At 64.8% G+C, this 53,897-nt stretch carries 60 protein-coding genes and 1 riboswitch (2 of these 61 running past the window's edge); of the genes, 21 read left to right on the top strand and 39 right to left on the bottom strand.

Annotated elements, in window-relative coordinates:
* The 5 genes in view from ACE3Q6_RS14500 to ACE3Q6_RS14480 are tightly spaced (at most 32 nt apart) and all read left to right on the top strand, a layout consistent with a single transcriptional unit that may run on beyond the window.
* Positions 1-244, top strand: partial view of an ABC transporter permease gene (locus ACE3Q6_RS14500; protein ID WP_374433705.1) — the end only. It extends 638 nt beyond the left edge of the window; 244 of the gene's 882 nt are visible here — the last part of the coding sequence; its start codon lies beyond the left edge, outside the window; it ends in the stop codon at positions 242-244.
* A complete protein-coding gene (locus ACE3Q6_RS14495; protein ID WP_374433703.1) occupies positions 245-1,165 on the top strand; it encodes an ABC transporter permease in 921 nt (306 codons plus the stop codon).
* Between the two features lie 32 nt (positions 1,166-1,197).
* Positions 1,198-2,811, top strand: a complete 1,614-nt coding sequence (locus ACE3Q6_RS14490; protein WP_374433701.1) for an ABC transporter substrate-binding protein — start codon at positions 1,198-1,200, stop codon at positions 2,809-2,811.
* Complete coding sequence (locus ACE3Q6_RS14485; protein ID WP_374433699.1) at positions 2,811-3,770, top strand: acetamidase/formamidase family protein; 960 nt, start codon at positions 2,811-2,813, stop codon at positions 3,768-3,770. Before ACE3Q6_RS14490 ends, ACE3Q6_RS14485 begins: the two co-directional genes overlap by 1 nt.
* A 14-nt stretch (positions 3,771-3,784) precedes the next feature.
* Entirely contained in the window at positions 3,785-5,551 is a 1,767-nt protein-coding gene (locus ACE3Q6_RS14480; protein ID WP_374433697.1) for a dipeptide ABC transporter ATP-binding protein, read from the top strand.
* A 25-nt stretch (positions 5,552-5,576) separates the two neighbouring features.
* Here the strand turns inward: ACE3Q6_RS14480 and ugpC are convergent, their stop codons facing one another.
* The 10 genes from ugpC to ACE3Q6_RS14430 all read right to left on the bottom strand — a co-directional run bounded on the left by ugpC (position 5,577) and on the right by ACE3Q6_RS14430 (position 15,525).
* Positions 5,577-6,635, bottom strand: coding sequence for a sn-glycerol-3-phosphate ABC transporter ATP-binding protein UgpC (ugpC, locus tag ACE3Q6_RS14475; RefSeq protein WP_374433694.1), 1,059 nt, complete (start codon positions 6,633-6,635; stop codon positions 5,577-5,579).
* Positions 6,636-7,505 (bottom strand): sn-glycerol-3-phosphate ABC transporter permease UgpE, encoded by an 870-nt coding sequence (ugpE, locus tag ACE3Q6_RS14470; RefSeq protein ID WP_374433692.1) that lies wholly within the window; start codon positions 7,503-7,505, stop codon positions 6,636-6,638. It abuts the gene before it with no gap.
* Positions 7,498-8,379, bottom strand: coding sequence for a sn-glycerol-3-phosphate ABC transporter permease UgpA (gene ugpA / locus ACE3Q6_RS14465; protein WP_374433690.1), 882 nt, complete (start codon positions 8,377-8,379; stop codon positions 7,498-7,500). The genes ugpE and ugpA overlap by 8 nt, the downstream gene beginning before the upstream one ends.
* A 79-nt stretch (positions 8,380-8,458) precedes the next feature.
* Positions 8,459-9,754: a sn-glycerol-3-phosphate ABC transporter substrate-binding protein UgpB gene (gene ugpB, locus ACE3Q6_RS14460; RefSeq protein ID WP_374433688.1), complete on the bottom strand. Its 1,296-nt coding sequence runs from the start codon at positions 9,752-9,754 to the stop codon at positions 8,459-8,461.
* A gap of 192 nt (positions 9,755-9,946) precedes the next feature.
* A complete protein-coding gene (dctP, locus tag ACE3Q6_RS14455) occupies positions 9,947-11,008 on the bottom strand; it encodes a TRAP transporter substrate-binding protein DctP (RefSeq protein WP_374433686.1) in 1,062 nt (353 codons plus the stop codon).
* A 36-nt stretch (positions 11,009-11,044) separates the two neighbouring features.
* A complete protein-coding gene (locus tag ACE3Q6_RS14450; RefSeq protein WP_374433683.1) occupies positions 11,045-12,334 on the bottom strand; it encodes a TRAP transporter large permease in 1,290 nt (429 codons plus the stop codon).
* A complete protein-coding gene (locus tag ACE3Q6_RS14445) occupies positions 12,335-12,931 on the bottom strand; it encodes a TRAP transporter small permease (protein WP_374433681.1) in 597 nt (198 codons plus the stop codon).
* A gap of 31 nt (positions 12,932-12,962) precedes the next feature.
* A complete protein-coding gene (locus ACE3Q6_RS14440) occupies positions 12,963-13,472 on the bottom strand; it encodes a flavin reductase family protein (RefSeq protein ID WP_374433679.1) in 510 nt (169 codons plus the stop codon).
* Positions 13,472-14,362, bottom strand: a complete 891-nt coding sequence (locus ACE3Q6_RS14435) for an aldo/keto reductase family oxidoreductase (protein WP_374433750.1) — start codon at positions 14,360-14,362, stop codon at positions 13,472-13,474. Before ACE3Q6_RS14435 ends, ACE3Q6_RS14440 begins: the two co-directional genes overlap by 1 nt.
* Before the next feature lie 5 nt (positions 14,363-14,367).
* A complete protein-coding gene (locus ACE3Q6_RS14430; RefSeq protein ID WP_374433677.1) occupies positions 14,368-15,525 on the bottom strand; it encodes an LLM class flavin-dependent oxidoreductase in 1,158 nt (385 codons plus the stop codon).
* Positions 15,526-15,612: 87 nt separating this feature from the next.
* Between ACE3Q6_RS14430 and ACE3Q6_RS14425 the strand changes: the two genes are divergently transcribed.
* Both ACE3Q6_RS14425 and ACE3Q6_RS14420 read left to right on the top strand, forming a co-directional pair.
* The gene (locus ACE3Q6_RS14425) at positions 15,613-16,314 is read left to right on the top strand and encodes a GntR family transcriptional regulator (RefSeq protein WP_374433674.1); all 702 of its coding nucleotides are present in this window, start codon (positions 15,613-15,615) and stop codon (positions 16,312-16,314) included.
* 8 nt (positions 16,315-16,322) lie between these two features.
* Positions 16,323-17,432, top strand: a complete 1,110-nt coding sequence (locus ACE3Q6_RS14420; protein WP_374433671.1) for a Gfo/Idh/MocA family protein — start codon at positions 16,323-16,325, stop codon at positions 17,430-17,432.
* Between the two features lie 58 nt (positions 17,433-17,490).
* Here the strand turns inward: ACE3Q6_RS14420 and ACE3Q6_RS14415 are convergent, their stop codons facing one another.
* The 8 genes from ACE3Q6_RS14415 to ACE3Q6_RS14380 form a co-directional block, all read right to left on the bottom strand.
* The gene (locus tag ACE3Q6_RS14415) at positions 17,491-18,441 is read right to left on the bottom strand and encodes an NAD(P)/FAD-dependent oxidoreductase (protein WP_374433748.1); all 951 of its coding nucleotides are present in this window, start codon (positions 18,439-18,441) and stop codon (positions 17,491-17,493) included.
* Between the two features lie 13 nt (positions 18,442-18,454).
* The gene (locus ACE3Q6_RS14410; protein WP_374433669.1) at positions 18,455-19,432 is read right to left on the bottom strand and encodes a 2-dehydropantoate 2-reductase; all 978 of its coding nucleotides are present in this window, start codon (positions 19,430-19,432) and stop codon (positions 18,455-18,457) included.
* A 15-nt stretch (positions 19,433-19,447) separates the two neighbouring features.
* Positions 19,448-20,980, bottom strand: a complete 1,533-nt coding sequence (locus ACE3Q6_RS14405) for an acyl--CoA ligase (RefSeq protein WP_374433667.1) — start codon at positions 20,978-20,980, stop codon at positions 19,448-19,450.
* Positions 20,981-21,023: 43 nt separating this feature from the next.
* Positions 21,024-21,776, bottom strand: a complete 753-nt coding sequence (locus ACE3Q6_RS14400; protein ID WP_374433665.1) for an ABC transporter permease — start codon at positions 21,774-21,776, stop codon at positions 21,024-21,026.
* A gap of 6 nt (positions 21,777-21,782) precedes the next feature.
* Positions 21,783-22,574 (bottom strand): ABC transporter ATP-binding protein, encoded by a 792-nt coding sequence (locus tag ACE3Q6_RS14395; RefSeq protein WP_374433661.1) that lies wholly within the window; start codon positions 22,572-22,574, stop codon positions 21,783-21,785.
* Positions 22,561-23,325 carry an ABC transporter permease gene (locus ACE3Q6_RS14390; RefSeq protein WP_374433659.1) on the bottom strand — a complete coding sequence of 255 codons (765 nt, stop codon included), beginning with the start codon at positions 23,323-23,325 and terminating at the stop codon, positions 22,561-22,563. The genes ACE3Q6_RS14395 and ACE3Q6_RS14390 overlap by 14 nt, the downstream gene beginning before the upstream one ends.
* A gap of 66 nt (positions 23,326-23,391) precedes the next feature.
* Positions 23,392-24,357 (bottom strand): ABC transporter substrate-binding protein, encoded by a 966-nt coding sequence (locus ACE3Q6_RS14385; protein WP_374433656.1) that lies wholly within the window; start codon positions 24,355-24,357, stop codon positions 23,392-23,394.
* Between the two features lie 89 nt (positions 24,358-24,446).
* Positions 24,447-25,139, bottom strand: a complete 693-nt coding sequence (locus tag ACE3Q6_RS14380) for a FadR/GntR family transcriptional regulator (RefSeq protein WP_374433654.1) — start codon at positions 25,137-25,139, stop codon at positions 24,447-24,449.
* 178 nt (positions 25,140-25,317) lie between these two features.
* Here ACE3Q6_RS14380 and ACE3Q6_RS14375 point away from each other — a divergent pair, with 178 nt between their 5' ends.
* The 3 genes from ACE3Q6_RS14375 to ACE3Q6_RS14365 all read left to right on the top strand — a co-directional run bounded on the left by ACE3Q6_RS14375 (position 25,318) and on the right by ACE3Q6_RS14365 (position 29,188).
* The gene (locus ACE3Q6_RS14375; protein ID WP_374433651.1) at positions 25,318-26,001 is read left to right on the top strand and encodes a fumarylacetoacetate hydrolase family protein; all 684 of its coding nucleotides are present in this window, start codon (positions 25,318-25,320) and stop codon (positions 25,999-26,001) included.
* A 141-nt stretch (positions 26,002-26,142) separates the two neighbouring features.
* Positions 26,143-28,365, top strand: coding sequence for an NADP-dependent isocitrate dehydrogenase (locus ACE3Q6_RS14370; protein WP_374433648.1), 2,223 nt, complete (start codon positions 26,143-26,145; stop codon positions 28,363-28,365).
* A 55-nt stretch (positions 28,366-28,420) separates the two neighbouring features.
* On the top strand, positions 28,421-29,188 hold the full coding sequence (locus ACE3Q6_RS14365; RefSeq protein ID WP_374433644.1) for a fumarylacetoacetate hydrolase family protein: 768 nt from the start codon (positions 28,421-28,423) through the stop codon (positions 29,186-29,188).
* A gap of 163 nt (positions 29,189-29,351) precedes the next feature.
* Here ACE3Q6_RS14365 and ACE3Q6_RS14360 read toward each other — a convergent pair whose 3' ends face one another.
* From ACE3Q6_RS14360 to ACE3Q6_RS14345, 4 genes are all read right to left on the bottom strand, one after another.
* Entirely contained in the window at positions 29,352-30,551 is a 1,200-nt protein-coding gene (locus ACE3Q6_RS14360) for an NnrS family protein (protein WP_374433640.1), read from the bottom strand.
* Complete coding sequence (locus tag ACE3Q6_RS14355; protein ID WP_374433635.1) at positions 30,551-31,264, bottom strand: formylglycine-generating enzyme family protein; 714 nt, start codon at positions 31,262-31,264, stop codon at positions 30,551-30,553. The genes ACE3Q6_RS14360 and ACE3Q6_RS14355 overlap by 1 nt, the downstream gene beginning before the upstream one ends.
* 29 nt (positions 31,265-31,293) lie before the next feature.
* Complete coding sequence (gene nirK, locus ACE3Q6_RS14350; RefSeq protein ID WP_374433746.1) at positions 31,294-32,376, bottom strand: copper-containing nitrite reductase; 1,083 nt, start codon at positions 32,374-32,376, stop codon at positions 31,294-31,296.
* 172 nt (positions 32,377-32,548) lie between these two features.
* Positions 32,549-32,968, bottom strand: coding sequence for a pseudoazurin (locus ACE3Q6_RS14345; RefSeq protein WP_374433632.1), 420 nt, complete (start codon positions 32,966-32,968; stop codon positions 32,549-32,551).
* A 147-nt stretch (positions 32,969-33,115) separates the two neighbouring features.
* Between ACE3Q6_RS14345 and ACE3Q6_RS14340 the strand changes: the two genes are divergently transcribed.
* Positions 33,116-33,805, top strand: coding sequence for a Crp/Fnr family transcriptional regulator (locus ACE3Q6_RS14340; RefSeq protein ID WP_374433630.1), 690 nt, complete (start codon positions 33,116-33,118; stop codon positions 33,803-33,805).
* Here ACE3Q6_RS14340 and ACE3Q6_RS14335 read toward each other — a convergent pair.
* Positions 33,753-34,004 (bottom strand): DUF1858 domain-containing protein, encoded by a 252-nt coding sequence (locus ACE3Q6_RS14335; protein ID WP_374433627.1) that lies wholly within the window; start codon positions 34,002-34,004, stop codon positions 33,753-33,755. The two genes, ACE3Q6_RS14340 and ACE3Q6_RS14335, sit on opposite strands and share 53 nt — an antisense overlap.
* 125 nt (positions 34,005-34,129) lie before the next feature.
* On the opposite strand from ACE3Q6_RS14335, the gene ACE3Q6_RS14330 reads away from it, so the two are divergent.
* From ACE3Q6_RS14330 to ACE3Q6_RS14305, 6 genes are read left to right on the top strand one after another with little or no spacing between them, the layout of a single operon-like run.
* Entirely contained in the window at positions 34,130-34,582 is a 453-nt protein-coding gene (locus tag ACE3Q6_RS14330; protein ID WP_374433623.1) for a cytochrome c, read from the top strand.
* Positions 34,583-34,594: 12 nt separating this feature from the next.
* Positions 34,595-35,944: a cbb3-type cytochrome c oxidase subunit I gene (locus ACE3Q6_RS14325; RefSeq protein ID WP_374433619.1), complete on the top strand. Its 1,350-nt coding sequence runs from the start codon at positions 34,595-34,597 to the stop codon at positions 35,942-35,944.
* Between the two features lie 3 nt (positions 35,945-35,947).
* Positions 35,948-36,742 carry a CbbQ/NirQ/NorQ/GpvN family protein gene (locus tag ACE3Q6_RS14320; protein ID WP_374433616.1) on the top strand — a complete coding sequence of 265 codons (795 nt, stop codon included), beginning with the start codon at positions 35,948-35,950 and terminating at the stop codon, positions 36,740-36,742.
* Positions 36,742-38,358, top strand: a complete 1,617-nt coding sequence (locus ACE3Q6_RS14315; RefSeq protein ID WP_374433743.1) for a nitric oxide reductase activation protein NorD — start codon at positions 36,742-36,744, stop codon at positions 38,356-38,358. The genes ACE3Q6_RS14320 and ACE3Q6_RS14315 overlap by 1 nt, the downstream gene beginning before the upstream one ends.
* Positions 38,359-38,361: 3 nt before the next feature.
* Positions 38,362-38,556 (top strand): hypothetical protein, encoded by a 195-nt coding sequence (locus ACE3Q6_RS14310; protein ID WP_374433613.1) that lies wholly within the window; start codon positions 38,362-38,364, stop codon positions 38,554-38,556.
* Positions 38,553-38,783: an NnrT protein gene (locus tag ACE3Q6_RS14305; RefSeq protein ID WP_374433611.1), complete on the top strand. Its 231-nt coding sequence runs from the start codon at positions 38,553-38,555 to the stop codon at positions 38,781-38,783. The genes ACE3Q6_RS14310 and ACE3Q6_RS14305 overlap by 4 nt, the downstream gene beginning before the upstream one ends.
* A gap of 114 nt (positions 38,784-38,897) precedes the next feature.
* Here the strand turns inward: ACE3Q6_RS14305 and ACE3Q6_RS14300 are convergent, their stop codons facing one another.
* The 4 genes from ACE3Q6_RS14300 to ACE3Q6_RS14285 form a co-directional block, all read right to left on the bottom strand.
* A complete protein-coding gene (locus ACE3Q6_RS14300) occupies positions 38,898-39,470 on the bottom strand; it encodes a hypothetical protein (protein WP_374433608.1) in 573 nt (190 codons plus the stop codon).
* A gap of 17 nt (positions 39,471-39,487) precedes the next feature.
* The gene (locus tag ACE3Q6_RS14295) at positions 39,488-40,453 is read right to left on the bottom strand and encodes a glutathione S-transferase family protein (protein ID WP_374433590.1); all 966 of its coding nucleotides are present in this window, start codon (positions 40,451-40,453) and stop codon (positions 39,488-39,490) included.
* Positions 40,454-40,516: 63 nt separating this feature from the next.
* A complete protein-coding gene (locus tag ACE3Q6_RS14290; protein WP_374433585.1) occupies positions 40,517-40,942 on the bottom strand; it encodes a DoxX family protein in 426 nt (141 codons plus the stop codon).
* Positions 40,943-40,966: 24 nt separating this feature from the next.
* Positions 40,967-41,596, bottom strand: a complete 630-nt coding sequence (locus ACE3Q6_RS14285; protein WP_374433582.1) for an NADPH-dependent F420 reductase — start codon at positions 41,594-41,596, stop codon at positions 40,967-40,969.
* Positions 41,597-41,733: 137 nt separating this feature from the next.
* On the opposite strand from ACE3Q6_RS14285, the gene ACE3Q6_RS14280 reads away from it, so the two are divergent.
* From ACE3Q6_RS14280 to ACE3Q6_RS14270, 3 genes are all read left to right on the top strand, one after another.
* Positions 41,734-42,636 (top strand): LysR family transcriptional regulator, encoded by a 903-nt coding sequence (locus ACE3Q6_RS14280; RefSeq protein WP_374433575.1) that lies wholly within the window; start codon positions 41,734-41,736, stop codon positions 42,634-42,636.
* A 138-nt stretch (positions 42,637-42,774) separates the two neighbouring features.
* Complete coding sequence (locus ACE3Q6_RS14275) at positions 42,775-43,587, top strand: adenylate/guanylate cyclase domain-containing protein (protein ID WP_374433572.1); 813 nt, start codon at positions 42,775-42,777, stop codon at positions 43,585-43,587.
* Entirely contained in the window at positions 43,469-44,182 is a 714-nt protein-coding gene (locus ACE3Q6_RS14270) for a hypothetical protein (protein WP_374433753.1), read from the top strand. Before ACE3Q6_RS14275 ends, ACE3Q6_RS14270 begins: the two co-directional genes overlap by 119 nt.
* Positions 44,183-44,300: 118 nt before the next feature.
* Here the strand turns inward: ACE3Q6_RS14270 and ACE3Q6_RS14265 are convergent, their stop codons facing one another.
* The 4 genes from ACE3Q6_RS14265 to thiM are packed head-to-tail and all read right to left on the bottom strand — an operon-like array spanning position 44,301 to position 47,261.
* Positions 44,301-45,065, bottom strand: coding sequence for a 3-oxoacyl-ACP reductase (locus ACE3Q6_RS14265; protein ID WP_374433571.1), 765 nt, complete (start codon positions 45,063-45,065; stop codon positions 44,301-44,303).
* On the bottom strand, positions 45,062-45,868 hold the full coding sequence (gene thiD, locus ACE3Q6_RS14260) for a bifunctional hydroxymethylpyrimidine kinase/phosphomethylpyrimidine kinase (protein ID WP_374433741.1): 807 nt from the start codon (positions 45,866-45,868) through the stop codon (positions 45,062-45,064). The genes ACE3Q6_RS14265 and thiD overlap by 4 nt, the downstream gene beginning before the upstream one ends.
* Positions 45,865-46,476: a thiamine phosphate synthase gene (thiE, locus tag ACE3Q6_RS14255; RefSeq protein WP_374433566.1), complete on the bottom strand. Its 612-nt coding sequence runs from the start codon at positions 46,474-46,476 to the stop codon at positions 45,865-45,867. Before thiE ends, thiD begins: the two co-directional genes overlap by 4 nt.
* Positions 46,473-47,261 carry a hydroxyethylthiazole kinase gene (gene thiM, locus ACE3Q6_RS14250; RefSeq protein ID WP_374433550.1) on the bottom strand — a complete coding sequence of 263 codons (789 nt, stop codon included), beginning with the start codon at positions 47,259-47,261 and terminating at the stop codon, positions 46,473-46,475. Before thiM ends, thiE begins: the two co-directional genes overlap by 4 nt.
* Positions 47,262-47,318: 57 nt before the next feature.
* A riboswitch (TPP riboswitch) is annotated at positions 47,319-47,414 on the bottom strand.
* A 407-nt stretch (positions 47,415-47,821) separates the two neighbouring features.
* Between thiM and ACE3Q6_RS14245 the strand changes: the two genes are divergently transcribed.
* A complete protein-coding gene (locus ACE3Q6_RS14245) occupies positions 47,822-48,925 on the top strand; it encodes a tyrosine-type recombinase/integrase (RefSeq protein ID WP_374433547.1) in 1,104 nt (367 codons plus the stop codon).
* An 87-nt stretch (positions 48,926-49,012) separates the two neighbouring features.
* On the opposite strand, the gene ACE3Q6_RS14240 is transcribed toward ACE3Q6_RS14245, so the two are convergent.
* The 8 genes from ACE3Q6_RS14240 to ACE3Q6_RS14205 form a co-directional block, all read right to left on the bottom strand.
* A complete protein-coding gene (locus ACE3Q6_RS14240; RefSeq protein WP_374433545.1) occupies positions 49,013-50,059 on the bottom strand; it encodes a tyrosine-type recombinase/integrase in 1,047 nt (348 codons plus the stop codon).
* Positions 50,060-50,113: 54 nt separating this feature from the next.
* On the bottom strand, positions 50,114-50,542 hold the full coding sequence (locus ACE3Q6_RS14235; protein ID WP_374433738.1) for a helix-turn-helix domain-containing protein: 429 nt from the start codon (positions 50,540-50,542) through the stop codon (positions 50,114-50,116).
* 2 nt (positions 50,543-50,544) lie between these two features.
* The gene (locus ACE3Q6_RS14230; RefSeq protein ID WP_374433543.1) at positions 50,545-50,814 is read right to left on the bottom strand and encodes a helix-turn-helix transcriptional regulator; all 270 of its coding nucleotides are present in this window, start codon (positions 50,812-50,814) and stop codon (positions 50,545-50,547) included.
* Positions 50,815-50,912: 98 nt separating this feature from the next.
* Positions 50,913-51,527, bottom strand: a complete 615-nt coding sequence (locus tag ACE3Q6_RS14225) for a hypothetical protein (protein ID WP_374433541.1) — start codon at positions 51,525-51,527, stop codon at positions 50,913-50,915.
* 236 nt (positions 51,528-51,763) lie between these two features.
* The gene (locus ACE3Q6_RS14220; protein WP_374433736.1) at positions 51,764-52,018 is read right to left on the bottom strand and encodes an HNH endonuclease; all 255 of its coding nucleotides are present in this window, start codon (positions 52,016-52,018) and stop codon (positions 51,764-51,766) included.
* 29 nt (positions 52,019-52,047) lie between these two features.
* Positions 52,048-52,257, bottom strand: a complete 210-nt coding sequence (locus ACE3Q6_RS14215; RefSeq protein WP_374433538.1) for a hypothetical protein — start codon at positions 52,255-52,257, stop codon at positions 52,048-52,050.
* Positions 52,258-52,651: 394 nt separating this feature from the next.
* On the bottom strand, positions 52,652-53,851 hold the full coding sequence (gene pcaF / locus ACE3Q6_RS14210) for a 3-oxoadipyl-CoA thiolase (protein ID WP_374433536.1): 1,200 nt from the start codon (positions 53,849-53,851) through the stop codon (positions 52,652-52,654).
* 2 nt (positions 53,852-53,853) lie between these two features.
* Positions 53,854-53,897 carry the final stretch of a 3-oxoacid CoA-transferase subunit B gene (locus tag ACE3Q6_RS14205; RefSeq protein ID WP_374433534.1) on the bottom strand. 628 nt of this gene lie beyond the right edge of the window, so only the last 44 of its 672 coding nucleotides appear in the window; its start codon lies off the right edge, out of view — the gene reads right to left on this strand; the stop codon is at positions 53,854-53,856.

The following is a 53,897-nucleotide window of genomic DNA, read 5'->3' as shown; positions in this document are numbered from 1 at the left end:
GGGCACCCTGGGGATTTCGACGACGGTCCTTCTGGAAGCGACGCTGTCCTTCCTGGGGATCGGGGTGCAGCCGCCCACCGCCAGCTGGGGAAACATCATCTTCGAGAACCAGACCTACTTCCAGACCGCGCCCTGGCTGGTCTTCATCCCCGGTGCCGCGATCATCCTTCTGGCGCTTGCCTTCAACCTGGTAGGAGACGCGCTGCGCGATGTGCTTGACCCGACGCAAAGGGGGCGCGACTAGATGGCCGCCTATCTGCTCCGCCGCCTTGTCCAAGCCGCGTTGATCCTGGTCGGCGTCAGCTTCGTGACCTTCTTCCTGCTCTATGTCCTGCCCGCCGACCCGGTCCGCCAGATTGCCGGCCGGGCCGCCACGGCGGAAACCGTCGAGAACATCCGCCAGCAGCTAGGCCTCGATCAGCCCTTCATCGTGCAATACGCCCGCTACATGGGCGCGCTCTTCCAGGGCGACATGGGGCGCAGCTATCTGCAGAAGACCGAGGTGTCTGAGCTGATCTGGTCCCGCCTGCCGGCCACGTTGCTTCTGATGGCCGGCGCCATCTTCTGCGAACTGGTGCTGGGACTGACGATGGGCATTCTCGCCGCGCTCTGGAGGGGGCGGACCCTGGACCAGACCCTGATGGTCACGTCCTTCGTTACCGTATCCGCGCCGCAGTTCGTGGTCAGCCTGCTCTTGCTCTACGTCTTCGCGGTGAAGCTGGGCTGGTTCCCCATCGGCGGCTACGGCACCTTCGCGCACCTGGTGCTTCCTGCGGTCACGTTGGGGATACTCGGTTCAGGCTGGTATTCCCGCATGATGCGGTCCTCGATGATCGACGTCCTGCGCGCCGACTATATCCGCACGGCCCGCGCCAAGGGGCTGGCCCGGGGCCGGATCGTCCTGCGCCACGCGCTGCCGAACGCGATCCTTCCGGTCATCGCGATGATCGGGATCGACATCGGCATCTTCATGGGCGGGATCGTCGTGGTGGAAAGCGTCTTTGGCTGGCCCGGGATCGGCCAGCTTGCCTGGCAGGCGATCCAGCGCGTCGACATCCCCATCATCATGGGCGTCACCCTGGTGTCCGCCTGCGCCATCGTGCTGGGGAACCTGCTGGCCGACCTCGTTGCGCCCTTCATCGATCCCCGCATTCGCCTTCGATAATCGGACTTCGCCAACCCAACAGGAGAGAGACAATGAAGAAACTGCTCGCCTCGACCGCCGTGATGCTTGCACTGGCGCTTCCAGCCGTCGCGCAGGACTACACGCCCGACCCGAACGCAAAACCGGGCGGGTCGATCACGATCACCTACAAGGACGACGTGGCGACCCTTGACCCGGCCATCGGCTACGACTGGCAGAACTGGTCGATGATCAAGTCGCTGTTCGACGGGCTGATGGACTATGTCCCCGGCACGACCGAGCTGCGTCCGGGTCTGGCGGAAAGCTACGAGATCTCGGAGGACGGCCTGACCTACACGTTCAAGCTGCGCCCCGGGGTCAAGTTCCACAATGGCCGCGAGATGACGGCCGAGGACGTGAAATACTCGCTGGACCGCGTGACGAACCCCGAGACGCAGTCTCCGGGCGCAGGTTTCTTTGGTGCCATCGCGGGGTTTGAGAATGCAGGGCCGGGTGGCCTGTCGGGCGTCGAAGTGGTCGACCCGCTGACCGTGAAGATCACGCTCTCGCGCCCCGACGCGACCTTCCTGCATGTCATGGCGCTGAACTTCGCGTCGGTCGTGCCGAAGGAAGCGGTGGATGAGGCCGGGGCCGACTTCGGCAAGAAGCCGGTGGGGACCGGGGCCTTCAAGCTGGCGGAATGGACCCTGGGCCAGCGCCTGGTGTTCGAGAAGAACGCGGATTACTGGCGCGAGGGCGTGCCCTACCTCGACAGCGTGGTGTTCGAGGTCGGCCAGGAGCCGGTGGTGGCGCTGCTTCGCCTGCAGAACGGTGAGGTCGATGTCCCCGGCGACGGTATCCCGCCCGCAAAGTTCACCGAAGTGATGGCCGACCCGGCCCAGGCCGCGCGCGTGGTGCAGGGCGGTCAGTTGCACACCGGATATATCACCCTGAACGTCACCACCCCGCCTTTCGACAAGGTCGAGGTGCGCAAGGCCGTCAACATGGCGATCAACAAGGAGCGGATCACCCAGATCATCAACGGCCGCGCGGTGCCGGCGACACAGCCGCTGCCGCCTTCGATGCCAGGCTATACCGAAGGCTACGCAGGTTACGCCTACGACCCGGAAGGGGCAAAGGCGCTTTTGGCCGAAGCGGGCCTTGCAGACGGGTTCGAAACCGAGCTTTACGTGATGAACACCGACCCGAATCCGCGCATCGCGCAGGCGATCCAGCAGGACCTTGCGGCCATCGGGATCACCGCGAACATCCAGAACCTCGCCCAGGCCAACGTGATCGAGGCCGGGGGGGCAGGAACCGCTCCGATGATCTGGTCGGGCGGCATGGGCTGGATCGCAGACTTCCCCGATCCGTCCAACTTCTACGGCCCGATCCTGGGCTGCGCCGGGGCTGCGCCGGGTGGCTGGAACTGGTCCAAGTTCTGTGACGAGTCCCTAAACGCCAAGGCCGTCGCGGCCGACAGCATGTTCGACCCGGCCAAGGCCGACGAGCGACTGAAGGCCTGGTCCGACGTCTACATGGGGATCATGGAGCAGGCCCCCTGGGTCCCGGTCTTCAACGAGGAACGTTACACGATGAAGTCCGAACGCATGGGCGGCGAGGACGCGCTTTACGTCGATCCGGTCTCGATCCCCGTCAACTACGACTACGTCTGGGTCAAAGAGTAATGTGCAAGGCCTGCGACTACACGATCCACGGCGCGCAGCACCATTTCGGCTGGGACAATTCCCTGCCGCCCGCGCTGCGCGTCGCCCCGGGCTCGACCATCGAGTTCCACTGCCACGATTCCTCGGCGGGCCAGCTTGGCCCGTCGTCGACCCTGCAAAGCGTGATCGACCTCGACTTCGGCAAGATCAACCCGGTCTCGGGGCCGATCTATGTCGAGGGGGCGAAGCCGGGCGACGTGCTGAAGGTGACGCTGGAGGGGTTCCAGCCCAAGGTGTTCGACGGGAAAGGTTTCGGCTGGACCGCCAACATCCCGGGCTTCGGGTTGCTCGCCGACCAGTTCAAGGACCCGGCGCTGTGCCTGTGGTCCTATGACCCGGCCGGCATGGAACCCGCGATGTGGGGCAAGTCCGCACGTGTGCCGCTGAAGCCCTTCAGCGGGACGATCGGCTGCGCTCCGGCCGAGGCCGGGTTGCACTCCGTCGTGCCGCCCCGGCGCGTCGGCGGCAACCTCGACATCCGCGACCTGACCTCGGGGGTCACCCTGTACCTGCCGGTCGAAGTGGAAGGGGCGCTCTTCAGCGTCGGGGACACCCATGCCGCGCAGGGCGATGGCGAGGTGTGCGGGACGGCCATCGAGTCGCCGATGAACGTGGTCCTGACGCTGGATCTTGTGAAGGACCAGCCGCTCAAGACCCCGCGCTTTACCACGCCGGGGCCGGTGACGCGGCATCTGGACGCCAAGGGGTATGAGGCGACGACGGGGATCGGGCCGGACCTGATGACGGCGGCCAAGGATGCCGTCTCGGGGATGATCGACCTTCTCACGCGCCAGCAGGGCATCTCGGCCGTGGACGCCTACATGCTGTGTTCGGTCTGCGGCGACCTTCGTATTTCGGAAATCGTCGACATGCCGAACTGGGTCGTGAGCTTCTACTTCCCCCGGGTCGTTTTCGAATGACCCTTGCGGAAGCCATGCCAATCTCCGGGGCGGTCGCCGCCCCGGAACCCGTGCTCCGGGTCGAAGGACTGTGCGTCAGTGCCCGGACCGAACAGGGTCTGAAGCCGCTGGTGCAGGACCTTTCCTTTGATCTGAAGAAGGGCGAGACATTGGCCATCGCCGGGGAAAGCGGGTCCGGAAAGTCGATCACCTCGCTGGCGATCATGGGCCTTCTTCCCCAGCCCGCGGTCCGCGTGACCGGCGGCCACATCCGCTTTGGCGGACAAGATCTGACCGCCTTGCCCGAAGCCGCCTTACGCGGCATTCGCGGCGACCGGATCGCGATGATCTTCCAGGAGCCGATGACCAGCCTCAACCCCGTGATGACCGTTGGCACTCAGCTGGCCGAGGCCATCCGCGCCCATGACCCGGTCACCCGGGCCGAGGCCCGCAAGCGCGCGGTCGAAGCCCTGCGCGCCGTACGCCTGTCCGAACCGGACCGCCGGATGGGCCAGTATCCACATGAATTGTCCGGAGGAATGCGCCAGCGCGTGATGATCGCCATGGCGCTTGCCCTGAAGCCCGAGGTGCTGATCGCCGACGAACCGACCACCGCGCTTGATGTGACGGTCCAGCGCGAAGTGCTCGACCTGCTGCGCGACCTGCAGCGGCAGATGGGAACCGCCATCATCCTGATCACCCATGACATGGGCGTCGTGGCGGAAATGGCCGACCGCGTGATCGTCATGCGCCAGGGACGCCAGGTGGAGACGGCGCCGACTGCCGACATCTTCGACCGGCCACAGGCCGACTATACCCGTGCCCTTCTGGCGGCGGTGCCGCGCATGGGGCAGGGGGCGCCGCGTCCACAGGTTGCCGGCGAGACCATCGCGCGGCTGACGGACGTGGTCGTCCGCTACCCGCTGCGCGGCGGTCTGCTTGGAGGGATCACCCACAACGTCCACGCGGTCGAACATGTGAGCTTCGACATCCGCAGGGGCGAGACCTTCGCCCTTGTTGGAGAATCCGGCTGCGGCAAGTCGACCATCGCCAAGGCGCTCGTCGGTCTCGCCCCGCACCAGGGGCGGATCGAGATCGCCGGGCAGGCGATGGAGGGGCTGGACCCGGCCGCAATGAAGGCGATGCGCCGCAAGGTCCAGATGGTCTTCCAGGACCCGATGGCCGCCCTGAACCCCCGAATGAAAGTGGGCGACCTCATCGCCGAGCCCCTGGTGATCCATGGCATCGGCGATGCGTCCAGCCAGCGGGCAAAGGCCGCAGACCTCATGGCGCGCGTGGGGCTGGAGGCATCGCATCTTGATCGCTATCCGCACGAATTCTCGGGCGGCCAGCGCCAGCGCATCTGCATCGCCCGCGCCCTGGCCCTGCAGCCGGACCTCATCATTGCCGACGAAAGCGTCAGCGCACTTGACGTGTCGGTCCAGGCCCGGGTGCTGGAGCTTCTGCGGGCCCTGCAGTCCGAATTCGGGATGTCCTACCTGTTCATCAGCCACGACATGGCGGTGGTCGACAACATTTCCGACCGTGTCGCGGTGATGTACCTGGGCCAGATCGTCGAGCTTGGCAGCCGCGCACAGATTTTCGGCAACCCTCAGCATCCCTACACGCGTCGCCTGATCAACGCGGTTCCGGTCCCCGATCCCAGTCGGAAGCGCGCCGCCAGTCCGCAAGCCGCAGCCGAGATCCCGAGTCCCCTGCATCCCGTGGGGCAGGAGCCGAGGCGTGTCCTTCTGCGGGATATCGGCGAGGGTCACCTTGTCGGGACGGACACGCCCGGGTGAGACCCTCGCGGGCGTTTGATCGGACTTACAGGCGGCGCCCGTCCGTTCTGGAGAAGAAATGCAGCCGCGACGCCGCGAGGCTGATCTGCAGCCGGTCCCCCCGCTTTGCGACGGCATTTCCTGGCATCCGCACCGTCAGGCGCGTTTCGGAATTGTCGATCACGCAATAGCCATAGGCATCGGCCCCCAGCCATTCGACAGATTGCACTTCCACCGGAAAGGCGTCTGGTCCTTCCGGCGCCGTCTGGATGTCCTCGGGCCTGAGGCCAAGGCGCACCTCGCCATCGATGGCAGGATGATCGACCGTTACCCGGTGTCCGCCCGGAAGGACCAGCGTGCCGTTTTCGCTTCGGACGTCGAAAATGTTCATCGCCGGCGAGCCGATGAAGCCCGCAACGAATTCGTTCGCCGGCGTGGTGTAGACCTCGAACGGGGTGGCGATCTGCTGGGCTATCCCCTGGTTCATGACGATCAGCCGATCGGCAAGGGTCATCGCCTCGACCTGGTCATGCGTCACGTAGAGGGTAGTCTGGCCGGTGCGCAGGTGCAGGTCCTTGATCTGCAGACGCATCTGCACGCGCAGTTTGGCGTCCAGATTGGATAGCGGCTCGTCCAAGAGGAAGGCCGCCGGTTCGCGCACCAGCGCCCGGCCCATCGCCACCCGTTGCCGTTGGCCGCCCGACAGCGCTCGGGGTTTGCGGTCGAGATAGGGTTCAAGCTCCAGCATCGCCGCAGCGCGGGCGACGGCAGCGTCAATGTCCGCCTTGGACATCCCGGCGATTTTCAGCCCGTAGGCCATGTTGTCGCGTACCGTCATGTGGGGGTAGAGCGCGTAGTTCTGGAACACCATCGCGATGTTGCGGTCCCGCGGTTCAAGGGTGTTCACCACCCGGTCGCCGATGCTGATCGTGCCGGAAGTGATCTCCTCCAGCCCCGCGACCATGCGCAGAAGAGTGGACTTGCCGCAGCCCGAGGGGCCGACGATCACCACGAACTCGCCGTTCGCGATGTCGATGGTCACGCCGTGGATCACCTCTTGCCCGGCATAGCTTTTCCGCACGTCTTGCAGCTGGATGCGCGCCATTCACTTCTCCGTTTCGACCAGGCCCTTCACGAACCAGCGCTGCATCAGCACGACCACCAGGATCGGCGGCAGGATCGCGAGGACCGAGGTGACCATCACCAGGTTCCAGGGGGTATCGGCATCGGCGAAGGAGATCATCTTCTTCAGTGCGATGACGATGGTGTTCATTTCGTTGGAGTTCGTGACCAGGAGGGGCCACAGGTATTGCGTCCAGCCGTAGATGAACTGGATCACGAAGATTGCCGCGACGTTTGTCAGTGAGAGGGGCCAGAGGATGTCCTTGAAGAACCGCCAAGGCCCTGCGCCATCGACCCGGGCGGCCTCGAGCAGCTCGTCCGGGATGGTCATGAAGAACTGCCGGAAGAGAAGCGTCGCCGTGGCCGAGGCGATCAGCGGCAGGATGAGGCCGGCGTAGGTGTCGATCAGGCCCAGGTCGACCATGACCTTGTAGGTGGGCTGGATACGCACCTCGACCGGCAGCATCAGGGTGATGAAGATCAGCCAGAAACAGGCCATGCGGAAGGGGAAGCGGAAGAAGACGATGGCATAAGCCGAGGCCATCGAGATCGCGATCTTCCCCAACGCGATCCCGAGCGCGATCAGCGTCGTGTTGCCCAGAAGCCGCCAGAGGCTGACGCCCCCGATCCGCCCGATCCCGCCCGAGAAGGCGTCGCCATAGTTTTCGGCCGCCTCGGGGCCGGGAAGGAGAGGCAGGGGAGGGCGAAGGATCGTCTGCACCGAATGGGTCGAGGCAATGAAGACGTAGTAGATCGGGAAGGCGACGATGATGACGCCCAGGATCATCCACAGGTGCGCCAACGTCCGGGACGCGCCGCGTGCGGCTAGGGGGCTGGTCGTGCTGTCATGCATAGTGCACCCGCCGTTCGATGAAGCGGAACTGGAAGGCAGTCAGGGCGATGACAATGACCATCAGGATCACCGACTGCGCGGCTGAATCGCCGATGATCAGGTTCACGAAGCCGTCGTTGTAGACCTTGTAGACCAGAGTCTCGGTCGCACGGCCGGGACCGCCGCCGGTGACGGCGTGGATGATGCCGAACGTATCGAACAGCGCGTAGACCGTGTTCACCACCAGAAGGAAGAAGGTCGTCGGCGCGAGGAGGGGGAAGACGATGGTCCAGAAGGCGTGCCGCCTGCTGGCCCCGTCGATGGCCGCGGCTTCAAGAAGCGACCTTGGGATCGCCTGCAGCCCGGCCACGAAGAACAGGAAGTTGTAGCTGATCTGCTTCCAGGTCGCCGCCGCCACCACCAGAACCATCGCATCGTCGCCATCCAGAAGCGGGTTCCAGTCGATCCCGATCTGGCGCAGGGGCCATGCCAGCGTGCCGAACGAGGGGTTGAACATGAAAAGCCACAGCATCCCGGCAATGGCGGGCGCCACGGCATAGGGCCAGATCATCAGGGTTCGGTAGAAGCCCTTGCCGCGCACGATCTTCTCGGCCTGCACGGCGAGGAAGAGCGCGATGGCCAGCGCTCCGAAGGCCACCAGAAGCGAGAAGACCACCGTCACCTGCAACGCGTTCAGATAGGCCGGGTCGGCAAGCACCTTCCGAAAGTTGGCCAGCCCGACGAAGGTGCTCGACAGGCCGAACGGGTCCTCTTTCAGCACCGACTGCCGGAAGGCCTGCGCCGCGGGCCAGTAGAAGAAGATCAGCGTGATCGCCAGTTGCGGGGCAAGCAAGAGCCACGGCAACAGCTTGTGCGGAAAGACCGTCCGGCGCATGCGGCATCCTCAGGGTCAGGATAGGGGAAAGCGCTGCGGGCTGGATGGCCCGCAGCGCGCCACTTGGGTCAAGGTGGCGTCAGCCGCCCGCAGCTTCCTGGATCGCGGCATTGCCCCGCTCGACCGCCGCCTTCATCGTCGTGGCGGCGTCCTGCTGGCCCGCGAGCATCTTCTCGAACTCTTCGTTCAGGATGTCGCGGATCTGCGGCAGGTTCGGCGCGCGGACGCCCTTGGAGTTCTCGGTCGGCGCCTTGCCCATCATCTGGGTGATCGGAACCTCCCGCGCGGGGTTCTTCTCGTAGAAGCCCGAGGATTTCGACGCCTCGTAGGCCGCCATCGTCACCGGCAGATAGCCCGACTGTTCGTGGAGATACTGCTGCACATCGGTCTGGGAGAGGTAGTTGAAGAAGGCGGCGACCCCCTTGTAAACCTCGTCCGACTTGCCACCCATCACCCAAAGCGAGGCCCCGCCCGGGATGGTGTTCTGCGGTGCGCCCTCGACCGCGGAGTCATAGGGCAGCTGCCCGATCCCATAGTTGATGCCGGCCTTGACGATGTCGCCAAGCCCGCCCGAGCTTTCGGTCAGGATGCCGCATTCGCCTGAAGTGAAGTTCTGCTTCGCTTCGGACGTGCGACCGCCGTAGACGAAGACGCCTTCCTTGGCGAGATCGGCCAGGGCCTGGAAGTGCCGCACGAAGGGCTCGCTGTCGATCTTCAGCTCGGGCGTTCCCGAAAGCCCGTTCTCGTTCGTGCCCCAGGCCGTGTTGTTCCAGGCCGCAAAGTTCTCGGTATGGATCCAGGTCAGCCAGGTCGAGGTATAGCCGCAGGTCGCTGCACCGCTTTCCTTGATCTTGCGCGCGGCGGCCCAGACTTCGTCCCAGGTCTTCGGCGGGTTGTCGACGTCGAGACCTGCTTTCTGGAAGATGTCCTTGTTGTAGTAGAGGATCGGCGAGGAAGAGTTGTAGGGGAAGGACAGCATCTCGCCTTCCGGGTTCGAGTAGTAGGCGACGATGCCCGGCAGATACTGGCTCTTGTCGAAGGTCGCGCCGTTCTCGGTCAGAAGCTCTGCCACCGGCTTGATCGCGCCCTGCGCCCCCATCATAACGCCGGTGCCGACGTCGAAGACCTGGATGATGTCCGGGGCCTGTCCGGCGCGGAAGGCGGCGATGCCGGCGTTCAGCGTTTCGGGGTAGGTGCCCTTGAAAACCGGTTTCACCACATAGTCGCCCTGGGACGCGTTGAAGTCGCTGGCGATCTTTTCGACCACCTCGGCATTGGCGCCGGTCATGGCGTGCCACCACGAGATCTCGGTCTGCGCCTGGACGGCACCGGGTAGCCCGACGAGGGCGAGCGCCCACAGGGTTTTCGCTGACATGGTTTCGATCCTCCTTATAGATTTCTTGTCGGGGCACTATGGCCCACAGCGATGACGGTTCTGCGACGGTTTGGTTCCCATCGCCGATGCGGAATTTTGCGGGGTTGGCTCAAACAGCGCGTTTTGCGGGCCAGGGCCACAGCGCGGGTCTTGAGCGGCGGCAGGTCGGGCCTTGACCTGCCGCCGGACGGCTTACTGCATTTCGCCTGCACGATCCGCCGCAACAGCCGCTTCGGCCGTGGCAATCGCGGCATTGAAGGCCTCCAGCACTTCCGGGCCGCCCTTCACGTTCGCCTTGAACCATTCGAAGACCGGCTCGACGGCAGACTTGAACGCGGCTTTCTCCTCGGCCGTGGGGACGTAGATCTCACCGCCAGCGGCGCGGAAATCGGCGTAGGCCTGGATTTCCTTGCGTTTGGGCGAGGCGAAGGTCGCCTGCTGCAGGGCCGCAAAGCCGTCGACGACGATCTGCTGTTGCTCCGGCGTCAGCGCCTTGAAGCGGTCGTTCGACATCCACCAGAAGGCACCCATGTAGCTGTGCCCGTCAAGCGTCATGTACTTGATCCCCGCGTCGGTGAATTTCATCGACATGACGTCGGTGATGCCGTTGGCCGTCCCTTCGACAACGCCGGTCTGCAGCGAGGTGAACAGCTCCGGCCACGGGATCGGCGTGGGCGAGGCGCCGAGCGTGGTGGCCAGCGTCTGCGGCAGGTCCGCCGGCACGACGCGCATTTTCAACCCGGCCAGGTCGGCCGGTGCCGCGATGCGCTTCTTGGTGTTGGCATAGTTGCGCCAGCCGCCGGTGTTGCCAATGGTCATCAGCCGGATCTTGTCGCCCGAATCTGCCAGCGCCATCGCCCGCAGCTTCGCGGTGAAGTCGGTGCCAGTCAGCACTTCCTCGGCCACGCGGTCGTCGCTCATCAGGTAGGGCAGGTCGAGGACCTGGATATAGGGGAACAGCCCCGCCGCCCCGCCAGAGGTCGAGATGTAGATGTCGATGGTCCCGTCCGCGACACCCGCCAGGCATTCGTCGCCCTTGGCGCAGAGCTGGGTTCCCATGAAGATCTCGACCCCGATCGCGCCGTTCGAGGCGTTCTCGACGTAGTTCTTGAAGACGACCAGGCCGTCATAGTCCTCGTCCTGTTCGTTCGAGTTCGCGGTGGCGCGCAGCATGATCTCTTGCGCGAAAGCGGCCCCGGCGGTGCCCGCCAGCAGCGCGGCCAGCGCAAGGGATTTGAGTGTTGTTCTGAACATGGTTTCCTCCTGTTGGTTTGTTGTTGATGCGACTGGTCAATTCACGAACCCGGCCAGGCGCGGCAGGGTGAGGGAAAGGGCAGGAATGTAGGTGACGAGCAGGATCACCAGCATCTCGACGGCGAGAAAGGGAAGGACCGCTCGGGCAATGGTCTCAACCCGCAGGCCCGAGACGGCAGAGGTGGCGAAGAGCACCAGGCCCATGGGTGGTGTCAGAAGTCCGATGGTCAGGTTCACCGTCATCACGATGGCGAAATGCACCGGATCGACGCCCAACGAGGTGAAGATGGGCGCCAGGATGGGGCCAAGGATGATGATCGCGGGACCGGCGTCCAGGAACATGCCCACGATGAAGAGGAGGAGGTTCACCAGCAGCAGAAGCAGCAGCGGATTCTCGGTGATGCCCAGCAGCGCCGAAGCCAGAAGCTCGGGGGTGTGGGCCAGCGCCGCCACCGTCTTGAAGGCCATCGCCGCGCCCACCAGCAGCATGACGACCGAACTGGTGATGCCGGCCCGGGTCAGGACGCCGGGAAGATCGCTCCAGGTCAGGGTGCGCAGGATGAAGAGCGAAATGAAGAAGCTGTAGCCCGCCGCGACCGCTGCCGCCTCGGTCGGCGTGAAGACGCCCGAGACGATGCCTCCCATCAGCAGGACCGGTGTCATCAGTGGCCAGAAGGCGGCTCCGGCCGCCCGGCCCGCCTCGGCCCAACTGGCGCGCGGTTGGGCCTCGGGCAGCTTGTAGCGGTTGGCCATCAGCTTGATCGTGATCATCAGCGCGACGCCGATCAGGATGCCCGGCACGATCCCGGCCAGGAACAGCGCGGCGACGCTTTCGCCCATGACATAGGCGTAGATGATCATGATTCCCGAGGGCGGGATGATCGGCCCGATGATCGCGCTTGCGGCGGTGATCGCGGCGGCAAAGGGCTTGGGATACCCCTTCTTCTCCATCTGCGGGATGATGATCGATCCCAGCGCCGAGACATCCGCCACCGCCGACCCAGAGATGCCCGCGAAAAGCATCGAGTCCACGACGTTCACCTGCGCAAGGCCGCCCCGGAAATGCCCGACCATTGCCTGCGCGAAGCCGACGATCCGGGCAGAGATGCCGCCCCGGTTCATCAGTTCGCCCGCCAGCATGAAGAAGGGGATCGCCATCAGCGGGAAGGAATTCATCCCCTCGTAGACGTTCCGATAGAGGAGGACGATGTCGCGCTCCTGCCCGTTCAGCCACAGAAGCAGGGCAGGGGCCGCCAGAAGGCCGAAGACCACCGGCAGGCCCAGCATCAGGAAGACGATGAAGAGGGGCAGGAAGAAGCTCAGCACCTACTCGGCCCCCGATCCCAGCACGACGGTTTCGGGGATGACCTTCAGTCCATCGGGGCCACGGATCAGCGCGTAGATGTTGCGTAGCGCCAGTTCCACGGCGACCAGCAGCAAAAGCGCCACGCCGACGAGCAGCGAGGCCATCATCCAGGACTTCGGCACCTTCATCCACACTGACAGATCCAGGCTGACCGGCACCCAGAGCGAGTCCGTCTCGAACCGGCCACCCAGGCCCGTGACTTCGGACCAGCCGATGCCAAGGGCGACCCAGAGGACCAGGATCGTCACCCCCATCAGCACCACCGACAGCGCCGTGGCGACGGCACGGGGCAGAAGGCGGATCACCATGTCGATGGCGACAAAGCCGCCACGGCGAAAGGCGGTGGGTGCCATCAGGCCGGTGGACCACAGCATCAGGAAGCGCGAGGCCTCCTCGGGCCAAGGAAGCGCGTTGTTCAGGGCGTAGCGAAAGAACACCTGCAGCAGGATGACCACGACCATCAGGCCAAGACAGACCGCCCCGATCCAGCGGCCAAGCGCCAGAAGCGCGCCGGTGATCAGGCCCAGGCCGTTGCAGATGGCCAGTAGTGCGGTCACGTCTCCTCCCTTCGTCCCCCGCTTCCCGGGGTCAGCCGTCAAAACGTCCGTACCTGCCTTTCGCGAAGACCAGCGGGTCGCCCTCCTCCAGGGCCAGCCGCAGGACCTGTCCCACGATGATCAGATGATCGCCCCCGTCATGCGTCGCGTGCTGGGAGCAGTCGAAGCGGGCCAAGGCGCCCGGCAAGATCGGCACGCCTTCATCGTTGGGCTGCCAGTCAAGGTCCTCGAACCCCCGGCCACTTCGCGAGAACCGCGCCGGGAGGTCAGAGTGGTCCTGCCCAAGGATATGGATCGCGTAGTGCCGCGCCTCGGCGAAATGGGCAAAGCGGCGCGAGCTGCGCGCCAGCGACCAAAGGACCAGTGCCGGATCCAGTGAAAGGCTGGCGAAACTGTTGGCGGTGAACCCCATCGGCCCGTCGGGACCCGCGATGGTGACCACGGTCACCCCGGTGGCGAACCGTCCCAGCGCATCGCGGAACACCCGCGCATTGGCTGCGTCGGGCAAGACCTCAGTGGTCTGGATGCCGCCATCGGCCATCACGGCACCTCATGTCCCTGGGCGAGCGTGTACAGCTCGAACCAGGTCTGGCGATCCATCGGTACCTGCAGGGCGTCGGAGATCCGCACGATCCGGGAAAGGGTGTTAGTGCCGAGGACCGGGATCACCTGGGCCGGGTGGTGCAGAAGCCAGGCCACCGCGACGGCGGTCCAGTCGACCCCGGCGGCGCGTCCCAACGCGTCCATCCGTGCGCTGAGGGCGCTGCTGGCTTCTGCGCGCAGATGGCCCCCGGCCAGCGGGCTCCAGGCCATGGGTGGGATGCCGCGCTCTTGCAGGAAAGCAAGGTCGCCGTTGGTGAAGGGGTCGCGGCAGTTCAACGAGAGTTCGATCTGGTTGGTGACCAGAGGCTTCGACATCGCCGATTGCAGCAGCGTGAAATCCCAGGGGCGGAAGTTCGACACCCCCACGGCCCGCACCTTGCCGCTGGCTACCAGAGCATCGAGGGCCGACCCGGTCTCATGCTGGTCCATCAGCGGGTCGGGGCGGTGGATGAGCAGGAGGTCGATCCGGTCCGTCGCCATCTCGCGCAAAGAGGCCTCGACCGAAGCGGTGATATGTGCGGCCGAGCTGTCGTAGTATTTGACCCGCGCGGCCGAATGGCGTCCCACCGGCGCGATGATGTCGCATTTCGTCACGATCTCGATCTGGTCGCGCAATCCGGGCGCCGCGCGCAAAACCGCACCAAGCAGTCCCTCGGCCGTGTAACCGCCGTAGATGTCGGCCTGGTCCATCGTGGTGATGCCCTGCGCCAGACATGTCTCGACCTTTTCCTGCACGTGGCCCGGCGAAGTGTCGGGGTCATCCCCGAGCCGCCACATGCCGTAGACCAGCCGCGATATGGTGATCGGACCAAGGGAAACGCGGGGCATGGTCATCAGCGGCGCAATCCGGTGCCAAGGGGGGTCGCGGGGGTGTAATCGGGAACCCGGCCATAGGCGTGGGGCAGCGAGCAGGTCTTCAGCTGCGGCATGACCTTCGTCCCGAAATGATCGCATTCGTCGAGGTGCGGATAGCCCGAGAAGATGAAGGCCCGGATCCCCATCGCCTGGTATTCCTCCAGCTTGGACATGACCTGATCGACCGACCCGACCAGCGCCGCCCCGCAGCCCGACCGGGCCCGGCCGATCCCCGTCCAGAGATGCGGCTCGACATAGCCGAACTGGTCCGCCAGCTCGCGCGCCCGGGCCTGGTGCGCCACGCCCAGACTGATCGAGTCATGCGCCCGGTTGCGGATGATGCGGCCGTATTCGTCGTCCAGTTTCGAGACGATGTAGTCGGCGTAGTCCCGCGCCTCGGCCTCGGTGTCGCGGACGATCATGTGGACCCGGAGGCCGTAGTCCAGCGTCCGGCCATGCGCCTCGGCCCGGGCGTGGACGTCCTGCATCCGCTGGGCGAGCACCTCTTTGGGTTCGGGCCACATCAGGTAGACGTCGCACTGCGCCCCGCACAGTTCCAGCGCATCAGGGGAGTAGCCGCCAAAGTAGAGGAGCGGCCCGCCGTTCTGCTGGAAGGGCTTTGCCGGATCGGCGGTCAGCTTACTGATCTTGTAGACCTCGCCGTCATACTCGATGTGGTCCTGCGTCCAGGCCTGGCGCAGGATTTCCACCACCTCGTGGCTTCGCTTGTAGCGGTAGGTGCTGTCCGCGACCTCGCCCGGGAAGTCCGAGGAGATGACGTTCAGCGTCAGCCGCCCCCGCAGCATGTGGTCCAGCGTCGCCACGGTCCGCGCCAGCATCACCGGCTGCATCTCGCCGCAGCGGATGGCGGCCAGGAAATTGATCCGGTCGGTGATCGTCGCACAGCCCGCGACGAAGGACAGCGTGTCCTGCCCCACCTGGTAGGACGACGGGCACAGGATGTTGCGGAAGCCATGCCCCTCGGCCCGCAAAACGATGTCGGAACAATGCGCCCAGCTTGACCGCAGGTCACCGTCCGGCACGCCCAGGAACTGGTAGTCGTCCGAGCAGAGCGCCGCGAACCAGCTGACCTCGCAAGCATCGAGATCGGGCGAGGTGATCGGGACAACCGACATGATTCTCTGGCTCCGGCTGCTGCTTTCCACTTGCGTAGCATCGGCATTGATGTAGATCAATCATGTATCAATTCTGGATGCGACGTAATGGCCCACCCCGGTTCGCTGCCGCTCTATCAGCAGATCGCCGAGCTTCTGATCCGCGACATTGCAGCCGGTCGTCTGATCGACGGCGAGCGTCTTCCGCCGGAGCGGGACATGGCCGCAAACCTGGGCATTGCCGTCGGAACCTTGCGCCAGGCGTTGAAGTCATTGACCGAGAAGGGTCTGCTCCACCGGGTGCAGGGCTCGGGCAACTACATCCGCTCAAAGCCAGATGCGCCGTCTGTCTATGCGCTGTTCCGGCTGGAACGGGTCGAGGGTGGCGGCCTGCCCACGGCCCGCGTCCTGTCGGTGGACCGCTGCACCAAAAGCCCCGCCTTGCCCCGCTTTGGCAGCCATTCCGAAGGCCACCGTATCCGCCGTCTGCGTTTTCTGTCCGGCCAGGTCGCGGCGGTCGAGGAAATCTGGCTGGATGGCGCCGAGGCCGACCGGATCGCGCCCGGCGACCTGTCGGAGTCGCTTTACCTCTTCTACCGTCAACGTCTCGGCATCTGGATTTCGCGGGCCGAGGACAGCATTGGCCAAGGCCCCTTGCCCGACTGGTCGCCGTCGGAATTTCCCCATGCGCCAGGCACCCCGTTGCCCTTGATCACCCGCATCAGCTGGGCGCAGGACGGCCGGTCGGTCGAGGCCTCCTTCACCTGGTATGACCCTGAAACCGTGCGCTACGTCGCGCGCCTGAAATAGGACGAACCATGCTGCGCTACGGGATCATCGGCTGCGGGATGATGGGGCAGGAACACCTGCGCAACATCGCTTTGCTGGAAGACGCCACGGTCGCCGCGATCTTCGAGCCTGATCCGGCCATGCGCGCTGCAGCTGCAAGCCTGGCGCCCGGCGCCCGGATGGTCGGCTCTGTGGCCGAAGTGCTGGCGGTGGCCGAGGTGAACTGCCTTTTGATCGCCAGCCCGAACCATCTGCACCTGTCGCAGCTTGAGGAGATCGCCCGCATTCGTCCCTTGCCGGTCCTCTGCGAGAAACCGCTGTTCACGGACCCCGCCGACGCGCCCCGGCTGGCTGCACTGCGCGCGAGCTACCCCGCGCCGATCTGGGTCGCGATGGAATACCGCTACATGCCCCCCGTGGCGCACCTGCTGCGCGAGGCACATACGGCGACCGGCGGTGCCAAGATGCTGACCATCCGCGAACACCGCTTCCCCTTCCTGCAGAAGGTCGGCGACTGGAACCGCTTCAACCGCAACACCGGCGGCACTCTGGTCGAGAAATGCTGCCACTTCTTCGACCTTATGCGCCTTGTCGCGGGCTGCAATCCCGTCCGGGTCATGGCCAGCGGCGGGCAGGCGGTGAACCACCTGGACGAGGTCTATGATGGCCAGCCTTCGGACATCTGGGACCACGCCTATGTCATCGTTGATTTCGAGTCCGGCCTGCGGGCGATGCTGGAACTGTGCATGTTTGCCGAAGGCAGCCGGTATCAAGAGGAAATCTCGGCCGTGGGTCCCCTTGGAAAGATCGAATGCCTCGTGCCAGGTCCGGGCCGCTTCTGGCCACCGCATCTGGGTCCGGCCCCGACACCCAAGGTCATCCTCAGCCCGCGCAATCCGGCAGGACCCGTCGAACTGGAGATTCCGGTAGACCCCATGCTTCTTGCCGCGGGGGATCACAATGGATCGACGTTCTACCAGCACCAGGGTTTCCAGCAGGCAGCCTTGGGCATTCATCATCCGGAGGTTTCGTTGAACGACGGCTGGTGGGCCGCCGCGATCGGGATGGCTGCCCAACAAAGTGCGCTGACAGGTCAGGCCGTCGATCTGCGTGACGTTACCTACGCTCCAAGTCCCTAGCCTTGCAGCGCGATCCTGGCGCGATGGTCCGGGATGCGAAGTTTCCCAGGGCAGAGACTTAACGCCCTAAAGCCAGAAGATCGGCCGCAACTGCGCGACCACTGGTCCACCCTGCTTCGGCCGTGTTGCCCAGGCACCAATCACCACCAAGATACATCTGCCCGGACCGATCCGACAGGAATGGAAGCCCTAGCGGCCGGCTTGCACGCGCATAGCGCCAACGGTGCGCCACGGCGTGAAGCGCCTCGGCTGGCTTGCGCCCGAGGTGATCGCAAAGCAGGGGCAGCATCATTTGCGCAATGTCCGGCAACTCTTGGTCAAGATGGCGGTTGCTGAAGTCGGCATTTGCATGTGCGACCCACAATTGCAGGTCTCCCTGACGGCCAGGCTTCGAATTCCCCAGCGTGATGAGGTCCAAGTCACCGGGCGGCTGCGCGAATTTCTGGTCCTGCACGTGACCCTGCCCGGCAAAAGCCGCCATCAGGGTCAGGCAGGGTGACATCTGGACGCCAGACACTTCCTTGCAGAGAGGATGTGTTGTTCCCAGAAGGCGGATGATCTGGGGGGCGGGCAGGGTAAGGACGACGCGGTCGAAGGTTTCAGAATGATCCCCCACGGTTACGCGCCAGCCGGCATCGACCCTGTCGACCGTGCCGATCGTTGACCCGACGCGGACGTCGATGCCTTGGGCAAGGTAACGGGCGAAGCCGGACATCCCCGGAAGCCCGACGAAGGAAGGGGACGCGTTTGAGGTCCCGGCACCTGGCTCCCAGCGCGCCAATGCGCCCGCAGCCTCGGCTTCCTTCAGAAGCGCCGCGAACGGGGCTCCCGTCGCCGACACCTGGGACGCGCCGTGGTCGAACTGAAAGCCCCCTTCGGCGCGACGCGTGGCCAATCGTCCGCCAACCCCACGCCCCTTGTCGAAGACGACGACTTCAAGCCCTGCCGCAACCAGGTCTCGGGCGCAGGCAAGGCCAGTGATCCCGGCACCGACGATGGCCACTCGCATCTTCATCATGTCGTCAGTACAGGCCCGCGACCCGACCGCGCAGGGCAACCAGGGCAAGCACCGTGTCGATCGTCGGGGTCGGCGTCGCGGTGATGCGGCCAAGCTCCTGGACCGAGCCAACAAGGGCGTCGATTTCCATCGGTCGGCCCGCATCAAGGTCCTGCAGCATCGAGGTCCGGTGCGCCCCCACGGCGGCCCCTCCGTCGATCCGGCGTTCGACGTCGATGGGGAAAGTCACGCCCAGCTTTTCCGCGATCTCCTGCGCTTCCAGCATCATGCGCCGCGCCACGTCACGCGTGCCGGGATCGGTGCAGAGCACGTCCAGCGTGGCATGGGTGAGGGCCGAGATCGGGTTGAACGACAGATTGCCCCACAGCTTGACCCAGATCTCGTCGCGCAGGCGGGGCCGGACCGGGGCTTTCAGTCCCGCGGCCTGCAAGGCCTGCGACAGGGCGGTGGCGCGGTCGGACTTCGATCCGTCGGGCTCACCCAAGGAGAAGCGGTTGCCCTCGATGTGGCGGATCGTCCCGGGTTCGCTCACCTCGGCCGCCGGGTAGACGACGCAGCCCAGGACGCGGTCGGGGCCGAAGCCGTCCCACTGCACGTTGCCGGGGTCGACGCTGTGCAGCCGGGTCCCTTCCAGGGGGCCGCCGATCTTGTGGAAATACCACCACGGCACCCCGTTCACGCCGCTGACGACGGTGGTCGAGGGCCCAAGGAGGGGTTGCATCGCACCGACCACCGGCGGCACCGAATGGGCCTTCAGCGTGACGATCACATAGTCCTGCGGCCCCAGATCCGACGGATCGGCGCTGGCGCGGACCGGGACGGTGACCGGCGCGGCCCCCTCTTCCAGAAGCGTCAGGCCCTTGGCCTGCATCGCCGCCAGGTGCGGCCCGCGCGCCACGATGCTGACGTCGGTTCCGGCCTGCACCAGCTTTGCAGCCATGTATCCGCCGATCGCGCCGGCGCCGAAAATGCAGATCTTCATGTCCCGTTCCCCGCCTCAGGCCTGCTGGCCAAGCCCCAGTTTCTCGGCCAGGCCGATCCGCTGCAGCTTGCCCGTCGCGCCCTTGGGGATTTCCTCCAGGATGATCACCCGGCGCGGCACCTTGAAATCCGCCATCCGCGTGGCGCAGAAATCGCGGATCTCGCGTTCGGTCGCTTCCTGCCCCTCGCGCAACACGACCGCCGCCGCGACCTCCTCGCCCAGCTTGGGATGCGGCATGGCGAAGGCCACGACCTGCTGGATCGCCGGGTGGTCCAACAGGATGCCGTCGACCTCAAGCGGGCTGATCTTCTCGCCGCCGCGGTTGATGATCTCCTTCAGACGCCCGGTCAGGCGCAGATACCCCTCGTCGTCCAACGCTCCCTGGTCGCCGGTGCGGAACCAGCGGCGGCCCTCGGCCTCGAAGAAGTTCTTGGCGTTGGCCTCGGGATTGCCCTCGTAGCCCGGCGTCACGTTCGGACCCGAGATCACCACCTCGCCCGTACCGTCGATCAGCCGGTTCTCGACTTCATGCGCGATGCGGACCAGCGGACCCGCTGCGACGCCGACCGAGCCCGGCTTCTGCGCGCGGGGCGGCAGGGGGTTGCAGGCCATCTGGTGCGTCGCCTCGGTCATACCATAGGCCTCGATCACCGGAGCGCCGAAGGTTTCGGCCAGTTCCAGCATCACCTGTGCCGGAAGCGAGGCCGAGGACGAGCGCAAGAAGCGCAGCGGGTGCGCCTCGATCACGTCGCGGTTACGCGCGGCGCGGGACAGGATCGCCTGGTGCATGGTCGGCACGGCGGTGTACCAGGTGGGTTCGGCCTCTTTCATCCAGCCGAAGAACTTCAGCGCATCGAAACCCGGCGCGCACCAGACCGAGCCGCCCGCCGCCAATGAGGCGGTGACGGCCGCGATCAGGCCGTGGATGTGGAAGAGCGGCATCACGTTCAGGCAGCGGTCCGCAGGGGTAAGTGCCAGGGACGCGCCGATATTCCGGGCCGATGCCACCAAGTTCGACTGCATCAAGGGGACGATCTTCGGCCGCGAGGTGGTGCCCGAGGTGTGCAGGATCAGCGCCGTCGAATCGGGGCCGGGTTTTCCGGACGGAGCCGGGGCTTCGGCCCGCGGGCCGCTGAGACGGAACTGCCCCGCGGGGTCGTTCGCCTCGCTGTGCAGGCGCAGGATCGTCATGCCAAGCGGCGCGGCGGCCGCGAGGGCGGGACCTTCGTAGCCCTCCGGAACCACGATGGCCTTGGCCCGAAGATCCTCCAGGTAGAAGCTGAACTCCTTCTCCTGATAGGCGGGGTTCAGCGGCGCGGTCACCGCCGCCTGCGCGATGGTCACGAAGGCCGTCGCCATTTCCGGGCCGTTCGGAAGGACGATGGCCACCCGGTCCTCCGCCCCGATCCCGAATGCCCGCAGGTCTGCCTCGACCTGCGTCGCCAGCGCCCGAAGACCGCCGTAGCTCAGCCACGCCCGCCCCGGAGCACCGATGGCCTTTGATCCCGCATCCTTGTCGGCCAGCAACGCAGAAACTGTGGCTGTCATCTTCTCTTCTCTCTCTTCGTGTCCGGGTAGTTCAGCCAGAGACCTAGCGCGAGGCGGCGTAGTAGGAAACCTTCCGCTCCAGATAGGCGAGGAATTCCGACAGGGCGAAGGCCAGACCGAACAGGACGATCAGCACGGCCCAGAATTCCGCCATCAGGAACTGGCTGGAATACAGTTCGAACAGCGCCCCAAACCCGACGATCGAGATCAGGAGCTGGCCGATGATCACCCCCTTCACCGCGCGGATCACCCCGATGCGGACGCCGCCCAGGATCTCTGGCAACGCGGCCCAGAAGTAGACCTTGACGAAGGCATCCATCGGCGATGCGCCGAAGCTGCGTGCCATTTCGACCAGCGACCGGTTGATCTGCCGCACCCCGGCGCGGGCGTTCAGGATGATGATCCAGATCGCGAAAAGCGTGGTCGTGATGATCACTGTCTTGGTCCCGAAGCCGAAGAGCACCATCAGTACCGGCACCAGCGCGGTCAGCGGCGCGGACAGGAAGATGTTGACCCAGGGCAACAGAAGCTCGTCGATGATCCGGTTCTTGCCCATCAGGATGCCAATCGGGATCCCGATGACGATGGCAAAGAATACTCCCGCCAGGAAGGCATAGGCCGTGACCCAAAGCGCGTTCAGGAAGGCCTTGGTCGGAACCAGCCCGACCAGCGTCGCCACCACCTCCGAAAACGGCGGAATGAAAAAGGTCAAGCCCAGCCGGCCCACCACCTCCCACAGCAGTGCCCAGAGGATCAGCGACGACAGGGCCGGGAGTTTGTAGCCATAGAACGTCATGCGACCCTACTCCACATAGCTGCGCAGCGAGGCCCAGATACGATCGACGATGTCGAGGTATTCGGAGTCGCGGCGGATGTTGTCCACGCTCTTGTCGCGGAAGCTGGAGGGACGGATGATTTCCGACACCCGGCTGGGACGCGGCAGCAGGATGGCGATCTGATCCGAGACGTAGACCGCCTCCTCGATGGAGTGGGTGACGAAGATGAAGGTCTTCTTCTCGTTCTTCACCAGTTGCAGCAGGTCTTCCTGGAACTTGCGCCGGGTCTGTTCGTCGACGGCCGAGAAGGGCTCGTCCAGCAGCAGCACCTGCGCGTTGACAGAAAGCGCGCGGGCCAGGCCCACCCGCTGGCGCATACCGCCAGAGAGCTGATGGGGAAACTTCTTCTCGAACCCCGCAAGGCCGACCTCGCGGATGTATTTCTCGGCGATGGCCTCGCGCTCGGACTTGGCGACGCCGCGCAGTTCCAGCCCGAAGGCCACGTTGCGGATGACGCTGGCCCAGGGCAGAAGCGCAAAATCCTGGAAGACGAAGGACCGGTCCGGGCCGGGTCCGGTGACGCGCTGGCCGTTGACCTCGATCTCGCCCGAGGTCGCTGGCAACAGGCCCGCGATGATCTTCAGCAGCGTGGTCTTGCCGCAGCCCGAGGGGCCGAGAAGCGAGGTCAACTCGCCACGCGGGAATTCCAGCGACAGGTCCTTCAGTGCCTGAACGTCGCCATAGACCTTCGAGACATTGCGGACGGAAACGGCGCTGTCGGTCACGGCCTGCCGTGTCTCGGGCTTAATCGGCTGCATATCCACGGTTGTTCCCTTCAAAGAGGACGTTTTCAAGCTTCTCAAGCAGGTTCAGGAAGATCACTGCCAGAAGGATGATCGAGAAGATGGCCGCGTACATGCTGGGGTAGTCGGCGATGGAGCGGCTGTAGGTGATGATGTCGCCAACCCCGGTCGGCGTGATCTTCAGTTCGGACAGGATGGCCCCGATGAACCCGGCCGAGACGCCCAGGCGCAGGCCCGAGAAGATGACGGGCGAGGCTGCGGGAAGGATGATCTTCAACAGCACGTCCCGATCGCGGGCCAGGAAGGACGTCGCCATTTCCTTCAGCGAGGCCGGCGTGTTGCGCACCGCCGAGGCCGTGTTCAGCACGATGACGGGCATGGCCATGATGCAGACGACGAAGACCTTCGAGGTCAGGCCGATGCCGTAGACCATGACGAGGATCGGGATCAGCGCGGCCAATGGCGCTGCCTGCATGACGATGAAGATGGGCGAGAAGAGCCATTCGAAGCCCTTGCTGAGACCGATCCAGAGGCCCAGCCCAATTCCGAAGACGGCCGAAATCGCCACGCCCACCACCAGGGGCTGCAGCGTTTCGGCATAGGCCATGAAGATCGACCCGTCGAAGGTCATCCGGCCCAGGGCCGCCATCGAGTCGAGGAAGGTCGGGAAGGCATAGCTGACCGGAACGCGTCCGGCGATCTCCCAGGTCCCGAACACGATCAGGGCGGACAGGAGTTTCAGCAAGAGGGGACGGTGTCTGGTCACGTCGCGGTCCACCCGGCAAGAAGGGGAAGGCCGTCGGCAGTCGGGCTGCCGACGGTCGATCTGAAGTTACTGCGCCATTGCCGCGTCGAGGGGCGCGAAGTACCAGAAGTCCTCGGGGTTCAGCGTGGCCGGGTCGCCTTCCAGCTGGCCGGCCTCCACGAACCATTCCATGTCCGCCTTCGCCGCTTCGCGGCCGCCGCCGTTCGGGTCGTACAGGCCGCCAGCCACCGCTTCGGTGTAGAACCCGTCGATCTCGGCCAGGACTTCCTCGGGCAGCTGGCCGATCGGGCCATCCGGATTGGTCTCGCGGCGGATGATGGTCGGGTCCTTGGCCATGTCGGTCCAGGTGCTGTGCAGCGCCTTGACCAGGATGTTCACCGCCTCTTCGTTCTCCTTGATCCAGTCGAGGTTGGCGAACAGCGCTTCGTCGCTGGCCTTCACCTCGAACATCGGCAAGGAGTTGAAGCGGTCGCCAGCTTCCTCGATGATCTTGTTGCGGTTGGAAAGGTCGAGGATCGTGGCTTTGCCTTGCCCCGCCAGCAGCGCAAGCACGCGCTTGTCGGACCCCGGGACATAGGACCGCTCGCCGAAGGTGATGCCTTCCTTCTGCTCGATAACGTTGGCGATGGAGTCGGTGCCGCCCCCGCGCGAGTGCAGCATGATCGGCTGGCCGTCCAGGTCCTTCAGGGTTTCGAATTCCTTGGTCGCGACCGGGAAGAACACCAGTTTCGACAGCTGGAAGATGATCCGGACCGGCGCTTTGGACCGCTGCATGGCGGCGTAGGGGGTGCCGAACGCGATATCCATGTCGCCGCTCAGCACGGCCTGGATCGCCAGTTCCTCTTCTGCGAAAGCGGTCCATTCGTAATCCAGCCCGTTGGCCTTGGCGCGGTCGAGCGCGACGAAGAAGGCGGCCATCTCGTCCGAGGGCGGTTCGGCCAGGGCAATGCGGATCGTGTCGGCCTGCGCGGTCGACAAGGATACGCTGGCGGCAAGGGCAAGCCCTGCAAGTCTTCCGATAATGGCGTTCATGATTCTCCTCCCTGAGAATTCGGTTCACTGCCGGTTTTGCTCGGATCGGCCTCCTGTTCCCTCCGGTCCGGGCGGTCTGTCTTCTGCTTTCACACCTCTCCGAACAGCCGTCTGGCCACCGAGCCAAGATGCTTGCGCATCGCCTCGTAGGCCGCCCCGGGGTCGCGGTCGGCAATCGCCAGGGCAATCGCGTCGTGCTCGGGAAAACTGGAATGATCGCGCGAGGGGCGTTCGGTCTCTCGGGTCACGTTGCCCCAGGCCACCGCGCGCCGCACCTCGTTCAACTGGTCGAAAAGGGTCAGGAGAAGCAGGTTGTCGCTGGCCTCGGCGATCGAGCGATGGAAGAGATCGTCCTGGATCTCGTATTCCTTCCAGGTGCTTGCGTTCTTGGCGCCCTCGATGGCGCGGCGCATCTTCTGCAATGCCTCGGCCGACGCATTGACCGCGGCCTCGCGGGCGATCGCCGGCTCGATCGCCATGCGCGCCCGCATCATGCGGAATGGCGTCAACTGCCGGGCAAGGTCCACCATCGGGCTCGGCTGGTCGGCCCCAGCCTGGGGTGCGCCATCAGCCACGAAGGTTCCCTTGCCGACGTGGCGCCAGATCACTCCATCGCGTTCCAGCGCATCCAGCGCCTTGCGCAGGGTTGCCCGGGACAATCCAAGCTGGTCGGACAAGTGACGCTCGGGCGGCAGGCGTCCGCCGCCTGCAAAGCCGCCCTCCTTGATGAACTCGCGCAAGCGGGCCACCGGGTTCAGCACATCTGTTGTCTGATCGCGCATACAGTGCCCCTGATTGGTCAACCAATTACCCCATAAAGGGAACGCTAAGCCCCGATTGGTCAAAAATCAATCGAAAATTGGTACAAGGTAAGCCCGAAAATGCCGAACCAATTCGATTGATTTCAGACCGGTCCTGAGATAGCGTCCGCCGCAGACGTCCGCCCTGAAGAGGTAGAAAATGGCCGACTACGTGATCCCCGCCCCCAAGATTCCCTCGATTCCCGTCAGTGGCGGCGGGGAATTTCCCGTCCGCCGCGTCTATTGCATCGGGCGCAACTATGCCGCCCATGCGGTCGAGATGGGCCATGACCCGGATCGCGAGCCGCCCTTCTTCTTCCAGAAGAACCCCAACAACCTCGATTCGTCGGGAGAGTTCCCGTACCCGCCGCACAGCAACGACGTCCACCACGAGGTGGAATTGGTCATTGCGCTGAAATCCGGGGGCACGAACATCTCCATCGCCGACGCGCTCAACCATGTCTGGGGTTATGCGGTGTCGCTGGACATGACGCGCCGTGACCTGCAGGGCGAAGCGAAGAAGCTTGGCCGCCCGTGGGAGATCGGCAAAGCCTTCGAACGCTCGGGTCCCGTGGGGCCGCTGCAACCGGCCTCGCAGGTGGGCCATCCCGACCACGGACGGATCGAGCTGAAGGTAAACGGCGACCTGCGCCAGGAGGGCGACCTGAACCAGATGATCTGGAAGGTGCCGGAAATGATCTCCTACCTGTCGGAGTACTTCGAGCTGCAGGCCGGCGACGTGATCATGTCCGGCACCCCTTCGGGCGTGAACGCGGTGGTTCGCGGCGACACGATGGAGGCGAGCATCGAGGGGCTTGGCTCGCTGACCGTCAAGGTCGTCTGACCGTGCGGGGCGGAAGCGTCGACTTGGCGCTTTCGCCCCGCCGGCAAGCGGTTTAGGTTCCGCGACACGCTGTTGGGCGGTCGGTGCAGATGCCATCGCCTTGCCCGCGGCTTGGCGCCATAGACAACATCAGGGCTGCAAATGACCGATCGTTCCGTTCCCGACATCATCTACACAAAGGTTGACGAGGCCCCCCAGTTGGCATCGGCATCGCTCCTGCCGATCATCAAGTCCTTCGCAGCGGCGGCGGGCGTTTCGGTCGGGGTCCGGGACATCTCGCTTGCGGGCCGCATCATCGGCGCGTTCCCCGAACGCCTGACGCCCGCCCAGCGGCAGGAGGACGACCTGGCCGTTCTTGGCGAACTGGTCACCAAGCCCGAAGCGAACGTGATCAAGCTGCCGAACATCTCGGCCTCGGGTCCGCAACTGGTCGCCGCAATCAAGGAATTGCAGGGGCAGGGCTATGATCTGCCCGACTATCCCGAGGACCCGTCTACGCAAGAGGAAAAGGAAGCCCGCCGCCGCTATGACGCGATCAAGGGCTCGGCGGTGAACCCGGTCCTGCGCGAGGGCAACTCGGACCGCCGCGCGGCCGTGGCGGTGAAGAACTATGCCAAGGCCAACCCACATTCGATGGGGACCTGGTCGGGGGACAGCAAGACCCGCGTTTCGACCATGTCGGGTGGGGATTTCCGGTCGAACGAGAAATCCCGGACGCTGACCGAGGCGCAGGCAGGCGCCGCGCGGGTCGAGCTGGTGGGCAAGGACGGTTCGGTCACCCTGCTGAAGGACGGCGTGAAATACCTGCCCGGCACGGTGGTCGATGCTACCTTCATGTCCGTGAAAGCGCTGAAGACCTTCCTCGCGCGGCAGATCGACGAGGCCAAGGCGGAAGGCGTGCTCTTCTCGATCCACCTCAAGGCCACGATGATGAAGGTCTCGGATCCGATCATCTTCGGACATGCGGTCAGGGCCTTCCTTGCCCCGGTCTTCGAAAAGCATGGCGCGGCGCTGGAGGCCGCCGGGGTCGATCCGAACTCTGGTCTCGGCACGCTGCTGGACCGGGTGGGCACCCTGCCGAACGCCGCCGAGATCGAGGCCGACATCGCCGCCGTGATGCGGGACCGGCCCGCGCTCTACATGGTGAACTCGGACAAGGGCATCACCAACCTGCACGTTCCCTCGGACGTCATCGTCGACGCCTCGATGCCCGCGCTGATCCGGGCGGGCGGCAAGGGCTGGGGGCCGGATGGCAAGGCCGCCGACACCAATTGCGTGATCCCCGACAGCTCCTACGCCGCGATCTATGACGAGGCGATCAGCTACTTCAAGGCGACCGGCGCGCTGGACCCGTCCACGGCGGGCACGGTGCAGAACATCGGCCTGATGGCCCAGAAGGCCGAGGAATACGGCTCGCACCCCACCACCTTCGAGATCCCGAAGGACGGAACCGTGCGGCTGATCGCAGCCAATGGCGACGTGCTGCACCAGCACGAGGTCGAAGCCGGCGACATCTGGCGCGCGGCCGCCACGCGCAAGGCCCCGATCGAGGACTGGGTCCGCCTCGCCATCGACCGCCAGCGTGCCGAGGGGTGCCAGGCGATCTTCTGGCTGGACGCATCCCGCCCACATGACGCCGAGCTCATCAACTACGTCAAGCCGATCCTGCAGTCGGCCGGTGTTGCGGACCGGTTCCAGATCCTCGCCCCGCGCGAGGCGACGCGGCTCTCGCTGGAGACGATCCGCAAGGGCCAGAATTCCATCGCCGTTACCGGCAACGTGCTGCGCGACTACCTCACTGACCTGTTCCCGATCCTGGAACTCGGCACCTCGGCCAAGATGCTGTCCATCGTCAAGCTGATGAACGGCGGCGGGATGTTCGAGACGGGCGCCGGCGGATCGGCCCCGAAGCACGTCCAGCAGCTGGTCGAGGAGAACCACCTGCGCTGGGATTCGCTGGGCGAATTCTGTGCGCTGGGGGAAAGCCTGAAGTTCCTGGCCGACGTGAAGGGCAATGCCAAGGCGCGCGTGCTGGGCAAGGCGGTCGATGTCGCGACCCAGGGCGTCCTTGACCACGACAAGTCGCCGAAAGGCCGCGTGGGCCAGACCGACAACCGCGACAGCCATTTCTACTTCGCTCTCTACTGGGCCCAGGCCCTAGCCGCGCAGGCCGAGGACAAGGACCTCGCCGCGCATTTCGCGCCCATCGCCAAGGCGCTGGCCGAGAACGAGGCGAAAATCGTCGAGGAACTCGGCCGCGACCAGGGCAAGGCCGTGGATCTGGGCGGCTACTATCACACCGATCCGGCGAAGACCGAAGCGGTGATGCGGCCGTCGAAGACCTTCGTCGACATCATCGGCTGATCTGACGACCGCCAGACCCTGCCCGGCGGGGTCTGGCACAACGCATGGGGGACGCATGGCCTGGGCTCGGATCAGGACGGCTGACGAAGAAACCGTGACCGGCATCATCCAGGGCGACATGCTGCTGCCGCGGGCATCCCTTGGCAGCACGATCCCCGCCGGCGCACCGATCCCCTTGAAGGACGCAGCCCTCCTGGCTCCCTGCACGCCGTCCAAGTTCATCGGGTTGTGGAACAACTACCACGCCTCGGCCGAACGTAACGGCTGGGCGATCCCGACCCATCCGCTCTTCTTCCTCAAGCCCGCGTCCTCCATCGTTGGCGAGGGCGCAGAGGTGGTTCTGCCACCCTCGGCCGGGCGCGTGGTCTTCGAGGGTGAGCTTGGCATCGTCATCGGGTCACCGTGCAAGGCGGCTTCGGTCGAAGAAGCGGAGGCAGCGATCCTGGGCTACACCTGCGTCAACGACCTGACCTCACTCGATATCCTGAACGCTGATCCCGCCTTTCCGCACTGGACGCGGGCCAAGGGGTTCGACGGCTTCGGGGTGATCGGTCCCGTCATCGCCACGGGCCTCGACTGGCGACAGCTGACGGTGCGCACGTTGGTCAACGGACGCGAGCGGCAATCCTATCCGGCTGCTGACATGATCCTGTCGCCGCCTGAGATCGTCCGCCTCTTGTCGCAGGACATGAGGCTGATGCCGGGCGACGTGATCGCGGTCGGCACCTCGATCGGCGCGCGGCCGGTCAAGGGCGGCGACGTGGTGTCGGTCAGCATCGACGGCATCGGCGCTGTGACCGTGACGATGCGCGACGCCGCCTAGGCGCGGCCCCCCATCGCCCCGGACAGCGGCAGGACCAGCGCCACCGATGCAGGGCTCTTATGGCGACCTGTCCCCTCCAAAGGCTGGCCGTCACGCCTCGACGTCTGATCGCCACCTCGTTTGGCTGGCAGGGTAGGTGCTGGCGCCAAGGTCCAAGGCCAACTTATCTCTTGGGACTAGTCAGAAGCGGGCCATAAAGCACCGCAAAGCCACCGAAAGCCAGGACCCAGCCCACGGCCGAGATCGCAAGCAGGGCCGAGGCGGCAGTGGGCAACACACCGGCCATGATACGCGCAGCGACAGCCGTGGCGAGGGCAAGATAGAGAGCAGTCGTCCCAAGCCCGGCCGAAAGGGGCCGTCCGGTATGGCCAAGGGTCGCGCGGGTCATGACGGCCAGCGTCATCATCCCGATGGCCCCTGCCATCCAGAGATGTTGAGCGACGGCGGGGGCCACCTGGTCCGGGATGAAGATCGCCGCGGCCATGGTCAACGCGCCAAGCGGAAGGAAGAGATAGGCTGCGTGCAGGACCATGAGCAGAGGCTCGCGCCATGTCCGTATACCGGCCCAGCGGGAAAGGCGCACGATATGTGCCACTCCGGCAACGGCCAGAAGCGCAGCGGTCGGGTGGGCATCCGGCAGGGCGATCCAGGACAGCATGGCCAGAAGCAGCAACAGGAGCGCCACCTTGTCGAGGCGTTGCATCGGTGCGGCAGGCAGGTGCGCCTGGCCGGCGGGCTGGCGAACCAGCCAGTTGCGGGTGAAGGAGGGGATGATCCGGCCGCCGATCACCGCGACCATCATCAGCCCGGCGCCAAGACCGATGCGCAGGCCGATGCCCTGTGCCGCGATCTCGCCCCCGGCGGCCTGCCAGTGAAAAAGTGCATTGCCCAACGTGAAGACCGCCAGAAGCGCCAGGACGACAAGGTTGTGCCAGTTCCGCCCCCCCACGATCTCGCGCAGAAGGACGGCGGCAAGGACCAGGGGCAGCGCCAGGTCCGCAAGTGCGACGGCTAGCGGCGGAAGCCCGGAAGAGACCAGCACGACCACCCGCCCCAGAAGCCAGAGCGCGGCCATTGCGGCCAGCGGCCAACCGACGACGGGCAAGCGCCCGGTCCAGTTCGGAACCGCCGTCAAGAGGAACCCGGCCAATGCGGCCGAGAGATAGCCGAACAGGAATTCATGCGCGTGCCAGGACACCGGATCGAACGCGCTGGGCAGTTCGATCCAGCCGGTAAGGGCCGCCAGCCAGATCATCATTGCAACCGCTGCCCATATGCCCGCGCCCAGGAAGAACGGGCGAAAACCGTAGGAGAAAAGGGCGGGGCCGGTCCAGGCACGGACCTGTTCCGAGGTGGTGGCCATCACGAGGTTCCTTCCCTGACAAGTCGAAAGCCCAGGTGCGCCGGCGGCAGGCCCGAGGCACAGCCGCCGTTGGCGGGATCGCGGACAAGGAAAGACATCACCGATTCATGGATGCCGCCCAGAACGAAGGCCGGACAGTCCCCTGGCTTCGTGCGATATTCGTCGCTGTCGTAGCACTCCTGTGTCCATTCCCAGACGTTGCCGTCAAGGTCGACAAGCCCCGCAGCCGTCACCGAGAAGTCGCCCGTCGGATGCAGGGCCCGGTCGAAGGCGGGGGCCTCGACCATGTAGGCCGACGCCCAGCGAAGCTCGGGCGCCGTGAAGATCGGATCGGGGGTTTCTGGCAGCACCTCGGCGGCGATAGCGTACCATTCGGCCTTGGTGGGGAGCCGGTAGTCGGGGCCGGATCGCGCGTTAATCCAGGAAAGATATTCCTGCGCATCCAGGTAGCTGATCCCCGTCGCAGGATAGTCCGGTCCGGTACCGGGATCGGCGAGCGCCAGCGTGCAGCCGCCATCCGCGTGACAGGCGGCCCAGTCGCGAAGCGTGACCTCGGACCGCTGGACCTCCAGCGTTTCGCCGTTGGGCAGGTCGACCGCGACAAGGTCGACCGGATGGGCCTGGGGACCCCCCTGCCAAAGCAGGACGGCCCCCAGACTTGCCCCCACCACCAGACCGCCCAGGCCAAGGGACGCAAGGCCTTTCCGGGACATGGCAACGGGAAGCATGGCGTGTTCCTTTCTCAGGTCGCGAAGCTGTAGGGTTTGACGACCTGTTCCATCAGGGCGTTGTTCCATTCGCCTTCCACGACGAAATGCGCGGTGGCTCCCAGAAGGACGGCCTCGATCAGGTTGTGGTTGACGTAGGCGTAGACGCCCGGCTGCTCGAAGGTGTACATCGCCGCCCCCGAGGACCCGCCGCGGATCAGCCAGGTTTCCAGGTTGGTCGCCGGGGCGTCGTTGAACGATCCCGCCTCCCAGACATAGTTGCCGTGGCCGCCGATCAGGTGGGGCCGGGTGTCGCGGTTGGCCTGGTTGTGGATCATCAGCACCGTGGACCCGACCTTGCTGCGCAGGGCCTTGTCCCCGGTCAGCGCCCCCACCGCGCCGTTGAAGACCGAGTGGGTGGGCACCAGCGTCCGCATCGCCTCAAGGCTGTCGGCATAGTCGTCGCCGGCGACGGCGTATTTCTTGAAGCTGCCGTCCTCGTTCCGGGGCAGGTAGTAGTCCTGCTCGCCGATATAGGCGATCTCGTCATAGCGCAGCGGGTTGCCCTTGCCGTCCTTCAGCCCGTCGCGGGGCAGTACCATCACGGTCCCGTTCATGCCGTGGCAGACGTGGTAGGGGATCATCTCGCCGCCCGGGGCGCAGTGATAGGTGAAGACGCCCGGTTTGGTCGCCTTCCAGCGCAGGACGGTTTCCTCGCCGGGGAAGACATGGGTCAGGCCACCGCCACCCAAAGCGCCGGTCGAGGCGTGGAAGTCGATGTTGTGCTCGAAGACGCTGTCCACCGGGTTGCGCAGGGTGACTTCGACATAATCACCCTCATGGGCGATGATCAGCGGGCCGGGGACCGAGCCGTTGTAGGTCAGCGCCCAGATCTCGGCGCCCGTGTCGGGATCTATGGTCATCAGCTTTTCGGTCGTCTCGAGCGTGATCTCGATGATCTTCGGGCCACCAGTCGCCACCTGTTCATGTGCGGGGGCGAAGGGCGGGGCGACCAGCTCCTGCTTGACGCGGGTATAGCCCGACAGGTCCACCGGCGGGGCCTTGCTGATCACCTCTGCCTCGGCCTGCAACAGACGCTCGGGGACGCGGGGCAGCATCGGCATCGGGCCGTGCGGCGCGCGGGCCTGGACCTGGGCGGCACCGGCACCGAGGGCGGCCGCGCCGGCGGCGACGAGCGAGCCGCGCAGGATCGAGCGTCTGCTGGCAAGGGCGCGGCCAAGGTCGGGTAGCTGGGTCATGATCGTTACTCCGGGGAAAGATTGCAGGGTATCAAAGTCCGGCGAGGGCGGCTTCCAGCCGTTCCTTGGCCTTCTTGGGCAGGCGGCCTTCCAGGAAGGTCGCGGGCGGGGCGGCTTCGTCACCGACGGCGACGACCATCACCATGCCCATCGCGAAATGCGGCTTGCAGCGGATGCCGTAGAAGCCGGGGGCGTCGAAGGTGACCTCGATGTCCTTGTTCAGATCGCCGACGAACTCGGCCGCACCCTCCGGCAGCATCCCTTCGATCGTCTCGGCGTTGTGGCTCTTGTCGGTCGCGATGAACCGGACGGTGTCGCCGGGCGCGATCCGGACGGCGGCGGGCTCGAACACCATCGCGCCGTCGGTGCCCCTGTTCAGCATCTTCACCTCGACCGTATCGGCAAAGCCGGCCCCCGCGAGGGCAAGGCCAAGGGCCAGGGCGCTTGTCATTTGACGCAACATCTTGTCTTCCTTCTCTGGGCATCTTGGTTGAGGGAAGATTACCCCCACAGCGCCCGGGCGACTTTGCGCGGGCACAAACTTCGCCACGGTTCCGTGCCGGGCGCTTGGCAGGAAAGGCACGCGACGGTGGGAAAGTTGCTGGATGAAAGCCTGCTCGCAGGTCTGCCGCCCTTTCTGGGCCTGGAGCGTGCAGAGTTGCGCCAGATCCTGGACGAGGCGGTCTCGCAGCGCCATGAGGCCGGGGCCAACGTCTTTTCCGAAGGCAGCCCGGCGACGCAGTTCTTCCTGCTACTGGACGGCCATGTCCGCGCGCAGCGAACCACGCGGAACGGCGATCAGGTCATCCTCCACCAGATTCCCCCGGGCGAGCTGTTCGGCATCGCGCGCGCGATGGGGCTGGACAGCTATCCGGCATCGGCGGTCGTCGTGGCGGAAAGCATCGTGCTGGCCTGGCCGATGCGGCTGTGGGAGCCGTTCATGGCCCGGTTCCCGAGCTTTGCCAAGGACACGTTCCGAACGGTTGGCGCGCGGATGCATGACAAGAACGACCGGATTATGGAGATGGCGACGCTCGCGGTCGAACAGCGCATCTCGAGCGCGCTGCTGCGGCTGGTGAACCAGTCCGGCCGCAAGACCGCAGAGGGCATCGAGATCGACTTCCCGATCACCCGTCAGGACCTGTCCGAGATGAGCGGTACGACCTTGCACACGGTCAGCCGCACGCTCAGCGCCTGGGAAAAGGCCGGGGTCGTGCAAAGCGAACGCAAGAAGATCACCGTCCTGCAGCCGCACCAACTGGTGGTTCTGTCGCAGCCGCAGAGCTGACGGCGGCCCGAAGTTCGGCCAGGAGAGTTCCAGGGTCGATCCCGTATTCCTCGCAGGCATCGTCGACCGTGTGGAACGGGCCGATGACGCAGCCAACGCACAGCATCCCACGCGCCAGGAACACCGGCACGGTGGCCGGCCAGCGCCGCATGATCTCCGCCAGCGGCAGGTCGGGGTCGTCCAGTCTTGGTGCCCGCATCGCCTGATCCTCCATTGCCGGCAGATTGCCCCGAACAATCCCCGCAAACGTTGTTCCCGCGCAAACTCGGCAAAGGCGCCAAGGGGTAGGTCTTCCCGGATGGATAAGTGTGAGGGACGCCGACAATGGCCGAAATACTGACCAAGACACGGGCGCGAAACATCTTCTACGGCGGGTCGATCTTCTTCGTCGTGGTCTTTGTCGCGCTGACCGTGGACAGCCACCGCTACATCGTCACCACCTCGACAGCCGGGATGCCGCTGTCCGAAGCCGTGGTGGCGGGTAAGCATGTGTGGGAACGCAACTCCTGCATCAACTGCCACAGCCTGCATGGCGAAGGCGCCTACTTCGCCCCCGAAGTGGGCAACGTGATGACACGCTGGGGCGTGCAGGACGACCCGGACGGGGCCTTCGAGACGCTGAAAGGCTGGATGGAGTCGCAACCCTCCGGGATCGAGGGCCGGCGCCAGATGCCGAACTTCAACCTGACGGACGAGGAAATCCGCAACCTGGCCGAGTTCCTCCGCTGGGCAGATCAAACCGACACTCAGGGCTGGCCGCCCAATGACGCAGGCTGAGGAGACGACACGATGAAATACCAATCCCAAAAGGTGGCGCTGGCCTATTTCGCCTGTGCGCTGCTTCTGTTCGCCGTCCAGGTGATGGGCGGGCTTCTTGCCGGCTGGATCTACGTCTCGCCCAACTTCCTGGCCGAGATCCTGCCCTTCAACGTCATCCGCATGATCCACACCAACGCGCTGATCGTCTGGCTGCTTTTGGGCTTCTTCGGATCGGCCTATTTCCTTCTGCCCGAAGAGGCCGAGCGCGAGATCTATTCGGTCAAGCTGGCCTATATCCAGCTGGCGCTCCTCATGGTCGGCACCCTGGGCGCGGTCGGCAGCTACCTCGTCGGCATCCACGAGGGGCGCGAGTTCCTGGAGCAGCCCCTCTGGGTCAAGATCGGCATCCTGGTCGCGGCGCTGATGTTCCTCTTCAACATCTCGATGACCTTCCTCGCGGGCCGCAAGACCGCCGTGACCAACGTGCTTCTCCTGGGCCTCTGGCTGCTCTGCCTGCTCTGGGTCTTCGCCTTCATCAACCCCGACAACCTCAGCCTCGACAAGATGTACTGGTGGTTCGTCGTCCACCTTTGGGTCGAGGCGACCTGGGAACTGGTGATGGCCGCGATCCTGGCCTTCCTGATGCTGAAGCTGACGGGCGTCGACCGCGAGGTGGTGGAGAAATGGCTCTACATCATTGTGGCCACGGCCCTGGTCTCGGGCATCCTTGGCACCGGGCACCACTTCTACTGGATCGGCACGCCGGGCTACTGGCAGTGGATCGGCTCGATCTTCTCGACCTTCGAGATCGTGCCCTTCTTCCTGATGATGTCCTTCGCCTTCGTCATGGTCTGGAAGGGCCGGCGGAACCATCCGAACAAGGCCGCGCTCCTGTGGTCGCTGGGGTCCTCGACGGTGGCCTTCTTCGGCGCCGGGGTCTGGGGCTTCCTGCACACGCTGCACGGGGTGAACTACTACAGCCACGGCACGCAGATCACCGCCGCGCATGGTCACCTCGCCTTCTACGGCGCCTATGTCGCACTGAACCTCGCGGTCTTCACCTATGCCATGCCGATGCTGCGGGAACGCGCGCCCTACAACCAAGTGCTGAACATGGCCTCGTTCTGGCTGATGACCGGCGGGATGGCTTTCATGACCTTCGTTCTGACCTTCGCGGGCACGGTCCAGACGCACCTCCAGCGCGTCATGGGGATGTACTACATGGAGGTGCAGGACGGCCTGTCGCTCTTCTACCTGATGCGCTTCGGCGCGGGGGCTGCCGTGGTGGCCGGGGCACTGCTCTTCATCTACTCGCTGGCCTTCGCCCGCAAGGAAGAGATCGTCGCCCCCGGTCCGATCACCGCTGTTGCGGGGGAATAGGCCATGAACGCCCATGTCCACGCCAGCCTTCCGCACTACCGCCCGACCGGCCGCGAATGTGAGCTGTTCCAGCTGGCCCATGCCAACCGTCTGCCCCTTCTTCTGAAGGGGCCGACGGGCTGCGGCAAGACCCGCTTCGTCGAGCATATGGCCGCGCGCACCGGCCTGCCGCTCCATACCGTCGCCTGCCACGACGACCTTTCCGCCGCGGACCTGATTGGCCGCTACCTGATCAAGGGCGGTGAGACGGTCTGGGTCGACGGCCCCCTGACCCGCGCGGTGCGGACGGGGGGGATCTGCTACCTCGACGAGGTGGTAGAGGCCCGCAAGGACGTGACCGTGGTCCTGCACCCCCTGACCGACAGCCGCCGCACGCTGATGATCGACCGGACGGGCGAGGAGTTGCAGGCACCGGACAGCTTCATGCTGATCGCCTCCTACAACCCCGGCTACCAGAGCGTTCTGAAGAAGCTGAAGCCCTCGACCCGGCAACGGTTCCTGTCAATCGCCTTCGACTTCCCCGACGCCGCAGCGGAGACAGCCGTCATCGCGCGCGAATCCGGTCTTGACCCGGCCCGGTCGGGGGCGCTGGCCCGGCTGGCCAGGCACATCCGCGCCCTGTCCGGGATGGACCTGGAAGAAGGCGTCTCGACCCGGCTTCTGATCTACGCCGCCGCGCTGATCCAGGGCGGCACCAGCGTCGACGCGGCGCTGGAAGTGGCGGTGGTCCAGCCCCTCAGCGACGATCCCGAGGTACAGACCGCACTCCGCGACCTGATCTCCACGGTCTACGGATGATGGACCTCTCGCTCCATTCCCTGATCGAGCCGGAGGAGACCGTCGGCACGATCTGGCACGGCATCGTCAGCGGGCTGGACCGGCCGGACCATCCTGACGCGGGCGTAAGCTTTGCCGAGGTCCATCGCAGCGCCAGCTTCCTCTTCCGGGCACTGGGCGGCGCTGCCTCGGTCGAAATCCTGCCCGCCGCGCCCGACCGGGCGACGACCGCGCTTGCCAGCTTCGACGGCGCGCACCTGCGGCTCCCGCCGTCGATCGCGCTGTTCGACAGCCGCGCCATGAACCGCCGGGCCTATCTCTGGCTGGTTGCGCAGGCGGTGCTGGAGCCTGCCGAGATCCCGCTCCGCTGCCCTGGCCTTGCGCAGCTTGCCACGCCGGACGCGATCCGCCTGCACCGGGCGGACGCCGGCTCCGGCCCTTCGGCCACCGACAGCGACGAGGCGACCCCCGCCGCATCGGCGCCACCCACCGTGGCAGGGCGCAAGCGAGGCCTCCGTCGCGACCTCGACCAGGCCAACCGCCGCGACAGTTTCATCGTCCACCGCTTCGAGGCGATCCTGAGCTGGGTCGAGAACCTGAACCTCAACCGCGCGGTCCAGGATGACGACCAGGAAAACGCCCAGAAGGCCGCCGACGACCAGGACGTGATCGGCCTCTCGCGCCACGACCGCCGCGCCGCCACCCGGTTGCGCTTGCACCTGGACCTGTCCCCGGCGGAAGCCGAACACGAACGGCTGGCCGACCGCTTCACCTACCCGGAATGGAACCACCGCGCTGCGAGCTACATGCCCGACCACTGCGTGGTGCTGGAACGCGAGGTGACCCCCGACCCCGCGGGCTTCACCCCCGACCCGCGCCACGCCCGCGCGGTCCGCCGCCAGTTCGAGGCGCTGCGCCCGCGCCGCATCTTAAACCCGCGCCAACTGGACGGGGCCGAGCTTGACCTAGACGCGGTCGTGTCCTCGCAGGTCGACCGCCGCGCCACCGGGCAGGGCAGCGACCGCATCCACATCGCCACCCGCAAGATCGAGCGTGACCTCTCCGTCGCCTTCCTGATCGACTGCTCGCGCAGCACCGAGGCGGCGGTGGTTGAAACCTCGGTGATCGAAGTCGCGCGCCAGACGCTGGCCGCGATGGCGGGCGGGATCGACGGGCTGGGCGACCGGTTTGGCATCTGGGGCTTTTCCTCGATGCGGCGGAACCGGGTCTTCATGCACCGCTGCAAGGCGTTCGACGAACCGATGGGGCGGCCGGTGATCGACCGCATCGGCGGTCTGAAGCCGGGCCACTACACCCGGCTTGGCACCGCGATCCGGCATGTCTCGGCCGAGTTGGCCAAGGAAAGCGCCAGCCGCAAGCTTCTGGTGGTGCTGACCGACGGCAAGCCCAACGACCTTGACCACTACGAAGGCCAGCACGGGATCGAGGATAGCCGCATGGCCGTGCGCGAGGCTCGCCGCAGCGGCCTCGCACTCCATGGCGTGGTCATCGACGAGGACGGGCAAAGCTGGTTCGCCCGCATCTTCGGCGCGCACGGCTTTTCACTTCTCTCCAGCCCGGCACGGCTCACCGCCGCCCTGCCGGACCTCTACCGCACCCTTACCGAAGGACAATGATCCATGGAACGCGTCCGAAACCTGTCCGCACTGCTATTCCTCGCCCCCTTGGTCCTGGCACCTCCCGCCTTTGCCGAGCCGTTCCAGCGCCCCATGCCCGCGGCCCAGACCGCCACGGTCGAACTGTGGTTCGCCCTCGCCGCGCTGGCCTTCGCCGCCACCCTGGTCGCCGTGCAGTGGCTGGTTTCCCGCAGATGACCGAACGCCGCCGGATCCTGCTGATCTTCGCCCTGCTTTACCCGCTTGGCGCCGGGGCCGTGGCGATCAACGCCTTCTTCGCGTCGCTGATTGCCTCCGCGCTGGGCGCACGGGTACTGACGCCAGCAGAGGCCTGCATCGCCGGCCTTCTGCTTGGTTTTCCGGCCACCTATGCATTCGCCGGCCACATCGCCACCCTGATCAAGCAGGCAGATGCCGAAGAGTAGTCGCGGCACCTCGACGCTCGCATCGAAACCACGGCAGGGAAGTCCGCAGCGCTTCGTAACCATGGGTCGGCGGATAAAGGTCCGCTTTCCGCCCGCGCCGGCATCGTTTCCATGTCAGTCGCCGGGACTGGTTTGATCCGCATTGGATACGGACAGGCTGTCACGAATTGCCGTAAGCACTTGCCCGTCGATGCCATGGCCAAGGCCATCGAACACCGTCAGCTGCGGGGTGGCGCCCGCGTCGTGCAGCCAGGTTTCCGTCGCGCGGGCCGCTGCTGGCGCAATGACCGGATCCTCCGCGCCGTGCAGCAGCGAGATGCGTGGCCAGGCGCTGCGCGGACTGACCTGTCCCGCGAGCCGACCTGAAACCGCGATGATACCCGCCACTGGAAGACCCGCGGCGACCGCGTGCAGCGCCATTATCGCGCCTTGGGAAAAGCCGATCAGCAGGCTGTCGCGCGGATCGCCAAGGCTTTCGATCAGGCGGGCAAAGGCTGGCAGCGCTTCGGCGACACGGCCGGGGCGGTTTGCTTCTGTCACCCCCTTGACCGAAAACCATTGCCGCCCCGGCCCCATGTCGAAAGGATGCGGGGCATCGGGAAACGCCGTAGGCTGCGGCAGCGCGAGAGCTTCGGCCAGCGGATGCATCGCCGCGCCGCTCGCTCCAACGCCATGCAGGAAGATCACCTGCCGATAGGAGGGGCTCATCTGACAGACTCCAGAAGGGCCGTCACGTGGTCAGGCCCGATGGGCACGATGCCCGAGGGGTTGAGCGCCTTGATCGAGTAGTAGCCGGCCTTGATGTGGTCGAGGTTGACGGTCTCACGCACGCCGGGCAGGCGCAGGACGCGCTCCATGTAGGCCGAGAGGCGCGGGTCATCGGCGATGCGGCGCCGGTTGGTCTTGAAGAGGCCGTGATAGGCCGCATCGAAGCGGATCAGGGTCACGAACAGCCGAATGTCGGCCTCGGTAAAGCGGGGACCGAACAGGTAATCTCCGGTCAGGTGATCCTCGAGTTGTTCGAGCATGGCGAACACGCCCGCCGCCGCCTCGTCATAGGCGCCCTGGCTTGAGGCGAAGCCGGCCCTGTAGACGCCGTTGTTCAGCCGGTCGTAGAGATCTGCGTTCAGCACATCGATGTCGGCGGCAAGGTCGGCGGGATAGAGGTCGGGCCTGCCGGGCACCAGGTCGACAAAGGCAGTATTGAACATCCGCAAGATATCGGCACTTTCGTTGCTGACCATCGTGTCGGTCGCCTCGTCCCACAGCACCGGAACCGTGGCGCGGCCGGTATAATCGTCATCGGCGCGGGTGTAGAGTTCATGCAGATGCGCGGCGCCATGCAGCGGGTCGGCGTCGGACCCGGGATAGCCGCCAAAGCCCCAGCCCTGCGCTGTCAGCACCGGGTTGACCACGGTGACCGGGATCAGGTCCTGCAGCCCTTTCAGCTTGCGGGCGATCAACGTGCGCGAGGCCCAGGGACAGATCAGCGCGACATAAAGACGGTAGCGCCTGGCCTCGGCCTTGAAGCCGCCCTTGCCGGTGGGCCCGGGCGCCCCATCCGCGGTGATCCAGTTGCGGAACGAGGACTGCTGACGGACAAACCGCCCTTCGCCGTCCTTGGCCTGCACGGGGTGCCAGTCTGCCGTCCATTTGCCATTCACCAGCATAGGGCGTCTCCTTCGGGTGTGGGGGTTGGCCGCGCCGGGGGGGCCGGCGCGGCAGGGGGCGAGTTACGCGTATTGGCCGCGGGTCGCATGCTTGCTGGACGGAACCAGCGCATGGGCACCGTCACCAAGTGCGGCCAGCGCGGCCTGCACGATGGCCCACATCACCGGGTATTCCCAACCACCATTCGGGTTTGACCAGTTGAAACCGGCGCCGCCGTGGCCGAAGAATGCCGCCCCAAGCAGAACCGGCACCAGTGCCAGCGACACGATCCGGGCCTTGATCCCGAGGATCAGGGCAAGGCCGCCCGCGATCTCGACCAGCATAGTCAGGTAGCCGAGCGCACCGGGAAGGCCGATGCTCTCGAAGTAGCCGGCGGTCCCGGCGGGCGTGAAGACGAAAAGCTTCACCAGGCCGTGGACTAGGAACAGCGCACCGGTCGTCACGCGGAGGGCGAGGATGCCGTAGGAGGCAGTGTTGTTGTCGATCATGGTCTTGGTCCTTTGGATGTGGGGTTAGCGGGAAAGCCAGACCGGCGCGATCTGGGTGCCTTGCCCCAGCATGTAGCCGAACTGGATGTTCAGATAGGCGAGCGGCTCGATGTAGCGGGCGTTCAACAGCGGGCCGGCGTCGCGGGCATCGAAGCCAGCGTCCTTGGCGAGTGCGATGACGGAGGCCTTAGCATCGGCATCGTCGGCGGCGACAAAGGTCTGCACCGGGGTATCCCCGAAGTTCAGCCCCTGGTCGTAGACCTGAGCAAAGACCGTGTTGAAGGCCTTTACCACCTTCGCACCGGAAAGCGCCTTGGCGATCTCCTCGGCGGCCGAGCTCTCGTGCCCGACCTTCAGGCCCGAGAAGTCCTCCTTCACCGGGTTGGTCACATCGACCACGATCTTCCCGGCGAAATCGGCGACCTCGGCCAGACCTGCCGCCGCGCCATAAGGCACCGCCAAAATCACCACATCCGCTGCCGCGACCGCTGGGGGCACCTCGGAGGCATTGACCGACAGGCCTCGTGCCGCAAGTTTCACCGCAGCCTCCGCGCCGCCCTTGCGGTCGGATACCGTGACCTCATTCCTGCCGTTTGCCAGAACCGAGGCGAGCCCTGCACCGATGCCGCCGGTTCCGATGATTGCGATCTTCATTTCCGTCTCTCCAACTTTCGGCCTTGCGACCATCCTGGGCGCCTTGGTCATGCCGGGAATATGCGTCGTGCCGCGCCTGGCGAAAATGGCGAAGGTGTGGTATGACTTTCGCCAACATGTTCTAAAATGGGCAAACGATGGATCTGGTCGACGGCATGCGCGTCTTTGTGGCCTCGGTGGAAACCGGCTCTTTCTCGGGGGCGGCCATGCGGCTTGGCATCTCGCCCAAGCTTGCCTCGAAATACATGGCCGAACTGGAGGCACAGCTTGGAGCGCAGCTTTTGCACCGCACGACGCGCCGCCTTGGCCTTACCGTCGCGGGCGAACAGCTGATCGCGCAAGTGTCTGACTGGCTGGATCAGCTTGACGAGATGAAGAACAGCGTGCGTGAGGAACGGCGCGGCCTATCGGGCACGATCCGGGTTTCGGCGGCCGTGACGCATGGCGAGATGTTCCTCGCCCCCCTCTTGCGTCGTTTCCGCGAACCGCACCCCGACCTGACCATCGACCTGCGCCTGTCGGACCGTTTTGTCGATCTGGCGGGCGAAGGGATAGACGTGGCAATCCGCATCGGCCGGCTGGACGATTCCGCGCTGATGGCGCGCAAGCTGGGCCAAATCCGCCTGATGCTGGTCGCTTCACCCGGATATCTTGCGCGTACCGGTCGACCTGAATCCCTGAACGATCTGACCCGCCATGCGTGCATACGGGATACGAACCTGCGCGGCGACGGCGCCTGGCCGCTGACTGAAGGCGGGCAGATGCACAGGGTCGCGATCTCCGGACCTTATCTGGTCAACAGCGCCCGCGTCGCTCGCGACCTTGCGATCGAGGGTCAGGGCATTGCGCTCTGCCCTGACTACGTCGTGCAGGCCGGCATCGAAAAGGGCGACCTGGAGCATGTGTTGCCGCATGTCTGCGGGCCGCAGCTCGACATCCACGCTGTCCATCTTCCGCAACGACGAATGGCCCGCAGGACGCGGGCGTTGATGGATTTCCTCGCCCGCAATCTTGCGAGTCATGGGACTGCAGAAACATGAGTCTTAAACTTGCCAACAATGCAATGTTCGCATCTCATAGGCGGGAACATAGACGTTAAAGCTGCTTGCCTGCGCCGGTTGAATGGATGGATTCGATCCAATCACTTAACCGCCGCTGAAAGGAAATAAAGTCACAAGATGACCCGCGAATCTGTCGTCCGTCGTCTGGCAGCCATCCTCGCAGCGGATGTCGTCGGCTTCTCACGGCTGTGCCGACTGGACGAAGCCGGGACCTTGGCGAGGTTGAGGCAACTGCGCATCGAACTCATCGAACCGAAGTTCTCTGAGCATGGAGGCAGACTGTTCAAGACAATGGGTGACGGTCTTCTGGCTGAATTCCCCAGTGTGGTTTCGGCGGTGTCATGCGCAGCTGAAATTCAAACGGTGCTAGCCGAACGAAACAGTCGCATTGAAGTGGATCAAGCGATCTGCCTTCGGATTGGTGTCAATCTGGGCGACGTGATCGTTGAAGGAGACGACGTTCTTGGAGATGGGGTCAACGTCGCAGTTCGTCTCGAAAGCATCGCACCGCCCGGAGGGATCGTGGTTTCGCGCAGGGTACGGGAAAACACCGGGAACCATCTGGACCTCGACTTTGTGGATTACGGAACGCACCTGCTCAAGAACCTTGCGACCCCGATCAAGGTCTTCCGTATTGCCTTGCCGGGCCAAGCAGGAAGAGTGAAGGCTTCTGGCCCGATATTACAGGTACAGCAATACGGTCCACGACACCCGGCTCACGCTTCGCTTCGCCCAGGAGGCAGTCGCTGCGGACCCCGAATATGCAGAAGCATGGGCCCTGATCGCAGCCTCCCAGATTGCTTTGTACGAAATGACGGGTGCGGAGGAGACGGGCGTACTTGCGGCGACGAGGGCACTCGAGCTGAACCCGGATCTCGCTATCGGACTTGCGACAATGGGCCGGGTCATGTGCGGGCTGGGCAGATATGATGAGGCTTTCGCAGCACATGAGCGATCTTTGGCGATCAGTCCGGATTCGTATGAGGTAAACTTCCTCTTTGGCCGAACCTGCACCGAACTCGGGTGTGCAGACTTGGCAATTCAATACCATGAACGCGCTGCCGCCTTGTCGGAAACCGAATTCCTGCCTTTGGCACTCGCCATCCAGAGCTACAACGCCCTGGGAAATCGGGACAAGGCACGGGACACCAGTCGCAGGGCGCTTGCCCGAATTGAGGCGGCCATTCTTAAGCGGCCCGACGATACGAGCGCACTCTTTCACGGGGCCGCTGTTCTTGCTGATCTTGGCGACCGGCATCGCTCGATTGAGTGGGCCAACCGTGCCATCACGATCGCACCTGACGAGGCAAGAGGTCTCTATCTGCTCGCTTGTACATTTGCGCTTTTGAACGAGCCCGAATCTGCGCTGGATTACCTTGAGAAATCGCTAAAACACATGCAGGTGAGATTCCTGACTTGGGTTGAGAATGACAGTGATCTCGACAGCATCCGCGACCATCCCAGGTATGGGCGGCTTGTCGAAAACATGCGCTCAGGTGCGGAGAGACCGAAAGGCATCGTGTGATTATGCCGCACGCCTGTCAGTCGATTTCGGCGTCGCGGACGATTCCGCCAGGATCGCGTTTTCCTAGACGGCCCATGACGGCCGGCTTGCCTGGGGACTGACGCGACACTAAGCTCCCTTACCCGAACACCAGGCCGCCGTCGACGACAAGGTTTTGCCCCGTTACTGCTCTTGCCCATGGCGATGCGAAGAAAAGCACGGCATCAGCAAGGTCCTCGGGCGTCGTGACACGCCCCAGCGGGGTCTGTGCGGCCACGATGTCGAAGACGGCCTCAGGTGTTGCGCGGCTGGCATCGGTCGTCCGCAGCAGGCCGCCGGACACCATGTTCACGTTCACGCCCATCGGCCCCAGTTCCTTTGCCGCCGTACGGGTCAAGGCAAGCAACGCCCCCTTGGCGGCAGTATAGTCGTGATAGGGCACGACAGGGTTCTGCAGCAGGTTGGTCCCGATCGTGATCATCCGCCCAAAGCCTTGGGCTTTCCAATGGGGCTGTAACGCCTGCATGCAATGTAATGCGCCGCCCACGGCGGTTGCGGTCTGCGCCGTGATCTCGTCCCAGGTCAGCCGGTCCAGATGCGACCGTGCCTCGCCATTGAACGAGAAATCCGCCAGCGCATTGTGCACAAGCACATCCGGTGTACCGAGGATTCGGGTGATTTTGGCCATCATCGTGGCGACCTGCGCAGTGTCGGTCACATCTGCGCCAAAGGCTGCCGCCCGGGGGGCGAGCGAGGCTGCCAGAGCGTCTGCCTCGGTCTTGCTGTGGCGGTAATTGATGGCGACGCGCGCCCCCTCGCGGGCGAAGGCCCGGACGATCGCCGCGCCAAGCCCGCGGCCTCCGCCGGTGACGAGGACGGTCAGGTCAGAGAGCGGACGAGTCATCTGGTGGATCCTTCGAAAAATGCGTGGAAATGGTGGGTCGGGCCGTGGCCCTGGCCGACGGACAATGCATCCGCTGTGGCGATGGCGCGGGCGACATAGGCCTTGGCAACGCTGGCTGCTTGTGAAAGCGGCATGCCTTGGCCGAGGCGGGTTGCAAGGGCCGAGGACAGGGTGCATCCGGTGCCATGTGTCCTTTGCGTCGCTTGGCGCGGGCCGGGCAGCCAGAGCATTCCGTCGGCCGTGGCCAAAAGATCGGGGCAGGCCCCGCCCGCCAGATGGCCGCCTTTCAGCAGCACAGCCTTTGGACCAAGGGCCAGAAGTGCGCGCGCCTGTTCTTCCATCCCCGTTTCCGACACGGCCTCGTCTTGCCCCAGAAGATCCGCTGCCTCAGGCAGGTTGGGGGTAATGACGCTGGCTTGAGCGAGCGCATCGCGAAGGGCCGCCACGGCATCGGCCCGCAGCAGGCGGTCGCCGCCCTTGGCGACCATCACAGGGTCAAGCACCACGGGCGCATCAAGTCCGGCCAACGCGGCGAAAACCGCGGACACCATGTCGGACGTGCCCAGCATGCCGATCTTGACGGCATCGATCCGGATGTCGGCACGCAAGGCCGCGATCTGTTCCGCGACGAAGGCGGGTTCGATCATCTGCACCGCGCTCACGCCCCGGGTGTTCTGCGCGGTCAGGGCGGTGATCGCTGCCATGGCATAGCCGCCATTGGCCGAGATCGCCTTGATGTCGGCCTGAATGCCCGCGCCGCCCGAAGGATCGGACCCGGCTATGGACAGGATGTTCGAGATCATGATGCGTTCCATTCCGCAAGAAGGGCTGCTGTCGCGGCCTGCGGGTCCGGCGCGCGCGTGACCGCCGAGACGACGGCCAGACCGACCGCTCCGGCGGCCCGCAACGCATGGGCATCCCCGGGACCGATGCCGCCGATGGCAAAGGTCGGCAGCCGCGCCGCCGCGACGATGGCCGCCAACCCTTCAAGGCCGATGGGCGTGGCGTGATCGGGCTTTGTCGCGGTGGCACGGATCGGACCCGCGCCGATGTAATCGACCACTGGCGGAATCCGCCGCGCCTGATCCACGGTTTCGATCGACAGGCCCAGCAGCATCCCTGGCGGCAGGCGACGGCGGATCTCATCCACGTCGCCATCACTCTGGCCGATGTGCAAACCATGCGCCCCCGTTTGAAGGGCGACCTCGACACGGTCGTTCACGATCAGCTTTGCCCCGAATGCCGCGATGCGGGGCAGAAGCTGTGCCACCAGGGCCGCCATCTCGGCATCCGTCGCGCGCTTGTCCCGGATCTGGATCAGCCCCGCCCCGCCCCGCGCCGCTGCAAGGGCCTGCTCGACGACGGGCAGGGGCGCTTCGGGATCGGTGATGACATAGACGGGTCCAGTCATGCCGCGACCACCCTTGCGCCATGGTGCAGGTCATCAGGCGTCAGCGCGTGCAGCGCATCGAGGAAGGCGGTCTGGAAGCTTCCCGGTCCGCCAGCGCCTTGCGCCGCCCTCTCGCCCGCCAGCCCGTAATAGGCCAGCGCCGCCACAGTCGCGCCAAGCCGTTCCTGTCCGGCGATAAAGGCCGCAATCACACCGTTCAGGGAACACCCCAGCGCGGTCACGCAGGGCATCAGGGCATGTCCATTCAACACCCAATAGGCCGATGTCCCGTCGGTCACGAAATCGACCGGACCAGACACGGCGACCACTGCCCCCGTCCGGCTGGCCAAGCCGCGCGCCGCAGTTTCGGCAGCTTCCACCGGATCGGCGGCATCGACGCCGCGCCCCTGTCCGCCAAGCCCGGACAGGGCGATGATCTCGGAGGCATTGCCTCGGATCACGGTCGGGCGCAGCAGCAGAAGGCGGGCACAGACCTCCTGCCGGAAGCGGGTCGCACCGACGCCGACCGGATCGAGCACCCACGGCCGTCCGGCTGCGTTCATCGTGCGGGCAGCGATTTCCATGGCTTCGGCCCATGCAGGGTCCAATGTCCCGATGTTGATGGTCAGCGTCTGCGCAAGCCCGGCGAACTCGGCCACCTCTTCGCGGGCATGCACCATGGCAGGGGATGCGCCCGCCGAAAGCAGCACATTGGCCATGATGTTCATGGCAACGTAATTCGTGATGTTGTGCACCAATGGCGCCGTGGCGCGCATCTGATGAAGGAAGGTGCCGGTCTCGATCATGGTTTCCTCCCGCCGACGCGGGAGAACCGGAGCGAGTGACTGGCCACCAAAAGACCGAGCGCACCCGTCGCGGACTCCCTACGCCAGCATGATCTGGTTCAGGTTCAAAGGGTGCTTCTCAGCCCGGATCCCCGGACGCCCCTGTCGCGCCTCGAAATTCGAAGTTGGTTGGCAAGATGTCAAGAAGCGGTGTTCAAATCTCTGCTCAGGGTTCCGATGCCGGGATTGACCGGGATTTCCAGGATGCTTCGACAGAAGGCCGGTCTGGTCAGGGGGACCATCCTGCAAAGGCGGGACGCCCGTTTCTGCCGCTGGTGGCTCTCCGAAGGCTTAATGCGGTGACGATGGTCCTGCCTTGACGATCTGTCCGGCTCCGCATACCTACACAAGGCGACGCGGGCGTTGTGTAATGGTAAGACCCCTGCCTTCCAAGCTAGTGTGTTGAGTTTCGTGGAGTGGCGTAGAGCAACCAAGCATTTCATCTACTTCAGTTTTATCTTGCATCTTGTCGCGTGGAGTTGCGCTGTGTAGCGTGGCGCTACCTACAAAAGGCCGACAAAATGCCCAAGCTCACTGAGACCTTTGTCAGCAAACTTCCTCTCGCAAAAGAGGGCACCCAGAAGCACTGGGACCCAGAGATCAAGGGCCTCGTCTTGTTCGTCGGGAAAGCCTCGAAGACCTGGTACTTCCAAAAGGACGTAGGTGGTCAAACACGGCGCGTGATGATCGGGCGGTACCCGGCAATCTCAGCTTCTGCAGCCCGGGAGACAGCCTTGGAGTTTATGCTCGATTGGGGCAGGGGGGCTGGCAAGGCGATCCAGATCGGTGCGCCGACCCTGGGCAACGCGCTGGAAGCCTATCTGTCTCGGCCTAAGCTTAGGTCCGAAACGCACAAGACCAATCTGAGGCAACAGTTCGAACTGCATCTGAAGGACTGGCTTCGCCTGCCACTGACGGAGATCAGCAAGTCGATGGTAGCCGATCGTCACAGGAAGCTTGGCGCGACGCCGTCAGGGGCAAATCATCTCCTCAAGTATTTTCGAACCGTGTGGAACCATGCCCGGCGGACGGTTGATCTTCCGGAAAGCCCGACCATGGCGATCGAATGGTATGATGAACCGCCGAACGGCGAGATCATCGAAGATCTCAGTGCTTGGCGCGATATGGTCGATGCACTGCCCAACCCGATCCATCAGGTCTTCTACGAGTTCATCCTGGCCACGGGGCTGCGCAAGTCCGAGGCGTTCGCACTGGAATGGAAGAATGTCCACGAAGATTGGATCCATGTGCCGAAGACGAAGAACGGCCGCGCGTTCGACCTGCCCATCGTGGCGCTGCATCTTGACATCCTTAAGCCAGTTCGCGGCCTCAACAAGACCTGGGTCTTTCCGTCCACTAAGTCAGAAAAGGGTTACATCGGCCGGCCGGTACGCTTGCAATGGAGCCCGCACGCCCATCGCAGGACGTTTTCAACAGTTGCGATGGAAGCCGGTGTTCTGGAAGAGGTGGTGGGGCGTCTACTAAATCACACCCCGAAGTCGATCACCGGCCAACGATACACCAAACCGTCATTGAATGCCCTGCGGCCGGCCATGGATACGGTAATCGCCGAACTGGTCGCCCGTGGGGCTCTTCGACAGAGCAAGAGAATTGCCGAAAACTGATCGCTCCTAGATCGGCCAGCCTGAGCTGCTACTGCAAAAACTCAAGGTTGCGTGCCGTCACGCAACCTTGAAGCCGATTCTTATGTACTACTGTCCGCGCACCTTGCGGCGAAGCTTCTGCATGATTTCGCCTTGGCGCTGCGGCGAAATGGTGCCGTAGTCGTCCACAGTCGTCTTGATGCTACTGTGGCCAAGATTCATGGACACGGCCTTTAGCTCCTCAGCAGTCGTGACGTATTCGTTGCTGATATGTACATTCGTGTCCCGAAAACGATGGGGCGTATAGGGCGGGAGGCCAGCAACTGCAAAAGCGTTCTTGATGACACGACGAAGGGCGTCGTTGGTCTTGTAGTGCTCGCGCGAAAGGCCACGGTTCTGAATGCCGGCCGTTGGCGAGATATGGATGTCCGGCTTGGGGAAGAGAGGATCCGCTGGTCCAAATAGATGCGTCTTGGTCAGTTCCTCGATCCAATCCGTCAGGCAGTCCTCGTACATCTGATCGACCGGCATGAAATAGGTGGCGAAGGTCTTCCCGTACTTCGTCAGCACCGTTGCTCCGTCCTGGAACACGCAGCCTGCCTTGAGGTCAACATGGCCAATCTTGAGCGAACAAGCGGCCTCAATGCGAGCCGAGGTGAGCATCATCAGTCCAAAGAACGCACGATCCCGGCGATCAAAAACCGTATCGGCAGGCATCAGGCGGAACGCATGGGCCGCTTGCTCGGCGGTCGCAGCAGGCTTGAGCCTTGGGGCCTTTGCGATCCGCATATCCTTCTGCGACGGGCTGAAGTATTCGGCAAAGCTGTGCGTTATCTTCGACCTGTAACCGGTCTGATCCGCCAGCCAGTGCAGAAAGGTACGCACGCAGCTCTGAATGTTCACCCGCGAAGCAGCGACCATGGGCTTGCCGGTCTTGCCAGTCGCCGAGTTTGTGATGTGTTCCTTGAACTGCTGCGCATCATCATCGTTAAGCTTGGCGAAGGGCTTGAAATCCAACGCCTGTTCCATACGAAGGATGGCGTCCGACGCCTTGTTGACCGAGTTCTCGCTGAGACCCTTGGCGCTGCGGAGGTAGCGCAGGTAGGAACGCTTGATGCGTTCGTTCTCTTCGTTGAACTTGCGGGTGCTTTTCATGCTGTTCTTCCTCATGCTCGGATGTCGGTCTCAAGAGGCACTGTCAGGGATCGCTTAATTCCTAGAAGCGCCTCGGGCCCGGATGTCGAAGATCGCCCTCAGACGGGGCAGATCGCGCACGGCAACGCCCTTGCTCATAGACCCACCGCAGACCTCACAGAGGGCGGTCAGAGTACCTAGGTGACCCGGACCGGCACAAAAGTCGGCTAGGCCGCCCAAGGCCTTTCTGGGGCCCCGGCAGTGCATGCAGGGGAACTCATCAACCGCAAGCCTTGGCGCCTTGAGCCTCTGCTCGGCAAAGAATGCCGTGATGTCGCATCCGAGGACGAGATGCGGGTTGCCGTTGGTCATGGCGGGCAGCTTTCCATCCCTGATCCATTCACGCACTGTGGTTTCAGCATTGCCCATCCTGTCGGCAATCTCCTTAGGCGAGTAGGTCTGTGAGGGTCGGAAGCCGTAGCCGCGGAGTTTTGGTTTGCGCATGATCACGAACCGCCGTCCTGATCCGCCGCATTGCCAAGGCCCTCGTAGCGGTTCTTCGTGATCCAGGTTTCAATGTCCTGAGCGCGGTAGCGGGTGAGCCGGCCGACTTTGACGAAGACAGGTCCGTTGTTCTTGCGGACTGCGAGTTCAAGGAACCGCTTGGAGATCCCGAACAAGGCTTCGACCTCGTCCCGGGAAAGCAGCTTCTTCGGGTTCAGCCGTTCGGCTTCACCGTCGTCCTGATGATGCGGGGTATTCTTGGGGTCCTTCATGGTAGCCTCGCTTTAATTGCGTAGGCCTTCCATTTGTCACGTCTACTTGCGTCGAGCAGCAATGAGAAAGCGGTCGATCTCAAAGCTGGAGCGGGAGATCAGCCGCCTTTTCCGGGCTTGACAGCAAGCTTTATCTCTCTTGCGAGATCCTTGCGTCGACGTTCGATTGGGTCAGCAGAGCCTGACGACTTTCCCTGTAGGTCCAGCACCAGTTCGACAATAAGGCTGTTAACGCCGACGCCCGTGTCCAGCCCATGATGCGACAAGGTTCTGAGAAGGCTCCGATAGAAATCTGCACGTAGTCCCGGGCCTGATGGAATATGGTACTCTTTCCTCTCAATCCGATCGGCAAGCTTCAAGCTGAGTACTCTGGTAATTGCTGCTAAGCGGTCCAGTTCAAGGAGCACCGTTGCAACCGTCTCCTTGAAATAGATGGGCTCAAGTTCTGCGTCCCTGAGAAGATCACTCACGGTCGCGTTGAACTCCTGCTGCGCCAGTCCTCTTCCAGAAGCTTTCGTGAAGGGTCTCACATTGATCAGGGTCTGTTCGAGCGATGAGGCCATCTCCTGAAAGACCTTCTCCAGAGCTTTCAGGTCAGGGGCACTCTGCTCGGCCTGGAGACGTGAGTTGTAAAGGTCCCATTCAAACAGGATGTCCCTCTCAGCGTCCGTAAGCCTCGCGAAGTCGACACCGCCTATCTTGCCGAGGTGCATGCGTGGGCCCTGCTGAACCAGGAATGCATCATCTGTAACAACTCTACGGTTCGGACCTTTTGGCATTCTCGAGACCTCTACTTGACCTTAGCGTCTTGCTTCGCCCAATGGGGTTGTTCCTCGTCGTGAAAAGCGTCACTTGATGCGGTTCCTGCGGAACTAAGCTGAATGTGGCATCCCGCCATTTCAACCGGAAGGGCTCTCTTACGGGAAGCCGTGCAGCTTCCTGTGCCGCATCAGATAGGCGGCGCGCTCGGGTGGGAGGGGGAGCCGCTCGCTGGTCGCCAAGTGTCAGCGCGCCTCGGGTAAGAGAGTGGAGGCGTGCAGGACCTCGCCTGTGTCGGAGAAACTGACAAGGCCGCGGTCGAAGGCGGCGTCCCAGAGGCAAGGGGGAGGCCGTTCATCGGGTCGAGCCGCTCTTCGGTGGTCGTGCAGTCGGCCCAGGGTTTGATGTGGCTTGCGCGGAGGAGGGCTGCGTCCGTTATGCCGATCAGGGGGCAGCGGGCGGACTAGGCCTGTATCAGGAGGTTGCGGAAGAGAGAGACTGGCCGATCCGCTGGATGGTGAGGCGCTGGGCCTCGGTTTCGGCGGGGAGGGTGGCTGTGGCGGCCTGGAAGGCGGAGAGGGTGGAGAAGGGGTGGTCGCGGGCGAGGGGGTAGAGGCGCTGGAGGGTCTCGAAGAGGTCGGTGGTGGAGGGGATGGAGAAACGGGCGAGGCCGGGGCCGGGCATCTCGGCGGGCGTGCCGAGGTGGGGGCCAGGCCGGGGTGGTCGGTCGCGACGAACCACCCCACCGGGGCGGGGTGATGGGTGCCACCTCGGGCTGCGAGGCGCGTGTGAGCAAGGTCTCAAGGGCGACGCGGCAGCGGTCGACCGGGAGGTCGGTTTCGGACGCGAGGCGCCTTGCCGCTTCGCCGAAGGCCGTCGGTCCGCGTCGGAGCAGGCCACGTTTCGCCTATCACGGCGTCCGAGCCGCCATTAGCCAAATGCGGGCGAGAAGCGGTCCGTCGCGGCTCGTGATGAACCTTTTGTTTGGCATGATCGAGCGTTGGATTACGCAGCCGCGTTGAACTTTATCATCTTTCGAAGCGCGCAAAGTGCGCGGTGGACTTTCTTCTATCAGAGCTCAGGGGCGCTCCATCGCTATGGCGATGCCCTGGCCGACGCCGATGCACATGGTCGACAACGACCGCTTGCCCCCCGTTGCGGCCAGTTCCAGCGCGGCGGTGCCGGTGATGCGCGCGCCGGACATGCCCAGCGGATGGCCAAGTGCGATGGCGCCGCCGTTGCGGTTCACGCGCGGGTCGTCGTCGGCGATCCCCAGCTGGCGCAGGGTGGCAAGGCCCTGGGCGGCGAAGGCCTCGTTCAGCTCGATCACGTCGAAATCGGCCTGGGTCAGCCCCAGCCGGTCGATCAGGCGCTGCGAGGCGGGGGCCGGGCCGATCCCCATGATCCGGGGCGGAACGCCCGCGGTCGCGCCGCCAAGCACCCGGGCGATGGGCGTCAGGCCATGGGCGCGCGCCGCCGCCTCGGACGCCAGGATCAGCGCCGCCGCGCCGTCGTTCACGCCCGAGGCATTCCCCGCCGTGACCGAGCCGTTCGGGAACAGCGGTTTCAGCCTGGCCAGCGCCTCGGTCGTGGTGGCGCGGGGGTGTTCGTCGCGGTCCACCACGACCGGATCGCCCTTGCGCTGCGGGATCGTGACGGGGGTGATCTCTTTCGCCAGCCGCCCGTTGCCTTGCGCAGCCGCCGCCTTGGCCTGCGACGCCAGCGCCATGGCGTCCTGCGCCTCGCGGCTGATGCCGTAGTCGTCGGCGACGTTCTGCCCGGTCTGCGGCATGGAGTCGGTGCCATAGGCCGCCTGCATCGCCGGGTTCACGAAGCGCCAGCCGATGGTGGTGTCGTGGATCTCGGCCTGGCGGGAGAAGGCGGTGTCGGCCTTGGGCATGACGAAGGGCGCGCGGGACATCGATTCCACCCCGCCCGCGATCATCAGCCCGGCCTCGCCGGCGGCGATCTGGCGCGCGGCGGCCAGGACCGCGTCCATGCCCGAGCCGCAGAGCCGGTTGATCGTCGTCCCGGTCACGCCGACCGGCATTCCGGCCAGAAGCACGGCCATGCGCGCGACGTTGCGGTTGTCCTCGCCCGCCTGGTTGGCGCAGCCCAGGATCACGTCATCCACCGCCGCCCAGTCGACGGCCGGGTTCCGCGCCATCAGGGCGCGCAGCGGGATCGCGGCCAGGTCGTCGGCCCGGACCGAGGACAGGCTGCCGCCAAACCGGCCGATGGGGGTGCGGATGTAGTCGCAGATATAGACGGGGGTCATGGTCACAGCTCGGGCGCGATCAGGTCGGCGACGGGGGCGGGGGTCA

This window comes from Tabrizicola sp., assembly GCF_041913445.1.
Lineage (GTDB): Bacteria > Pseudomonadota > Alphaproteobacteria > Rhodobacterales > Rhodobacteraceae > Tabrizicola.
Note: the sequence above shows the minus strand (reverse complement) of the source record. Positions and strands in the feature narration are given on the sequence as shown.

Excerpts from the sequence above, each read along its gene's own strand:
- ACE3Q6_RS14380 (WP_374433654.1), bottom strand. The coding sequence starts at position 25,139 with ATGCGCGATCAGACAACAGATGTGCTGAACCCGGTGGCCCGCTTGCGC.
- ACE3Q6_RS14420 (WP_374433671.1), top strand. The coding sequence starts at position 16,323 with ATGCTGCGCTACGGGATCATCGGCTGCGGGATGATGGGGCAGGAACAC.
- ACE3Q6_RS14215 (WP_374433538.1), bottom strand. The coding sequence starts at position 52,257 with ATGCCCGGCCCCGGCCTCGCCCGTTTCTCCATCCCCTCCACCACCGAC.
- ACE3Q6_RS14325 (WP_374433619.1), top strand. The coding sequence starts at position 34,595 with ATGAAATACCAATCCCAAAAGGTGGCGCTGGCCTATTTCGCCTGTGCG.
- ACE3Q6_RS14375 (WP_374433651.1), top strand. The coding sequence starts at position 25,318 with ATGGCCGACTACGTGATCCCCGCCCCCAAGATTCCCTCGATTCCCGTC.
- thiD (WP_374433741.1), bottom strand. The coding sequence starts at position 45,868 with ATGATCTCGAACATCCTGTCCATAGCCGGGTCCGATCCTTCGGGCGGC.
- ugpA (WP_374433690.1), bottom strand. The coding sequence starts at position 8,379 with ATGCGCCGGACGGTCTTTCCGCACAAGCTGTTGCCGTGGCTCTTGCTT.
- ACE3Q6_RS14485 (WP_374433699.1), top strand. The coding sequence starts at position 2,811 with ATGTGCAAGGCCTGCGACTACACGATCCACGGCGCGCAGCACCATTTC.
- ACE3Q6_RS14290 (WP_374433585.1), bottom strand. The coding sequence starts at position 40,942 with ATGATCGACAACAACACTGCCTCCTACGGCATCCTCGCCCTCCGCGTG.
- ACE3Q6_RS14385 (WP_374433656.1), bottom strand. The coding sequence starts at position 24,357 with ATGAACGCCATTATCGGAAGACTTGCAGGGCTTGCCCTTGCCGCCAGC.
- ugpC (WP_374433694.1), bottom strand. The coding sequence starts at position 6,635 with ATGGCGCGCATCCAGCTGCAAGACGTGCGGAAAAGCTATGCCGGGCAA.
- ugpE (WP_374433692.1), bottom strand. The coding sequence starts at position 7,505 with ATGCATGACAGCACGACCAGCCCCCTAGCCGCACGCGGCGCGTCCCGG.
- ACE3Q6_RS14490 (WP_374433701.1), top strand. The coding sequence starts at position 1,198 with ATGAAGAAACTGCTCGCCTCGACCGCCGTGATGCTTGCACTGGCGCTT.
- ACE3Q6_RS14400 (WP_374433665.1), bottom strand. The coding sequence starts at position 21,776 with ATGACGTTCTATGGCTACAAACTCCCGGCCCTGTCGTCGCTGATCCTC.
- ACE3Q6_RS14235 (WP_374433738.1), bottom strand. The coding sequence starts at position 50,542 with ATGCGCAAACCAAAACTCCGCGGCTACGGCTTCCGACCCTCACAGACC.
- ACE3Q6_RS14430 (WP_374433677.1), bottom strand. The coding sequence starts at position 15,525 with ATGTCGGTTGTCCCGATCACCTCGCCCGATCTCGATGCTTGCGAGGTC.
- ACE3Q6_RS14405 (WP_374433667.1), bottom strand. The coding sequence starts at position 20,980 with ATGACAGCCACAGTTTCTGCGTTGCTGGCCGACAAGGATGCGGGATCA.
- ugpB (WP_374433688.1), bottom strand. The coding sequence starts at position 9,754 with ATGTCAGCGAAAACCCTGTGGGCGCTCGCCCTCGTCGGGCTACCCGGT.
- ACE3Q6_RS14395 (WP_374433661.1), bottom strand. The coding sequence starts at position 22,574 with ATGCAGCCGATTAAGCCCGAGACACGGCAGGCCGTGACCGACAGCGCC.
- ACE3Q6_RS14275 (WP_374433572.1), top strand. The coding sequence starts at position 42,775 with ATGACCCGCGAATCTGTCGTCCGTCGTCTGGCAGCCATCCTCGCAGCG.
- ACE3Q6_RS14295 (WP_374433590.1), bottom strand. The coding sequence starts at position 40,453 with ATGCTGGTGAATGGCAAATGGACGGCAGACTGGCACCCCGTGCAGGCC.
- ACE3Q6_RS14330 (WP_374433623.1), top strand. The coding sequence starts at position 34,130 with ATGGCCGAAATACTGACCAAGACACGGGCGCGAAACATCTTCTACGGC.
- ACE3Q6_RS14320 (WP_374433616.1), top strand. The coding sequence starts at position 35,948 with ATGAACGCCCATGTCCACGCCAGCCTTCCGCACTACCGCCCGACCGGC.
- ACE3Q6_RS14435 (WP_374433750.1), bottom strand. The coding sequence starts at position 14,362 with ATGCCCCGCGTTTCCCTTGGTCCGATCACCATATCGCGGCTGGTCTAC.
- ACE3Q6_RS14480 (WP_374433697.1), top strand. The coding sequence starts at position 3,785 with ATGCCAATCTCCGGGGCGGTCGCCGCCCCGGAACCCGTGCTCCGGGTC.
- ACE3Q6_RS14365 (WP_374433644.1), top strand. The coding sequence starts at position 28,421 with ATGGCCTGGGCTCGGATCAGGACGGCTGACGAAGAAACCGTGACCGGC.
- ACE3Q6_RS14425 (WP_374433674.1), top strand. The coding sequence starts at position 15,613 with ATGGCCCACCCCGGTTCGCTGCCGCTCTATCAGCAGATCGCCGAGCTT.
- ACE3Q6_RS14305 (WP_374433611.1), top strand. The coding sequence starts at position 38,553 with ATGACCGAACGCCGCCGGATCCTGCTGATCTTCGCCCTGCTTTACCCG.
- ACE3Q6_RS14440 (WP_374433679.1), bottom strand. The coding sequence starts at position 13,472 with ATGGCCGATGGCGGCATCCAGACCACTGAGGTCTTGCCCGACGCAGCC.
- ACE3Q6_RS14230 (WP_374433543.1), bottom strand. The coding sequence starts at position 50,814 with ATGAAGGACCCCAAGAATACCCCGCATCATCAGGACGACGGTGAAGCC.
- thiM (WP_374433550.1), bottom strand. The coding sequence starts at position 47,261 with ATGATCGAGACCGGCACCTTCCTTCATCAGATGCGCGCCACGGCGCCA.
- ACE3Q6_RS14265 (WP_374433571.1), bottom strand. The coding sequence starts at position 45,065 with ATGACTCGTCCGCTCTCTGACCTGACCGTCCTCGTCACCGGCGGAGGC.
- ACE3Q6_RS14240 (WP_374433545.1), bottom strand. The coding sequence starts at position 50,059 with ATGAAAAGCACCCGCAAGTTCAACGAAGAGAACGAACGCATCAAGCGT.
- ACE3Q6_RS14360 (WP_374433640.1), bottom strand. The coding sequence starts at position 30,551 with ATGGCCACCACCTCGGAACAGGTCCGTGCCTGGACCGGCCCCGCCCTT.
- ACE3Q6_RS14310 (WP_374433613.1), top strand. The coding sequence starts at position 38,362 with ATGGAACGCGTCCGAAACCTGTCCGCACTGCTATTCCTCGCCCCCTTG.
- nirK (WP_374433746.1), bottom strand. The coding sequence starts at position 32,376 with ATGCTGCCCCGCGTCCCCGAGCGTCTGTTGCAGGCCGAGGCAGAGGTG.
- ACE3Q6_RS14270 (WP_374433753.1), top strand. The coding sequence starts at position 43,469 with ATGACGGGTGCGGAGGAGACGGGCGTACTTGCGGCGACGAGGGCACTC.
- pcaF (WP_374433536.1), bottom strand. The coding sequence starts at position 53,851 with ATGACCCCCGTCTATATCTGCGACTACATCCGCACCCCCATCGGCCGG.
- ACE3Q6_RS14335 (WP_374433627.1), bottom strand. The coding sequence starts at position 34,004 with ATGCGGGCACCAAGACTGGACGACCCCGACCTGCCGCTGGCGGAGATC.
- ACE3Q6_RS14495 (WP_374433703.1), top strand. The coding sequence starts at position 245 with ATGGCCGCCTATCTGCTCCGCCGCCTTGTCCAAGCCGCGTTGATCCTG.
- dctP (WP_374433686.1), bottom strand. The coding sequence starts at position 11,008 with ATGTTCAGAACAACACTCAAATCCCTTGCGCTGGCCGCGCTGCTGGCG.
- ACE3Q6_RS14285 (WP_374433582.1), bottom strand. The coding sequence starts at position 41,596 with ATGAAGATCGCAATCATCGGAACCGGCGGCATCGGTGCAGGGCTCGCC.
- ACE3Q6_RS14370 (WP_374433648.1), top strand. The coding sequence starts at position 26,143 with ATGACCGATCGTTCCGTTCCCGACATCATCTACACAAAGGTTGACGAG.
- ACE3Q6_RS14245 (WP_374433547.1), top strand. The coding sequence starts at position 47,822 with ATGCCCAAGCTCACTGAGACCTTTGTCAGCAAACTTCCTCTCGCAAAA.
- ACE3Q6_RS14415 (WP_374433748.1), bottom strand. The coding sequence starts at position 18,441 with ATGCGAGTGGCCATCGTCGGTGCCGGGATCACTGGCCTTGCCTGCGCC.
- ACE3Q6_RS14315 (WP_374433743.1), top strand. The coding sequence starts at position 36,742 with ATGGACCTCTCGCTCCATTCCCTGATCGAGCCGGAGGAGACCGTCGGC.
- ACE3Q6_RS14280 (WP_374433575.1), top strand. The coding sequence starts at position 41,734 with ATGGATCTGGTCGACGGCATGCGCGTCTTTGTGGCCTCGGTGGAAACC.
- ACE3Q6_RS14410 (WP_374433669.1), bottom strand. The coding sequence starts at position 19,432 with ATGAAGATCTGCATTTTCGGCGCCGGCGCGATCGGCGGATACATGGCT.
- ACE3Q6_RS14225 (WP_374433541.1), bottom strand. The coding sequence starts at position 51,527 with ATGCACCTCGGCAAGATAGGCGGTGTCGACTTCGCGAGGCTTACGGAC.
- ACE3Q6_RS14345 (WP_374433632.1), bottom strand. The coding sequence starts at position 32,968 with ATGACAAGCGCCCTGGCCCTTGGCCTTGCCCTCGCGGGGGCCGGCTTT.
- ACE3Q6_RS14355 (WP_374433635.1), bottom strand. The coding sequence starts at position 31,264 with ATGTCCCGGAAAGGCCTTGCGTCCCTTGGCCTGGGCGGTCTGGTGGTG.
- thiE (WP_374433566.1), bottom strand. The coding sequence starts at position 46,476 with ATGACTGGACCCGTCTATGTCATCACCGATCCCGAAGCGCCCCTGCCC.